Genomic DNA, 57671 nt, shown 5'->3' on the forward strand with positions numbered 1-57671 from the left:
GATCGCGCTCATGATGCCGTCGCCGAACTGCTCGTGGATGAGTTCCTTGATGGCGCCGCCGTACACCTGCAGGGCTTCGTAGAAGCGGTAGATGGTTGGGTCGGTCGGCACGGCCGTGGGCAGTCCGCCACGCATGGGCGGGGCGGCGAGCACCGGCACCACCGACTCGTCGAGGCCGAGCATCTTCGCCAGGACCTTGCCCAGTTCGGCGGAAATGGGGTGCTGGCCAAGCAGCGCCGACGTGGTCCACAGCACCGGCCTGCCGATCGCGTCGGCCAGCTCCTGCCACGTCAGCCCCTTCGCCAGCCGCGCGACGACGATCTGTTCGGTGAGTTCGTTTCTCGTCATGGGTCCCAGCATGCACGCATGCGCCAGCGCGGGCTCACCCCGGCTTGGTGGCGGTGACCAGACGCGTCGAGAACCAGGGGCCGCCATACCACATGCGAAATCCGAGGTTGCGGCGCCGCACGTTGAGCCAGCCCAGTTCCCGCAAACGAGCGGCGTGCTGGCGGGTCTCCCACAGGTCGGCGATGGCCAGACGGCCGCCCGGGCGCAACACCCGAACCGCTTCGTCCAAAGCCTTGCGCCGGCCCGCACGTGTCGGAATGTTGTGGATCGCAAGGCTGCTGACGACCACGTCGACGCTCTCGGAGTCCAACGGCAGGGCGGTCATGTCGGCGGTGCGCACCTCGACGCGCTCGGCGACATTTTCCAGCGCCGCGTTGAACAGCGTTGCGTCCCGGGAGTTTTCGGTCTGGTCGGCGCGCCACAGGTCGACGCCTACCGCGCGGCCCCGCGGTAACCGCTTGGCCGCGGCCAGCAACACCGCGCCGCGCCCGCATCCGAGGTCGAGCAGCGTTTCGTCGCCGCGCAGTCGCAGGTTGTCGAGAATGTCGTCCCACACGCGGAACTTGCCCGCTCTCGTCGAGTAGATGTAGGAGACCGCCGTCGCGAGGATCTGGACGGCCGATGCCGCCGCAAGCCCGGCCGCCAATCGGTTGCCCCGGGCCAGCGCGAAGCCGGCGCCCGCGAACAGAACCGCGGATGTGGTTGCGACGCCGGTCAACTGGGCTCCGGCCGAGACGGTGTGGAAGGACCCGTCGTACCCGTATTCGCCCTTGCGCACGGTGCTCACCGCGTCACCAACGGCCACGGTGGACCACCTCGTCGAAGGGCCGGCGATTCGGCTTGCGGATCGGGGCGAGCGGCCGGTCGGCGGGGTAGCCGAGGCCGAGCATGAAGGCCACCAGGTGATCGTCGGGAACCCCCAGGATGGCGCGCGCCCTCTCCTGATCCCCCACCGACGAATGCCCCGTGCCGATCCCTAGGTCGGTGGCCGCGATCATCATCGCCATCGTCGCCTGACCGACGTCGTAGTTGTCGGTCACCAGCCTGCGGTCGTCCGGCGGCACCGGCACCACCAGGACGATCGCGGCCGCGGCCTTGGCGATATGGCCGGCGCCCCGCCAGACCGTCGACAGCTGCTGCAGCTGAGCCGGGTCGGTGACGATCACGAAGTCCCATGGCTGGCGGTTTTTCGCCGACGGCGCCCGCCAGCCCGCCTCGACGATCCGGTTCAGATCGGCTTCCGGCACCGGCTCCGGCTTGTACTCCCGCACATTGCGCCGGGCGCAGATCGCGTCCCAAGCTTCCATGTCGTTCCTCCCGTCTCGGCCCATGCTGCCACCGTTGTCGGCGAGGCGTTCTATGGTGGCAGCGCAATGGCCCTCCATCTCCACCGCGCCGAGCGCACCGACCTGCTTGCCGACGCTCTCGGCGCCCTACTGGCCAGCCCGTTGCCCGACCCGTTCGCCGAGGAGCTGGTCCTGGTGCCGGCGCGCGGCGTGGAACGCTGGCTCAGCCAGCGGCTGTCGCACGTGCTGGGGTGCACGCCCGGCGCCGGCGACGGTGTGTGCGCGGGGGTGGCGTTCCGCAGCCCGGCGTCGCTGATAGCGGAGATCACCGGCACGGTCGACGACGACCCATGGTCGCCGGAGGCGATGACGTGGCCGCTGCTCGAGGCCATCGACCGCAGCCTCGACGAGCCGTGGTGCCGAACGCTGGCAACCCATTTGGGCCACTTCGACGCCGACCCCGTCGAGGCCGAGCTGCGCAAGGGGCGGCGCTACGCGGTGGCGCGCCGGCTGGCCGGGCTGTTCGCCTCCTATGCCCGGCAGCGCCCGCGGCTGCTCGCCGATTGGCTGGACGGCGACCCGCGGGGCCTCGACGAGGATCTGCTCTGGCAGCCCGAACTGTGGCGGGCGCTGGTCACGCGCATCGGAGCCGATCCCCCGCACGTCCGCCACCAGCAGACCGTCGCGCGGCTGCGCTCGGGGCCCGGCGACCTGCCGCCGCGGCTGTCGCTGTTCGGGCACACCCGCCTGGCATGCACCGAGGTGGAGCTGCTCGACGCGGTGGCGGCCCACCACGAGCTGCACCTGTGGCTGCCACACCCCAGCGACGAGCTTTGGCGGGCGCTGGCGGGGCTGCACGGCGCCGTGCCGCGCCGCGATGACACCAGCCGGGCCGCCGCCAGGCATCCGCTGCTGGAGACGCTGGGCCGCGACCTGCGCGAGTTGCAGCGCGCACTGCCCGCCTGCCCGGCCGGCGACGAATACCTGCAATGGCCAAGCGGCACAACCAGACCCGACACGTTGCTGGGCTGGCTGCAGGCCGACATCGCCGCCAACGCGGTCCGGCCCGACGGCCGGGTGCTGGCCGCCGCGGACCGCTCGGTGCAGGTGCACAGCTGCCACGGCCCCATGCGGCAGATCGACGTGCTGCGTGAGGTGCTGCTCGGCCTGTTGGCCGACGACCCGACGCTGCAACCCCGCGACATCGTGGTGATGTGCCCCGACATCGACACCTACGCGCCGCTGATCGTCGCCGGCTTCGGGCTCGGCGATGTCGCGGGCGACACCCATCCCGCGCACCAACTGCGGGTCAGGCTCGCCGACCGCTCACCGACGCAGACCAATCCGCTGCTGGGGGTGGCGGCCGAGCTGCTCGCCATCGCGGGCACGCGGGTCACCGCCAGCCAGGTGCTCAACCTCGCCCAGGCCAAACCGGTGCGGGCCCGATTCGGGTTCACCGACGACGACCTCGACGCGATCACCGAATGGGTCTGTTCGGCGAACATCCGCTGGGGCTTCGACCCGGAGTATCGCCGGCCGTACGGCCTGGCCAAGGTCGTCCACAACACGTGGCGGTTCGGGCTCGACCGCATCCTGACCGGGGTGGCGATGTCGGACGACTCGCAGGCATGGCTGGGCACCGCGCTGCCCCTCGACGACGTCGGCAGCAATCGGGTGGAGCTGGCCGGGCGGCTCACCGAATACGTGGAGCGCTTGCAACGCATCATCGAAAGCCTCAGCCGCACACAGTCATTGGCCGACTGGGTAGACGCGCTGACCACCGGCGTCGGCCTGCTCACCCGCTCGGACGACGCCTGGGAACAGGCGCAGCTGCAACGGGAGTTCGCCGAGGTCGTCGCGCGGGCCGGCGCCCGGGCCCCGACGCCGCTGCGGCTGCCCGACGTGCGCGCGCTGCTGTCCACACAGTTGGCCGGACGCCCGACCCGGGCCAACTTCCGCACCGGGACGCTGACCGCGTGCACGATGGTCCCGATGCGCTCGGTACCGCACCGGGTGGTGTGCCTGGTCGGGCTCGACGACGGCGTCTTCCCGCGACTGGACGTTCCCGACGGTGACGACGCGCTGGCGCGCGACCCGATGACCGGAGAGCGCGACATCCGTTCGGAGGACCGGCAATTGCTGCTCGACGCGGTGTGCGCGGCGACCGAGACGCTGGTGATCACCTACACCGGCAACGACGAGCACACCGGGCACCCGCGCCCGCCCGCGGTCCCGCTGGCCGAGGTGCTGGATGCGCTGGATCGGACGACGGAAACCCCGGCGCGCCGGCACATTCTTACCCACCATCCGCTGCAGCCGTTCGACCGCCGCAACGTCACCCCCGGCGCGCTGGTTCCCGGGACGGCGTTCACCTTCGACCCGGCCGCGCTGGCCGCGGCACGGGCCGCCACCGGGGACCGCTGCGCGCCAACGCCTTTCATCGCCGGGCCGCTGCCGGTGTCGCCGGCCGGCGACGTGTCACTGGCCGACCTGCTCGACTTCTTCAAGGACCCAGTCAAGGGGTTCTTCCGGGCGCTCGACTGCACGCTGCCGTGGGACGTCGACGGGATCGAGGACGAGATGCCCGTCGACATCGACCCGCTTCAGGCCTGGGTCGTCGGCGACCGGATGCTGCACGACATCCTGCGGGGCATGGACCGCAACGTGGCGATGAACGCCGAATGGCGCCGCGGCACGCTGCCGCCGCTGCGCCTGGGCTGGCGCAAGGCCGACGCGATCAGCCAAACGGCCGCCCAGCTGGCCGGCATCGCGCAAAGCCACCAACGGGTGCCGGCGCAGGCCCGTGACATCGCCGTCGACCTGGGCGGGCCCGGCGCCCCCGGCCGCCGCGTAACCGGCACCGTCAACCGGGTTTTCGAGAACCGCATCGTCGACGTCAGCTACTCGCGGCTGGCCGCCAAACACAAACTCCAGGCGTGGGTCTCGCTGGTCGCGCTCGCCGCCGGCCACCCGCGCGGCGACTGGACCGCGATCTGCATCGGGCGCGGCGGCAGGGACACCATCGAGGTCTGCGCGCTGGGGGCGCCGCCCGATCCGGTGTCCGTCTTGCGCGACCTGGTCGCGATCTTCGATGCGGGACGCCGGGAGCCGCTGCCACTGCCGCTCAAGACGTCCTACGCGTGGGCCGAACGCCGCCACCGCGGGCGGGACCCTGTGCGGGAAGCCCGAAAAAAGTGGGAGTCCAACAAGTTTCACGACGGCGAGGACGGGGAGTCGGCGCACGTGCGGGTATGGGGGCCCAAGGCCCCGTTCGACGCGTTGCTCGGGCCGCCCGAACCGGAACTGGCGATGCCGGGCGAGGACACCCGGCTGGGTGCGCTGGCCGCCCGGCTGTGGCTGCCGCTGCTGGCCGCCGAAAGAAGGCCCGCCTGATGGAACCATTCGACCTGTTGGGTCCGCTGCCGACACCGGGCTCCACCACCGTGCTGGAAGCCAGCGCCGGCACCGGCAAGACCTTCGCGCTGGCCGGCCTGGTCACCCGCTATCTGGCCGAGACCGGCGCGACCCTCGACGAGATGCTGCTGATCACCTTCAACCGCGCCGCCAGCCGCGAGCTGCGCGAACGGGTGCGCGACCAGATCTCTGCGGCGGTGGCCGCGTTGGAGGGCCGCCCGGCGCCGGACAGCGACCTCGTCGCGCACCTGCTGCGCGGCACCGACGCCGAGCGCGCCGCGCGGCGGACCCGGCTGCGCGACGCGCTGGCGAACTTCGACGCCGCCACCATCGCGACCACGCACGAGTTCTGCGGGTCGGTGCTGAGATCGCTTGGCGTGGCCGGTGATACGGCCGCCGGTGTGCGGCTCGTCGAAAGCCTCGACGGCCTGGTCACCGAAATCGTCGACGACCTCTACCTCGCCCGGTTCGGCGCCGGCGAAGACGAGCCGCCGCTGACGTATGACGAAGCGCTGACGCTGGCCCGCGACGTCGTCGACGACCCGTGCGCGGAACTGCGGCCGCTCGACCCCGAGCCGGGCAGCACGCCCGCGGCCAGGCTGCGTTTCGCCCGCGACGTGCTCACCGAGCTCGAACACCGCAAGCGCCGGCTCGGCGTGGCCGGCTTCAACGACCTGCTCACCGGGCTGGCGAAAGCCCTTGCGGCGCAGGACTCCCCGGCCCGCGACCGGATGCGCGGGCGCTGGCGGATCGTGCTGGTCGACGAGTTTCAGGACACCGACCCCATCCAATGGAGGGTGCTCGAGTGCGCGTTCGCCGGCCACTCCACGCTGATCCTGATCGGCGACCCGAAGCAGGCCATCTACGGCTTCCGCGGCGGCGACATCCACACCTATCTCCGGGCCGCCCGCACGGCCGGGGCCCACTACACGCTGGGCGTCAACTGGCGCAGCGATCGCGCGCTGGTCGACAGCCTGCAGGCCGTGTTGCGCGGCGCGGCGTTGGGCCACCCCGACATCGTCGTGCACGAGATCCACGCTCAGCACGCCGGGCGCCGGCTGGCCGGGGCGCCGCGCAACGCGCCGTTTCGGTTGCGCGTCGTCAAACGTCCCGCCCTCGGCTACGACGAGACCGACAACATCCCGATCGACGTGCTGCGCCGGCACATTCCCGCCGACCTGGCCGCCGACATCGGGGCGCTGCTGGCCTCCGGCGCCACGTATGCCGGCCGGCCCGTCGAGGCCGGTGACATCGCGGTCATCGTCGAGCAGCACCGGGACGCGCGGGCGTGCCGGGATGCGCTGGCCGCGGCCGGCATTCCCGCGATCTACACCGGCGACACCGACGTGTTCGAGTCGCAGGCCGCCAAGGACTGGCTGTGCCTGCTGGAGGCGTTCGACGCGCCGCACCGCAGCGGGGTGGTCCGCGCCGCGGCGTGCACGATGTTCTTCGGCGAGACCGCGGAAACCCTTGCCGCCGAGGGCGATGCGCTCACCGACCGGGTCGCCGCCACGCTGCGAGAGTGGGCCTCCCACGCCCGGCAGCGGGGGGTCGCCGCGGTGCTCGAGGCCGCCCAGCTGGGCGGCATGGGCCGTCGGGTGCTGGCGCAATGGGGCGGCGAGCGGCACATGACCGACCTGGAGCACATCGCGCAACTGCTGCACGAGACCGCGCACCGGGAACGCTACGGCCTACCGGCGCTGCGGGATTGGCTGCGCCGGCAGTGCGCCGACCGCACCGGCGAATCCGAACGCAACCGCCGCCTGGACAGCGACGCCGCCGCCGTGCAGATCATGACGGTGTTCGTGGCCAAGGGATTGCAGTTCCCGATCGTCTACCTGCCGTTCGCCTTCAACCGCAACGTCCGCAAGAACGACATCCTGCTCTACCACGACGAGAACGACACCCGCTGCCTGCACGTCGGTGGCAAGGACAGCCCCGACCGCCGCGTGGTCGAGGAGCTGCACCGCAGCGAGGAGGCCCGCAACAACGTCCGCGTCACCTACGTCGCGCTGACCCGGGCCCAATCGCAGGTGGTGGCGTGGTGGGCGCCGACGTGGGACGAGCGCAACGGCGGGCTGTCGCGGCTGCTGCGCGGGCGCGGGATCGGCGAGGGGCGGGTGCCGGACAAGTACGAACCGGCCATCACCGACGACGACGCGTGGGCGTTGTTCGGGCGGTGGCAGGACGCGGGCGGGCCGGCGGTCGAGGAGTCGAGGATCGCGGCGCCGACGGCGCGGCCCGCCGCGCCGCCCGTCCCCCATTTCGAGGTCCGGCATTTCCACCGCGCGATCGACACCGGATGGCGACGCACCTCGTATTCGGCGCTGGTTCGCGGCGGCGAGACCGCCCGCGCGCTCGGCACGGACAGCGAGCCGGAGGCCGGCGTGCGCGACGACGAGGTGGAGGGCGTCGTGGTCACCGCGCCCGGCGTCGGCCATGACGTCGAGTCGCCGCTGAGCGCGATGCCGGCCGGAGCGGCATTCGGGTCGCTGGTGCACGCGGTGCTCGAGACCACGGACCCGGGTGTGCCCGACCTCGCCGCCGGGCTGGAGGAGCAGGTGCGGCGGCACCTGGCGTGGTGGGCCGTCGACGTCGACGCCGCCGCGCTGGCGGCCGCCCTGGTCCCGATGCACGACACGTCGCTCGGGCCGCTGGCGGGCGGGCTGACGCTGCGGCGGATCGGTCTGCGGGATCGCCTGCGGGAGTTGGACTTCGAGATCCCGCTGGGCGGCGGCGACGTCCGCGTTGCCGCGCCCGACGTCTCGTTGTCCGACGTGGGCGAGCTGCTGCGGGTGCACCTGCCCGCCGGTGATCCGCTGGGGTCCTACGCCGAGCGATTGACGTCGGGCGGGCTGGGTGGTCAATCGCTGCGCGGGTACCTGACCGGCTCGATCGACGCGGTGCTGCGGTTGCCCGGCCAGCGCTACCTGGTGGTGGACTACAAGACCAACCACCTCGGCGACACCGCGGCCGACTACGGCCGCGACCGGTTGATCGAGGCCATGCTGCATTCGGACTACCCGCTGCAGGCGCTGCTGTACACCGTTGTGCTGCACCGGTTCCTGCGCTGGCGGGTGAGCGGCTACGACGCGGCGCGACACCTGGGCGGGGTGTTGTATCTGTTCGTGCGGGGCATGTGCGGTGCCGACACGCCGGTGGTCGACGGGTACCCGTGCGGCGTGTTCGGCTGGCAGCCGCCGCCCGAGTTGGTGGTGGCGCTGTCGGATCTGCTGGACGAGGGAAGGCGGGCAGCGTGACGGCGGACGTGGAGGTCGCCGTCGGCGTCGAGGGCCTGCTGGGGGCTTTCAACACGGCCGGTGTGCTTGATCTCTCGGATGTGCGTGTGGCGCAACGACTCTGCGTGCTGGCCCGGGAAGACGACGAACGGGTGGCCCTGGCGGTGGCGCTGGCGGTGCGCGCGCTGCGGGGCGGGTCGGTGTGCGTCGAGCTCGAGACGGTCGCGGCGGCGGTGGGTTCGGGCGACGTGCCGTGGCCGGAACCGGTGGAGTGGCTGGCCGCGGTGCGGGCGAGCGCGTTGGTGGGTGAACCGCCGGTGCTGCATCTCTATGACGACCGGCTGCTCTACCTCGACCGGTACTGGCGCGAGGAAAAGCAGGTGTGCGACGACCTGCTGGCGCTGCTGGCGTCCGGATCGGCGCGCGAGTTGCCCATCTCCTCGCGGCTTTTCCCGCCCGAATACTCCGAGCAGCGCGAGGCGGTGGAAATCGCGCTGTCGCAAGGGGTGACGGTGCTCACCGGCGGCCCCGGCACCGGCAAGACGACCACCGTCGCGCGGCTGCTCGCGGTGGTGGCCGGGCAGGGCGAGCTCACCGGGTCGGCTCCCCCTCGGGTCGCGCTGGCGGCGCCGACGGGCAAGGCCGCGGCCCGGCTTGCCGAAGCGGTGCAGCGCGAAGTGGCCAGGCTGGATGCGGTCGACCGCGAGCGCCTGGGCGGGCTGCAGGCGATGACGGTGCATCGGCTGTTGGGTCGCCGGCCGGACTCGTCCTCGCGGTTCCGCCACGATCGCGGAAACCGGTTGCCGCACGACGTGATCGTGGTCGACGAGACGTCGATGGTGTCACTGACGCTGATGGCGCGGCTACTGGAAGCGGTGCGGCCGGACGCCCGGCTGATCCTGGTCGGCGATCCCGACCAGCTCGCGTCGGTCGAGGCCGGCGCCGTGCTGGCGGACCTGGTGGACGGGTTGTCGGGCCGCGGCGACGTGCGGGTGGCGGCGCTGCGGACGTCGCATCGATTCGGCGAGTCGATCGGCTTTCTCGCCGACGCGATCCGGGCGGGCGACGCGGAGGGCGCGCTGACGTTGCTGCGATCCGGTGACGAGCACATCGAGTTCGTCGAGGACGACGACGTCGTTGATCGGTTGCGGCCGATCCTGCTGCCGCACGCGCTTCGGCTGCGAGAGGCGGCGGCGTTGGGCGCCGCCGATGTGGCGCTGGCGACGCTGGACGAGCATCGGCTGCTGTGCGCGCACCGGCAGGGCCCGTTCGGGGTGCGGCGCTGGAATCGTCAAGTGGAGCAGTGGCTTTCGGAGGAAACGGGCCTGCCGCCGTGGTCGGAGTGGTACGCCGGGCGCCCAGTGCTGGTGACCGCGAACGACTACGCGCTGCGCGTGTTCAACGGTGACACCGGCGTCGCGGTGGCGGGTCCCGACGGGTTGCGTGCCGTCATCGCCGGCGTGACCGGGCCCGTCGACTTCGCGACCAGCCGCCTCAGCGATGTCGAGACCATGCACGCGATGACGATCCACAAGTCCCAGGGCAGCCAGGCCGACGAGGTGACGGTGCTGCTGCCGGGCGAGGACTCGCGGCTGCTGACGCGGGAGTTGTTCTATACCGCGGTGACCCGCGCGAAGGGCAAGGTCCGCGTGGTCGGGTCCGAGGCTTCCGTGCGCGCCGCGATCGCGCGGCGGGCGATGCGCGCCAGCGGGTTGGCGCTTCGGCTGCGAGAGTCCGCGGCTAGTTGATCGCGGCGGTGGGAATGAGCACCGCGACATCACTGTGCTGGTATGCCAGGCCGCTGTCGAGTGTTGCCAACTTCCCGTTGCGGCTTCGGGCTAACTGAGCAAGGTAGGCATCAGTTACCTGTCGGTGGCCGACCACTCCTTCCAACTCCACGTGGGCGAAAGAGACGCCGTCCGGCCAGAATTCATGACGCGTGACAGCTTCGATTGCGCCGACCACGTCGCGCGCGACCACCGCGGATTGCCCTTTCCGCACGAGGAATCGAACAAGGCTTCCTTGGGTGATCGGGCACGTCGCAAATTCGCTATCGGATGCCGACAGCCATTCGACGGCGGCGTCATGATGCACATGTTCTGTGACGACAAGTGCGATCAGCACGTTCGCGTCAAGCAGCGTCGTCACTACTCATCCTCCAATTCGCGCACGTCCTCGGATGTCACGACCACGCCCACGCTCACCAAGGGCAGCCCCGTCCTCGGGTCTAGGGAGGGCGCACCTGTGCCGTCGGCCCTGAGGCCGCGTCGGATGAGGTCGGCGACCGTGGCGCTCAGCGTGCGATGGGTGTCTCGTGCGATGGCCAGCGCCTGCCTGTGGAGATCCTCCGGAAGGTCGATCGTGGTGCGCATACCCAAGCCTAGCATCTCTGCATCATGATGCAGAGATGCTAGTATAGGACTAGATCACGCTGACTGAGCACGGTCGACCCGTAGCAAATCGCATGCGGCGACGAAGGCCGCCCACTCGGCCTCGGTTGGGCGAACTCCGTCATTGGTGAGGGCGTCGTCGCTCACCGCCAAACCGGGTTCGATTGGGGCGAGCAAGTTGGCGATTTCGGCGATGTGCCCAGCCGGGCTATCGGCGAAGCTTTGAAACACCCGGCGGCGGATCCAGGCCTGCAGGCTGTCCATGCCAGCAGCCAAGTCCAATTCGGGAAGCCGCAGAGCCCTGCCGCAGCGAAGAGCCTGTTCCTCGAACCGATCCTCCCAGCATTCCGTCTGCCATCCGCTCCATAGGCCGGGCAGGGCTTTGAAAACGCCCATGGCGTCGGCGGTTTGCCACGCTCCCAACGTCTTTCGGGCTATGTCGATGTGAACGCCACCCAGGGGGATCCTGCTCCGGGTCAAGCTACGGACACCACGGCCGGGGAGCTTGCGGATCAACCCGGGCCCATGCCATGCCGGACTGACGTCCCACTGCAGTGGCCACATCCGAACTTTGCCTGTGTCATCTACAACGGAAACCAGATGACACAACCTGTTTTGCTGTTCGAGCTCAACGGGTGCCTCGGTACCCGAGGTATGGCACCGCAATTCGGCCCCCACATACCCCGCGAGTTCGACGGTTCCGTCATAGGCCCAGCCGATCTCGTAGGCGGGCCATATCGCGGCGAGCACAGTCATCACGGCCCGGCGTTCGGCCATGTCGACCATCAGCTCATCGCCGAAGAACAACAGCCTGCGACGATCGAGGTCGACCACCGCGCCGCCGTCAGCCCACAATGGATCGGTCCACTCGTCTTTACCGCAGCGCCGTAGCGACTGTATATACCGCAGGGCCAGTTCCGGCCCACCGATCAGCGCATCGAGGATGCGGCAGCCCGCCCAGTGCGAGTAATAGAGCTGCCAGTCCTGGTCTTTCACGATCACCAAGTTCGCCCTGTTGCCCATGTTGGCCCCCTTCGATATTGACGCGAGCTAGGGCATCACGTCGACTGCGCCAAGTGTCCTTCAGGGGTCCGACATGTTCGTTCGGAACGGCGGGAGCCTCGCCGGGCAAATGCGGCGCGCTCGTCATCGGCGGGGTGCGTCACCCGCGGACATCCCGTGGTCGTAGTGGCCGTTGAGCAGCGCGGATACGGTTGTCGGTCGCCACGGGTGGCCCTTCTGGGTGCGCTGTCCGGCCGAGTTGAGAACCCGCGCGGTGGCCACTTGCGTGACGCCACAGCCGTGCACGAGCCAACGGACGTAGCGCTTCAGCACCGGCTGGCGCTGCGCCCACGGCGCGGCGGGTGCCGGAAGCGCCGGCGGCACAACACGTTCCGCGTAAGCACCGGCATCGGTGCCGACTCCGGTCGGAACGCGTCGCGCCGCCGCCCCGGCGGGCGCACCGGCCCCGGCGGCAACCAGGCCCAATTCGATTTCACGGCTGAGGCTTTCGGCTCCGAGAGCCGCGAGTACCGCGTTGTCGAGCTCGTCGACGGCCTGGACTTCGCGCCGGAGGGCGAAGTCGATTTCGCTGTACCCGCCGGTGACCGGGCACGGGTCGAGTTCGCGACCGACCCGAAGGTTCAACCCGTGCCGCTGCAGCACCAGGCTCAGGCGCCGCCAGTGCTGCTCCCGCCCGAGATCCGGGCCCGCAAACGGCACCCAGATGTGCATGCGGCCCGCTATCGCGCGGCCCAGCGCCGACATGACGGCGTCGATCTCGGTCAGCTCGTCGGCCGCCGCCGCCTCGCCCGGCTCGAAGGAGAAGACCTCGGCGATGCGACATCCCTGCCGCGCCGCGTGCTCCGTCAAGTGGTCACGGTGCCGTAGCACCGTGTCGTGGTCCCCGAGCAGAATGACCCGGGACCCGGTTGGCGAGTCGCCCGAAAAATGCGCCATGGATACCTCCCGCTGAGCGCAGGCTTGGCGCGCCGTCCGGATGGAGGCGTCGCATGAGATTGAGCCAAAGGTAGCGCGGGCCACCGACAAGTTTCGGTGTGTGCGGAACAATCGCGGTCAGCATGGTCGACGACGCCTCCCCACCGACATCCCGACGACGCCACATCGTGCGGCTCGCCGTGTTCGCCGGCTTCCTCCTCGCGCTCTACCTTCTGGTCGCCGTCACCCGAGTGATCGACGTCGAAACGGTGCGGCGGACCGTGCTGGCGACGGGCCCCGCGGCACCGCTGACCTATGTCGCGGTGTCGGCAGTTCTGGGCGCGGTGTTCGTTCCCGGCTCGATCCTCGCCGCAGGCAGCGGGCTACTGTTCGGGCCCGGATTGGGCATCGCGGTGACGCTCGGCGCAACGGTGGGCACCGCGATCGTCGCGAGCCTCGTCGGCCGCCGGGCCGGCCGCGACAGCGCCCGGGCGCTGCTGGGCGCCCGACGCGCCGACCGCATCGACGCGCTGATCGATCGGCGGGGGCTGTGGGCGGTCGTGGGCCAACGCTTCGTCCCCGGCATCTCGGACGCGCTCGCCTCCTATGCGTTCGGGGCATTCGGTGTTCCGTTGTGGCAGATGGCGATTGGCTCGTTCATCGGTTCGATACCGCGCGCATTCGCCTACACCGCTCTCGGCGCGTCGATCGGGAATCGGTCGCCCGCGTTGGCATACGCGGCCGTCGCGGTGTGGTGCGTGAGCGCCATCGTCGGCGCGTTCGCCGCGCGGCAGGGATATCGAAAATGGCGCGCGCACAACCGCCGCGGCGATGAATGAGCAACAGCGCCGCGGTTGTCGCGCGTAGGTGGACAAATCGTTGGTCGCCCTCCGGGCAGCGACTGATGTGGCGAATGTGACAAACGCGTCATGTGATGCACTTGCCGCCCAATCTCAGCGCGCCGGTGTCAGCATCTCCTTCCACCCCTCATCCCCGATGTTGGCCGAGTTCGCGACGGAATAGACCATCCCATCGGGCCCCACGACTTTGCCACTCTGCACGTCGTAGATCGACGTGGGAACCGCACCGGCGGTGTAGAGGCAGGGGTTGGGTTGCTGCCCGTTGCACTGGACGGTCCCCGATCCCGGTCGCTGCAGCGGATCGCTGACCGGCGGCGGCGTGCCGGGCAGCTGATCGGCGGGCAGCGGGTTGAGGCCGTTGTCGACCGACGGCGCCGGGATCACCAGGCCGGGCTTCACCGGCTGGTCACAACGCGCGGCCGGTGCGGGGCAGGTGAGGATCTGGTTCGGGTCCCCGTACCACGGGTTGGAACCCAACGGCACGTACGGCGCGTTGCTGCGGCACTCGCGCGGGGTCGCCGCCCGCTTGCCGGGCACGTCCACGCATATGTCGTTGCGTGCCCCGCGGACCACGTTCTGCGCGTCCATGGGGATCTTGCAGTAGGTGCCGGCGGGCAGCGGCGCGGTGCTGGTGTCGGCCGGCGCCCGCCATTCCGATGCCGGCAGGAAGCCGGTCAGGCACGGCGGCGGCTGGTTGAGGGACAGGGCGCCGAAGCCGAGCGAGGCCTGGCCGGGAAATTCCGAGGTGACCGACTGGGCGATCGCGGCGGACTGCGGCAAGAACACCAACGCCTGCTCGACGCCGTTGTGGTAGCGCTTCAGCATGTCGAGCACGACCTCGAGGTTGGCAAGGGTCTGTGGCAGCGACTCGCGCACGTCGCCGAACGTGGCGTTGACTTGCTCGGCCGTCGGCGCCGCGTTGGCCAGGATGCGACGAATCGCCGGATCCTGTTGTGCCGTCTGCGCACTCAGCGTCTTGAGGTTGGCGGCCCAACGCCCGATGTCGTCACCGGAATTGACCTGGCTGTCGATGATGGGCGCCGAATGCTCGATGATGTCGTCGATGTCGTCGAGGCTGCCCCTGAAGTCGTGGCTGATGCCCTGAGTCGCGTCGACCAGGCGCCGAAGGGACGGCCCCAGCCCGCCCAGCGCCTGCGACGCCTCGTACAGCAGCGACGCCACCTTGTCCTTGGGCAGCACCGCCAACCCACGGTTGGCGGCATCCAGCGCCGGGCCGATCTGGCTGGGCACCGTGCTCTTGGTGATCGTCTGGTTGCTCCGCAGGTACGGACCGCCGGTGCGGGTCGACACCAGATCGATGTACTGCTCGCCGACCGCAGACACCGAATGCACATTGGCCCACGCGTCGTTCGGAATCTGGTAGCCGTCGTCGATGCTCATCGTCGCCCGCGCGCCGCGCTGGGTTGGTTCGACGGCGGTGACCGTTCCGATGGTGATGCCCCGATACGTGACGTTGGCGGTGCGATACAGGCCCCCTGACTGCGGCAGTTCGGCGTACAGCGTGTAGCGCCCGACGCCGACGAGGCTGGGTAGCCGCAGGAAGTACCAGCCCAGGACCACCACCGCACCGATCGCCAGCACCACCAACAACACCAGTTGGGTCTTGATGAGGCGGGTCAGCATCTCTCACTCACCCCTTTCCACCAGCGGGCCCCCCGGGGCGTCGTTCGGGTTCGGCGTATAGCGGACATCGGGGACCATGGTGGCCGGATCCCGCCCCCACGCCTGCTCGAGCGCCCGGAACATGCCCGACAGTCCGGTTCCGGTCAGCAGCCCGTTATCGAGGGCGGACAGCGTCAGGTCGATCCCGGCCGACACGTTGACGAAGTCGCCGCGGATCACCTTCGGGACGCCGTCGATGTTGAAAGGCGCTGTGAGGCCCAGGCGCAACGAGTCGACGACGAGCGGCGCGGCCCGGCCGAGTTGAATGAACGGTCGCTGCAGCGACTGCAGGTTGTGGTGGAGATCGGGCCGCGAGTCCGACAGCGCCCGGTTGGCGACGTCGCTGAACCGGCCCAGCGATTCGATGGCGTTCGCGAACAATTCGCGCGTGTCGGAGAAATGCTCGATCAGCGGCGGAATGTCGGTGAGCAACCGATCCAGCGTGTCGTTGTGGCTCGCGATGATGCTCAGCAGCTCGTTGGTCGAATCGATCGCGCGGGTTAGGTCGTCGCGTCGGCGGTTCAGTTCGGCGGTGAAAGTGTCCAGCCGCCTGAGGAATTCGCGGACCTGATCGACGTGGCCGTCGAGGGCCTTGAGGATTTCGGTTTGAATCACGTCGAGGTTCGCGATGCCGCCGCCGGTGAGGATGACCGCGATGCTGGCCAACGTCCTTTCGATGGTGGGGTAGGCCGACGAGTTCGCCAGGGCGATGGTGTCGCCGGTCTTCAACGGCTGCGGCGACGGGTTTTTCGGCGCCGCCAGCTCGACGTGCTGGGTGCCCAGCAGGCTGGTCTGGCCGATCTTGGCGGTCGCATTCGCCGGCAGCTGCACGCTCGGGTCGAGGTCCAGCGTCAGGATCGCGACCCAGTTCTTCAGCCGGATGTCACGCACCGTGCCGACCCACACGTCGGCGACCCGCACCCGGCTGTTGGTGTTCAGCGCCAGCGTGTCGGGCATCTGCACGTAGATCGTCATGTGATGCGAACCCGTGCCACGGCCGTACGGCAGCGGCACGTTGGCGATGCCCCGCCAGCTGCACGACGTCACCACGGCGGCCAGTAACAACACGAGCGCGCGGCGACCGGCGCCGGCGATCAGGCGCTTCACCGGCCCGCCCCCGGCGGGGGCGCAAACCACGGTGGCGCAGGCGGATTGGACTCGTCGTAGGCGTTCGGGGGTCCGGGCAGGTTGGTTGCCGGCGGCGGGGGCGCGATGTCCGGACCGCCCATCAGCTCGGCCAGCGATTCCGGGGTCAGCATGTTCGCGGTGAAGGGCTGAACCTGCGTGCCCTGCATCCCGGGCGCGACGACCCAGCCCGGTTCGTGGTTGCCGTGCGAAAAGGGTGTGTCCGGCGAGAAGATTCCCGGGACGGTGGTGTCCTTGTACCCCGGCGGCGGGCGGAGCCGGTCCTCGGAGTAGGCGACCTCCTTGGGCAAGGTGTTCGCCGAGCTGAAGAAGTTGGCGGCGAACGGCAGGTAGTTGAACTTGATGGAGTCCAGGACCGGCGCCAGATACTGCGCACACAGCTCGGCCGAGTCCTGATAGCCCAGCCGGCTGCCGGCCTGAATCGAACTGCAGATGAAGTGAATCGGGTTCGCGAAGTTGGGAAACACGAATGTCCCCACCAGCGAGCTGTGCGCCGGATAGTAGATGTTGTTGAAGTTGCCCGCGAAGGTGGGCAGCACGTGTAACGCCGTTTCCAGGCCGTTGCGCGGTTCCGGTTGCAGCAGCTCCGTGGTCGCCTCGGCCAGGTTGTTGACGTCGTGAGTCAGCAGGGACCTGTTGTCGCTCACAAACTTTCGGACATCCGCGAGTACGTCGTCGACGCGGGCGACCGTGTCGGCCACATCGTGATCGGACTTGGTGAACCAGTCGGTGAACTGGGCCAGGTTGCCGTTGAGGGCGACGAACTGTTGGTCGTTGCGGTACAGCGCGCCGATGAATTGCGCCAGGCTTCGGGTGATCGTGACGAAGTCTCCCCGCCCCTCGTTCAGCGCGGTCAACGCCTCCGACAGGCTGTACAGCGTGTCGTGGATCTGCTTGCCCTTGCCGGCCAGGTTGTCCGCGGCCGATTCGATGAGCTCACCGAACGGTCCCTCGGGCTGCTGCGGTGTCGGCCCGAGCTGCCGCAGGATCCCGTTGATCGAATCGCGCAGCTGGTCCCACTCGACGGGCACCTGGGTCCGCTCGATCGGGATCACCGCGCCGTCCTTCAGCACCGGCCCGTCGGTGTAGGGCGGCGACAGCTGGATGGTGCGCGAGGCGACCAGGCTGGGGTTGAGTACCGAGGCGGTGGCGTTGGCCGGCACCTTGTACTTGTTCCTGTAGTGGAAGGTGACCCGCATCTTGTCACCGGCGGGCTCGATCGCGTCGATCGAACCCACCCGCACCCCCATGATCTCCACCTTGTCGCCCGGGTACAGCGCGAGCGTCTCGGAAAAGTACGCGACGACGCTGTTGTTGGTCAGCTTCCGGTACAGCTGCACCCCGACGACAATCGCGATGAGCGCCAACACAATTGCCATCACCCCGGCCAGCACCACCTTGGCCGACAGTTTCGGCAGTCGAAGGCTGCGGATGTCGAAGATGGTGCTCACTGACTGCTACCTCCCGTGCCGTCGGGCGTGACGAACGGCGCCGGCAGCTGCGGCCCCGGCCCCGGTGGCGCTGTGGGGCCCGGCGGCAGGCCCGGCGCGAACGTCGACGGTGGCGGCGTGGGCCCGGCCGGTGCGAGCGGTTCGGTGCGTGCGCCGGGAGGCACGTGCTCGGGCAGCGGCGTCGGCACACCGGGGACGTCCGGCGCCGGCTCACCGGGCCGGCCCGCGATCGGGATGCCCGGCGCCGGCGGCGGGGCGTCGGGCTGCGGCGGTGACGTCTGGACGTCGAGCGGCGCCGGGAAGGCGGGGCCGCCGAACGGGCCGATGGCGGCGCCGGCGCAGGGCAGCGGGTTGTCGGGCCGCGGGGACGCGCCGGGCCCGGGCGTGTAGGAGCACGGCGATCCGGGCGGGACGGCCGGCCCCGGATGCTCCGGTGTGCCCTCCCGGACCGGAGGGGCCGGCGGCGGCGCGCCGTTGGGCAACCGGGCGCCGTTGGGATCGGGCCACCGGAACTCGGGCAGCCCGGCGCTGCGCCAGAAGTTCTCCGGGTCGATGCCCCGCTTCTTGAAGGCCGCGTCGACCCACGGCTGAAGGATCTGGTAGGGAAGCAGATTCGCGACGATGGCCTTGAAGTACGGCCCGGAGGCGACGGCCTCGGTCAGGGACGCGGTGTACCTGCTAAACAGCGTCAGCACGTCGGCCAGGTCCTTCTTGCGCTTGACCAGTTCGTCGCTGACCGTGCTCAGCTGCGCCAGCAGGTGGTTGAGGTTGGGGTTCTCCTTGATCAGGCCGGACACCTGGCTCGACACGTCCGACACATTGCTCAGCAGGATGCTCAGCGCCTGGCTGCGTTGCTTGAACGCGATCAGCAGGGTGTTGGTGTTGACCAGCAGCCCGTTGAACTGGCCGCCGCGGTCGCCGAGCACGCGCGCGATCTTGCTGGTGTTCGCCAGCAGTTGCTTGAGCTGATCGCCGCGCCGGCCGATGGTGTCGGAGAACGCCCGGACCCCGTCGAGGGCGGCGCTCAGGTGCGGGGCGGTCTGATCGAAGGTCTCCGACAACACCTTCAGCGAGCGTTTGGTGGCCTCGATGTCCCAGCCCGTCGCCGCCTTCGTGGCGTCGACGAAGGCGTCGTAGACCTGGTACGGCGTGGTGGTTTGCGTCGACGGCAGCAAACCGTTGGGCCGCAACGGCTCTGAGCCGCGCGGTTCGATCTGCATGTTCTTGCGACCGAGAATGGTGTCGGTGCGGATCGCCACCCGGCTTTGCGACCCGACCGTCCGGCCGTCCAGCGTGAAGCCGATCGCGACCCTGTTGCCGCGGATCGCCAGCGAGCGCACCAGGCCGACGTCCACGCCGGCGATTTCCACCTTGTCGCCGGTGTTGATGCCGCCCGTGTCGGTGAATTCCGCGTAGTAGGTCGGCGTGGCGAACAGCATCGGGACGCTGGAAAAGGTTTGCCCCACAGCGACTACGAGCAGCGTGACCACCACGCCCATCAGCCCGACGCGGCCGCGGTTGAATTCGGTCAGCGTCCTCATTGCGGCGTGCACCTTCCGGTGGGCTGCCCGAAGAGCTTGATGGTGCGGACCGGACCGCCGGGCTGTAACCCGTTGACCTTCAGGGAAAGATCGCACAGGTAGAAGTTGAAGAAGTCGCCGTAGGTGCCGCCGGCGCGGCCGATGATCCGGTATGCGCCAGGCAGCTTGCCCAACACGTCGTCGAGTTTCGGCAGGTCGTTGATGAGCGCCTGCGAGATGTCCTCGAGGTGGCCGACGGTGCTGTGCAGCAGCGGCCGGTCCTCACCCAGCAGGTCGGACAGGGTTCCCGCGGCGTCGCTGATGTGCGCCACCGCCGCGGCCAGCGGGTCGGCCCTGTTCTTCAGGCCGGTGATCAGCACCTCCAGCTTGTCGACCGTCCGGTCGAACTCCTTCTGATGCTTGACGGCGGTCGCCAGCACGGTGTTCAGGTTGTTGATGATCTCGCCGATCGCCCGGTCGCGGTCGGCCAATGTTGTGGTGAGCGAGGCGGTTTGGTCGAGGATGTCGTTGATGGTGGCGCCCTGCCCCTGGAACACGGTGATGATCGACTGGGCGATCCTGTTGACCTTGTCCGGGTCCAGCGCCTTGAAAAGCGGGCGGAACCCGCCGATCAGGGCATCGAGGTCCAGGGCCGGCTGGGTGTGCTCGAGCGGGATCGTGCCGCCCGGGGCCAGCCGGTGACCGCTGTCGCCGCGCTTGAGTTCCAGGTAGCGGTCGCCGATCAGGTTGAGGTAGCGGATCGACGCGGTGGTCGCCTTGTCCAGCGGCAGCGAGCTGTCCACTTTGAAGTCCACCAGCACCCGTTTGTCCCCGTCGATCAGCGTCACCTTGGAGACCTTGCCGACCTCCACCCCCGCGGCCCGCACGAACTGCCCGGCCCGCAGCCCGCTGGCGTTGCTGAACAGCGCCGAATACCCGGTGGTGCGGTCGAAGCGCACCTGGCCGAACACGACGACGATCACCACGGTGAACATCAACAGGACCAGCCACAGGATGCCGAGTTTGACTGCCGTGCCACCGATTTTCATGGAATCCTCGTCATGGGTTGATCGTGTTCTCCCCGTATTGGCGTCCCCAGACGTACTCGGCGAACAGCGGCTGGCCGAGTTCGAAGTGGTTGTACGGCGCGAGGCTGGCGCCGGTGTCCATCACCAGGTACGGCGCCGGCCACAGGTCACGGGTGATCGTCTGCCAGCAGCCCGGCCGCCCACCGGGCCCACCGTGGGCGTTCACCCGGGGCAGGTTGTCCGGGTAGACATAGGGGTTGGGCGCCGGCAGCAGCGTTCCGAACGCCGTCAGCGAATAGCCGTTGCGCCCAGCAGCGTTCGCGACCAACGGCGCGGCGTCGTGAAAATTGCGGATCGTGCAGAACACCTCCGGGCTGTAGGTGTCGAGCAGCTCGGCCGTGGGCACCAGATCGGCCGCACCGCGCACCAGATACGGCCCGCCCCTGGCGAAGATGTCCTCGCCGGTGTTGCCCACGCCCACCGCCGCCAGCAGCGCGGCGTCCAGGTCGCCCTGCTGCCGGGTCAGGGTGCGGGCGGTGGTCAGCGCGTTCTGCAGAAAGGCCCACAAGTCCGGCGAAGCGCGGGTGTAGGTCTCGGCGAGATCGGCCAACCGCCGCACGTCGTAACCGATTTGATTCACCCGCGGGTTCAACTGCTGCAGAATCTGATTGCCGTTGACGAGCGACTCCCCGAAGCGCCCGCCGAGCCCGTCCAGCGCCTGCGCCAGCGCGGACAGCGTGGCGTTGAGCTCGATCGGATCCACCTTCTCGGCGATCGAGGTGATCGTCTCGAACAGCGTGTTGAACTCGGTGGTCACCGACCGCACGTCGATCACGTCGTGCGGTGAGATCCGTTGGGGTTTGGGGTTTTTCGGCGATATGAGCGACACGTACTTGTTGCCGAACAGGGTGGCAGCCTCGATGGTGGCCGACACGTTGGCCGGAATCAGGTCGATGTACTTCGGATTGACCTCCAGCACCAGCTTCGCCGCCGGGACGCGGTCGCGCTCGGTCTCCGAGATGCTGGCCACCCGGCCGATCGCCACCCCGTTGAAGGTGACCTTCGCACCCGGCTCCATCACCAGGCCCGCGCGCGACGCCACCATGGTCAGCTCGGTCTTCGGCGTGAAGTCGCCGCGAAACTGCATGTACACCAACGTCAGAACCAGCGCGCCGACCACCAGCAACGCCACGCCCTCCAGGTACAGCACGACCCGTCGTCGCGTCGGCGTCAGCATCGTCGTCATGGCGTCACACCGTGAGATTGAAGTTCGGGTCGACGCCGTAGAGCGCCAACTCGGCCAGCAGGACCACGACCACCACCGAGACCAGCGAGAAACGCATCGACCGCCCGACGGCCTGGCCGACGCCGACCGGGCCGCCGCTGGCGGTATAGCCGTAGTAGCAATGGGTGACCATCACCACCACCGCGATGATCACCACCTCCAGGACCGACCAGCCCACGTCCTCGGGGCGCAGGAAGGTGCGGAAGTAGTGCTCGTAGGTGCCGTTCGACTGCCCGTAGAAGATCGTTGTGACGACCTGGCCGGAGGTGAAGGCCATGTCGAGGGCCAGCACGTACAGCGGCACGATCACCACGAGCCCGCCCAGGATCCGGGTGGACACCAGAAACGAGATCGACTTGATGCCCATGACTTCCAGCGCGTCGATCTCCTCGCTGATCCGCATGGCACCCAACTGCGCGGTGGCGCCGGCGCCCACCGTGGCGGCCAGCGCGACGCCGGCGACGATGGGGGCGGCGACGCGCGTATTGGCCAGCGCCGCAAAGAATCCGGTGAACGCCTCGACACCGATGTTGCCCAGCGACGCGAAGCCCTGGATGGCGATCAGCGAGCTGCCGGACAGCGTCACAAACCCGATGATCGCGACCGTGCCGCCGATCACGGCCATCGCGCCGGTGCCCATGCCGATCTCGGCGGTGAGCCGCAGCGTCTCCCTGCGGTAGCGGTGCAGCGCCCACCCGATCTGCATGACGCTGATCCGGGTGAACCTCGCGAAAATCCCGATCTTCTCGAGCCTTCGGACCGCACCGCCGCCGTAGCGGTCGAGGCTGGCGACGGTCCGCGGATAGCGGGCGCGCAGCACGGTAAGGGTCGACACGTCAGCGCCCCGTCCCGAATCGCACGCCGATCGTGGTCAGCACCACGTTGACCGCGAACAGCGCGATCACGCACAACACCAGCGTCTCGTTGACGGCGGTGCCGACGCCCTTGGGACCGCCCTTTGTGGTGAGCCCGCGATAGCAGCCAACCAGCCCGGCGATGGTTCCGAACGTGGCCGACTTGATCACCGAGATGACCACCTCGGGCAGGCCGGTGACGAGGGTGAGGGTGCCGACGTAGGCGCCGGCCGAAATGTGTTGGATGAAAACGCCGAAGACGAAACCGCCGACCAGCCCGATGGTGATTACCGCGCCGTTGAGCAGCGTGGCGACGATGGTCGCGGCGACGACGCGGGGCACCACCAGCCGGTGGATGGGGTCGATGCCGAGCACCTCCATCGCGTCGATCTCCTCGCGGATGGTGCGCGCACCCAGGTCGGCGCAGATGGCCGTGGCGCCGGCCCCGGCGATCACCAGCACGGTGGTCAGCGGGCCCAGCTGGGTGACCGCGCCCAGCGCCGCGCCCGCGCCGGAGATGTCGGCGGCGCCGAACTCGGCGAGCAGGATGTTGAGGGTGAAGATGATGAGCACCGTCAGCGGAATCGAGACCGCGAGCGTCGGCAATAACGAGACGCTGGTGATGAAGTAGCCCTGCTCGATCGTCTCGCGCCACTGGAACGGCCGGCGAAACAGCGCCTTGCCGGTCAGCACGCAAGTTCGGTAGAACCCGCCGACGGCGTCGATCCCGGGCTGGATCTGCGCCCGGAGGTAGGTGGTGATCACGGCGGGGCTGCTCATTGCGGGATCTCCCGGCGGTCGAGGGCGGCCATGATCGTGGTGTTCGCGCGTTCGAGCGCGTCGTGGGCGGCCTTCTTCGCCCCGGCGGGGTCGCCGGCACCGATCGCGCCGACCATTTCCCGGTAGGCGTCCCGGCCCCTGACCTCGCCGGTCAGCGCGGGGGCCAGGGCGGCCAGCGCCGGCTCGTAGGCGGCGCGAAATGCGTTGTACATCAACCGGAATACGATCGAGCCGGTGCCGTCGACCACTTGATCCCAGAACGCGAGCGTGCCGCGGTGCCACGCGAGAGGGTCCTCTTCGGCGTCCAAGGCAAGCAGCGAATCCTCGAGCGAGCCGGCGAGCTCGGGTTCGTGCCGTTCGGCCGCCAGCTCCGCGACCTTCGGCCCGATGCGCAGCCGGGTCTCGAGGATGCTGCGGAACACGGCGTGGTCGAGCTCGCCGTCGCGAAACAGCAACCGGGGCAGCAGGTCCAGGCCGGCGTGCCGCCGGAAATCGCGCACGGTGGTGACGCCGCCGTGGCGCACCTCGACCAGGCTGGCCGCCGAAAGTCGCTTGAGCCCCTCGCGGATGGCGGGCCGGGACGCCCCGAAGGCCTCCGCCAACCGGCGCTCGCTGGGCAGGGCCTCACCGGGCCGCATCTCGCCGCTGAGCACGTCGGCGGCGATCTGCTCGAACACCTTCTCGGGCACCGAGCGGCGCACCGGCTGTAACGGCATGCGGCCAGTGTGGCTGGTGTGACGCAAGTAAAGTGGTCAGACCACCGGCGTGTCGCGAATCTTTCCCCGGCGAGACGTTAGGTTCAGCGCATGGGGCAGCGGATCGTCGTGGTCGGGGCCGGCATTGCCGGCCTCGCGACGGCGGTGGCGATGGAGCGGCGCGGATACGCCGTCACCGTCGTCGAGGAGCGCACCGACACGTCCTCGGGCGCCGGCATCAGCATCTGGCCCAACGCGCTCGCCGCGCTGGACCGCATCGGGTTGGGCCAGGCCGTCCGCGACGCCGGTGGCCGCATCACGGCGGGCGCGTTGCGTTGGCGCGACGGCTCGTGGCTGCGCCGGCCGGCGCCCGAGCGGTTGATCAAGGCGCTCGGCGAACCGTTGGTGGTGGTGCAACGCTCGGCGCTGCGCGACATCCTCGCCGGCGCGCTGGCGCCCGGCACCGTCGAATATGGGCTGTCCGCGGTCGGACTCGCGCCCGCGGGCGACGAGGTGCGGGTCCAGCTGTCGGACGGCGACGCCCGCGTGGCCGACGGGGTGATCGGCGCCGACGGCACCCGCTCGGTGGTGGCCCGCCACCTCAACGGCCCGCTCGCCGATCGTTACGTCGGCTACACCGCGTGGCGCGGGGTGGCCAGCTGCGCCATGGACCCGGAGTTGGCCGGCGAGACGCTTGGACCCGGCGTCGAAACCGGCCATGTCCCGATGGGCGCGGATCGGCTGTATTGGTTCGCCACGGAGCGCGCACCCGAAGGACAGCTCTCGCCCGACGGCGAATTGCCCTATCTGCAATCAAGATTCGCGCGCTGGCCCGAACCGATTCCGAGCATGCTGGCGATGACGGCCCCCGAAGACGTGTTGCGCAACGACCTCTACGACCGCACCCCCGCCCGGACCTGGGCACGCGGACCCGTCGTGGTGGTCGGCGACGCGGCGCACCCGATGCGCCCGCACCTGGGACAGGGCGGTTGCCAGGGACTCGAGGACGCCGCGGTGCTGGGCGCGTGTGTCGACCAGGCGGACGACCTGCCCACCGCCTTCGTCCGGTTCGCCGCATTCCGCCGGCGCCGCGTCCGGCGCATCGTCCGCGAATCCGCGCTGATCGGCCGGGTGGTCAACTTGCGTCCGGCGTTCCTGAGCGCCGCCGCGAGCCGCGCCACCGCACTGGTCCCCGAAGCCGTGCTGACCCGCCACGTCGCGTCGGTGGCGGCGCGCTCGGCGTTCGCGCTGCCTCTGAAAACCTAGAAAACCTAGGCGCGCTACCCGCGCTGCGCGGCCACGAACAGATTCCGCGGGACCTCCTCCGCGACCTCCTTCGGGGCGCTGCGGCCATAGCCGGCCATCAGCTCGTCGGAGGGCGTCACCGTCGCGTCCCAGCCGTGGCGCCGGAACCAGTCACCGACGTCCTCGCGCTCCTCGAAGTAGAACAACTCCTCGTTGTTGGGGATCTCGCGCTGCGGGTCCACCTTGGCCACCAGGGCGCGGATCCTGTTCATCCGTTCGCGACGCCTCGCGCGGAACTCTGGGTCGATGAACTTCGGGCCCAGCGCCTCCACGGCGACCCGGCTGCCCGCCACCGTGAGCTCCTGGATGCGGTCGAACAGCAGGTCCTGGGCCGCGGCCGGCAGATACGGCATCAGGCCCTCGGCCGACCAGGCGCTGGGCGCCGAGGCGTCAAAACCCGTTCGCCGCAACGCGGTTGGCCAGTCCTGGCGCAGGTCCACCGGGACTGCGACCCGATTGCAGGTGGGCCGCGCCCCGTGCTCGTCCAGCGTCGACGACTTGAACTCCAGCACACGTGGCTGGTCGAGCTCGTACACGGTGACGCCGTCCGGCCAGGGCAGCCGCCACGCGCGGGAGTCCAGGCCCGCCGCCAGGATGACCGCCTGGCGGATGCCGGCATTCGTCGCGTCGAGGAAGAACTCGTCGAAAAACGCCGTGCGGCAAGCCATGTAACCGACCATCGCGGTCATCTGCAACCGCAGTCCCGGTTCCGCTTCCAGGATCTCGTCGGGCAAGTGCGACGCCGAGTACCAATTCCACAGCCCATCGCCGGCGGCGTCGAGGAAGACCCGCGCGAAGGGGTCGCGGATCATCGGGTTTTCGCTCTCGGTCTCCACGGCGCGGGCCGACGCGACGCCCAGCGCCGTCGCCCCCACGCTCTCGGTGATCTCCCAGGTGTCGTTGTCGGTTCTGGCCACGCTCAGTTCGCCTCCGTCCGCTCCGCGGTCACGAACAGGGTCTTGGGCGCGGCGTCCTCGATGTTGGGTGGTGGCCTGCGGTCGTGGCGGGCCATCAGCTCCTCGGCCGGTGTCACCGTCACGGCCCAGCCGTGGCGGCGCAACCAGGCGTCGACGTCCTCGCGCGGCTCCAGGTACCACAGGTCTTGCACCTCGGGGATTTCGCGTTGCGGCTCGAGCCTGGCCATCACCTCGCGCACCCGTTGCATCGTCTCGCGCCTCTTCGCGATGGCGTCCGGGACGAGGAAATCGGGGCCGGGCGCCTCCACGGCGACCCGGCTGCCGACGGCGCCGAGCGCCTGGACGCGCTCGAACAACAGCTCCTGGGCCGCCGCCGGCAAGAACGGCAACAGCCCCTCGGCCGACCAGGCGCTTGGCGCCGAGGCGTCAAAACCGGCCTGCCGCAACGCCGCCGGCCAGTCGTGGCGCAGGTCCACCGGAACGTGCACCGCCTCGCACTTGGGCTGCGCCCCACACTCCCGCAGCGCCGACGACTTGAATTCCAGCACCCTGGGCTGGTCGAGCTCGTACACCGTGACGCCGTCCGGCCACGGCAGCCGCCACGCCCGCGAGTCCAGGCCCGCCGCCAGGATCACCACCTGACGCACGCCGGAGCGGGTCGCGTCGAGGAAGAACTGGTCGAAGAACGACGTCCGCACGGCCATGTAGTCGACCATCCCCAGCATGCGCGGCTTCAGGTCGGGCTCGGCCTCGGTGATCTCGGCGGGCAGGTCGGGTGCGGCGAACCAGTTCCACATGCCGTCCCCCGCGGCGTCGAGGAAAACCCGCGCAAACGGGTCGCTGATCAGCGGGTTCTCGCTCTCGGTTTCGGCCGCGCGGGCCGCCGCGACGCCCAGTGCCGTCGCGCCCACGCTCTCGGTGATCTCCCAGGTGTCGTTGTCGGTTCTCGCCACGCTTATGCCCTCCAATTCGCTAGCACGCCTACGTATTGACCCTACGCGCGCCAGGTGAGAACGAGCTGTCCGTCAGGTTCCCCCGCACCGACCCCGAGGTATCCGGTTAAGTTGTCGGCGAGCCACCTACAGCGCGGCCCCAGCGACAAGGATCGTGGACATGCGGGTTGACGGGCGCGACATCAGCGTTTCGGGCGACTTGCTGCAACCGCTGACCCGGCGGACCAACGACATCCTGCGGCTGGGCGCCACCGTCGTGTTCTTCGGGATCGTCATCGCCGGTTCGCTGATCACCCGCCCGCAGTGGGTGGCGCTGGAAAAGTCGATCTCCGACGTCGTCGGGGTGCTGACGCCCACCCAATCCGATCTCGTTTACCTGGCGTACGGCATCGCGATCCTGGTGCTGCCGTTCGCGATCCTGACCGGGTTGATCGCCGCCCGGCAGTGGAAGCTGCTCGGCGCCTACGCCGCTGCGGGGCTGCTGGCCGTTCTTCCGCTGTCCATCGGCGGCAACGGCATCGCGGCGCCCCGGTGGCACTTCGACCTGACCGACCGACCGCAGACGGTGTTGGCCCAGATCCTGGACGACCCGCGGTGGATCGCCATGCTCGCGGCGGTGCTGACTGTGTCGGGTCCCTGGCTTCCCGCGCGCTGGCGGCATTGGTGGTGGACGCTGCTGCTGGCGTTCGTGCCGATCCACCTGTTCGTCAGCGCGATAGTCCCCGCCCGCTCCCTGCTGGGCCTGGCGGTCGGGTGGTTCGTCGGCGCGCTTGTGGTGCTGGTCGTCGGCACCCCCGCCCTCGAGGTGCCGCTGGACGGCGCCGTGCGCGCGCTGGCCAGGCACGGATGCGTGGTGTCCGCCCTGCATGTGATGCGGCCGGCCGGGCCCGGTCCGCTGGTCCTCTCGGCCGCGTGCGAGGACGCCGACTCGGCGCCCGACGCGGCCGCCAACGCCGCCGTCATCGAGCTGTACGGCCCCCATCAGCGCAGCGGCGGCGCGCTGCGCCAACTGTGGTGGAAGCTGAGGCTGCGCGGCTCCGAGACCGCGCCGCTGCAGACCTCGATGCGCCGCATCGTCGAGCACCGCGCGTTGATGGCCATCGCGATCGGTGATGTCGGCGTCGCCAACACGTCGACCATTGCGGTCGCCGAACTCGACCGCGGCTGGATGTTGTACGCGCACCGGCCCGTTCGGGGGGTTCCCCTGCGCGAATGCGCGGGCGCCACCCCGGTCGCGCGGGTGTGGGAGTCGCTGAAAGCCCTTCAGGACCAACAGATCTCGCATGGCGACCTGCGCGGCGACGAGATCACCGTGCACGACGGCGCGGTGCTGTTCGGCGGATTCGGCAGCGCCGAATACGGCGCCACCGAGGCCCAGATGCAGTCCGACGTCGCGCAACTGCTGGTGACGACATCGGCGCTGTACGACCCGAAGTCCGCGGTGGCCGCCGCGATCGACGCATTCGGCAAGGACACCGTCCTGACGGCATCGCGCCGGCTCACCAAAGCCGCTGTGCCGAAACGTGTTCGGCGGTCGATTGCCGACGCCGGCGCCGTCATCTCCGCTGCCCGGGCCGAGGTCATGCGCCAAACCGGTGCCGATCAAATCCAGGCCGCGACCATCACCCGGTTCAGCCGCGGCCAGTTCATCCAGCTCGTGCTGCTGGGCGCGCTGGTCTATGTCGCCTACCCCTTCATCAGCACGGTGCCGACGTTCTTCGCCGAGGTGCGAAACGCGAACTGGTGGTGGGCGCTGCTGGGCCTGACCGTCTCGGCGCTGACCTACGTGGGCGCGGCGGCCGCCCTGTGGGCCTGCACCGACGGCTCGGTGAGCTTCTGGAAGCTGTCGATTGCGCAGGTGGCCAACACCTTTGCCGCGACCACCACCCCGGCCGGCGTCGGCGGGCTGGCGCTGTCCACCCGGATCCTGCAGAAGGGCGGCCTGTCGGCGATGCGGGCCACCGCGGCGGTGGCGCTGCAGCAGTCGGTGCAGGTGATCGCCCACCTGGTGTTGCTGATCCTGTTCAGCACCGTCGCGGGCGCTTCGATGGACCTCAAGCATTTCGTCCCGGATGCCACGGTGCTGTACCTGATCGGGGGTGTGGCGCTGGGCATCCTGGGGACGTTTCTGTTCGTGCCCAAGCTGCGGCACTGGCTGGCGACGGCGATGCGCCCGCGGCTGAAGGAGGTGACCGACGACCTGGTCGAGCTAGCCCGCGAGCCGAAGCGGCTGGCGCTGATCGTACTCGGTTGCGCGGGAACGACTCTCGGTGCGGCGCTGGCGCTGTGGGCGAGCGTGGAGGCTTTCGGCGGCGGCGCGACGTTCGTCACCTGCACCGTGGTGACGATGGTCGGCGGAACGCTCGCCTCGGCCGCGCCGACGCCCGGCGGCGTCGGCGCCGTGGAAGCGGCGTTGATCGGTGGTCTGGCCGCCTTCGGCATACCCGCGGCCGTCGGTGTGCCGTCGGTCCTGCTGTACCGGGTGCTCACCTGCTGGCTGCCGGTGTTCGTCGGCTGGCCGGTGATGCGGTGGCTCACCGCGAACGAGATGGTCTGACGGGCGTCAGGGTTCGTCGATCTCGGTCGCGGTGACCACGAAGACCATCGTCCTCCTCACGCTGTCCCCGACCGTGGTGGTGAAGTAGACGGGGTAGTAGTAGTAGCCCGCGGGCATCGACCGGGCCACGGTGATCGCGACGGCGATGGAGGCCGAACCGTCGGCCGCGAACCGTCCCGACACGGGTGCCGCCGTGATTCCGTCGGCGAACGACGTCACACTGGTGACGTAGCCGTCGACGCCATCGATCATCCGTTGGGCATCGACCTCCACCGTCCCGGTCTTTCCGGGCGGGATCGCGACGACGGGACGGGAGACGTTGACGGTCACCGCCGAACTGCCCGTGCCGAACGACGGTGGCGCGGACGACTGCGCGGTCCCCCACACCTTGTTCGGGTAGGGCGAGAGCGCGAACTTCAGGTCACCGCCGGTCCGGATGATCGACTCCGGCAGCCAGGTGCGGTCGGTGGCCCGGCCGTCGACGGTCAGGCCGTCAATGTACTTCAGGTGGTGTGGCCCGGACGCACCCGGAGCGATGATCTGGATGGATTTCCCTCCCGGAAGCGCGATTACGGCCCGATCGAAAAGCGGCGCGGTCACGGTGAGGATGGGTGTGCCCGGGGTGCTGGGGTAGAGCCCGAGCGCCGCCCAGACATACCAGCTCGACAGGGCGCCGAGGTCGTCGTTGCCCGGCTCGCCGTCGGGCGTGGGACCGAACAGACCACGCACCCGGTCGACCGTGAGCTGGGTCTTCCACGGCTGACCGACGTAGTTGTACAGCCACGGCACCCCGAATCCCGGTTCGTTGCCGGCCCATAGATAGGGCTCGTTGGGGCCGACGTTGAGCTTCTTCGTGAAGCGGTCCAGCCGGTCGGCCACCGCCTTCCGGCCGCCCAGGGCGGTCACCAGCCCGGCGACGTTGTGCGGCACCCACCAGACGTATTGCTCGGCGTTGCCCTCGTCGAATCCCTCCTGCCCGAAGCCCGTTTGCGACTCCACGAAACCCGGTCCGGTGGCGAAGAATCCGTTCGGACCGCGCGGCGAGATGTATCGGGTGCTGGGATTGAACAGGTTCTGCCAGTTCTGCGACCGCTTCTGAAATTCGGCGGCGGTCGCGGCCTCATCGAGCGAGTCCGCGAATCGGGAGATGGCGAAGTCGTCGACCGACCACTCCAGCGTGATCGACGCGCCGACGCCGAACGCCGCCGTCTGCGGGGCGTAGCCCAGGCGCAGGTAGGTGTCGATGCCGGGCCGCTCCACGTAGCCGCCCAGTCCCACACCACCCTTGGTCGCCGCGTTCACCATGTAACGCAGCGCCGTCTTGCGGTCGAAGTCGTTGGCGCCGAAGGCGCTGAGGTTGGCGATCAGCGGCACCACGTTGTCCCCGCTCATCTCGCCCGTCGCTGAATTCGCAAGCGCCCAACGAGGATACGATCCGCTCTGTACGGCGTCGTCGACGAGCGACTGGGCCATGTCGCTGGCCTGCTCCGGGAAGAGCAGTCCCTGTAGCGCCGCCAGGCCGCGGTAGGTGTCCCAATCGGAGAAGTTGGCGTAGTGGGTGTGCCCCGCGGCGACGGTGTGCACGAAGCCGTCGAATCCGAGGTAGCGACCGTCCGCGTCGTTGAAGGTGTTGGGGTGCAGCAGCGATCGGTACAGACAGGTGTAAAAGGTGTCCAGGTCGTCGGCGCGCCTGCTGGCCACCGCGATGCGGGACAGCGTGGAGTTCCATTGCGACGACGCGGCGGCACGCGCCTCCTCGAAGCTCGCCCCGCCCTCGGCCTCCAGATTGGCGCGCGCGCCGTCGATGCCGAGATAGGAGATCGCGGTGCGCACCTCCAGCACCGAGCCGGTGGGAAACTCGACGTATCCCCCGGTGTAAGGCGAAGCGGCGCCGCGGATTCCGGGGTATACCCGATAGCCGTCCCACGTGCCGTAGGAGGTGAAGGGCTGGCTGAACTTCATCGCGAAATACACCGTGTAGGTGTTGTTCTTGCCGCAGAATCCGCCGCTGGTCGCCCATCCGGTGATGGTGCTGTTGTCCTCGCCGATCTGCATCGTCGCGCGGGAGTTGCCCGCCAGCGACACACCCGAGCGCACGTGCAGCAGGGCCGGCCGGCCATCGTGCGGATAACTGAACCGGCCGATGCCGGTGCGGGTGGTGGCGGTCAGTTCCGTGATGACGCCGGTGCCGGGGAATCTCACCGTGTAGTAGCCCGGCACGCCCTGCTCAGTGTCGTTGTGAGCGATCCGTTCCCACGCGTTCCAGGGCTGCGAGCCGGTCGGGTTGGTGGTCGGCAGCATCGAGATGTCGCCGAACGCGGCGCAGCCCACCGAGGCGTGGGTCATGCTGAACCCGGTCGAGCGCGAGTTGTCGTAGTTGTAGCCGGCGTAGTTGTCGAGGGTGTCCGGCGAGTACTGCACCATCCCGAAAGGCGTGGAGGCGCCGGGGAAGTTGTTGATCTCCCCCACCGTCTCCCCGCCCGTCCCGGTGCCGATCAGCGTGTCGACGTGATAGGCCGGGTTCGTGACCAGACCGGGCTCCCCGTCGTAAGCGATGGGCGGGGCCGCCGCGATGAACGTCAGGAAGACAGCGGTCGCCCCGATGAGCGCGATGACTGCCCTTCGCGACCGCATAGCTGTCTCTTACTGCATCACGGGTGTTCGCGTGGGCGATTCGGTCCCAGGCGGCGGTGCCGAATAATGCCCCGAAATCAACCAGCAACTTTCCGGACCGACTTGGGCTAGTCTCAATCAGCGTGGCCGGCGCTGGTACCGGCCCGATTTCCGGGAGTGCTGATAAATGAAACACTTGACCACAGCAACCATTACCGTGGCGCTGATTCTGGCGCTCGTGGGTTGCGGATCTAGCAACAAGAAATCCCCGTCGACGTCGACGTCCACGAGCACATCGACCTCGACGTCAACCTCGACGACGACGACCAGCGCGACACCGTCTGGGCAGGCCCACAAGAGCATCCTCGACTACTTCAACGAGAACCACATCACGCAGACCCCCGTTCATCGTGGCGATCCGGGCTCCCCCACGATCAGCCTGCCCATGCCCCCGGGCTGGCAGGTAGCCAACGAGAGCGGCGCGTCGTACGGCACCATCGCCTACTCGACGCCGTCGGATCCTTCCGATCCGCCGACGATCTCGGCGCTCGTCGCGAAGCTCGACGGCAATGCCGACCCGTCGAAGATCATCCAGTACGCCCCGGGCGAGGTGCAGAACCTGCCCGGCGCCCAGGTTTCCGGTGACGGAATGGCGTCCACCCTCAGCGGCTTTCAGGCCTGGCAGATCAGTGGCACCTACGTCAAGGGCGGCAAGACGCGGTTCGTCGGGCAGAAGACCGTGGTGATCCCCGGCCAGGGCGCGCTTTTCGTGCTTCAGCTCAACGCCGATTCGCTCGCCGCCGACCAGGGCCCGTTGACGGACGCGATGAACATCGTCGACGACCAAACCAGCATTTCCGTCTGAGTTCTGCAGCCGGATCGCGCCGCGGGACCAACGCGCTCCCGCGGCGCGCCGGCCTGTTCCCCCGGACACCGATTGGCCCTACGGTGTTGGGATGGCACGACAGTCGCACGCGATAGACGTCGGGCATCCGCCGACGGGCCTGCTTCGCATCGTCAACCCGATGCTGCGCTCCCTGCTGCGCACCCCGCTGGCCGGGGCGGCGCGCAAGCAGCTGATGGTGTTGAGCTTCACCGGACGAAAGACGGGGCGACGATTCTCACTTCCGTTGAGCGCCCACGTGATTGACAACGACCTCTACGCGCTGACCGGCGCCCCCTGGAAGCAGAATTTCCGCGACGGCGCCCCCGCCGAGGTCTTCTACGACGGCAAGACCACCGCCATGCGCGGTGAGCTCATCCGGGACCGCGCCGTCGTCGCCGATCTCTACTCGCGCTGCGCCCAGTCCTACGGCGTGCAGCGCGCGCAGCGGACGATCGGGTTGAAGTTTCGCGACCAGCGCATGCCGACGCTCGACGAGTTCGCCGAGGCCGTCGACCGGATGCACCTGGCGGCGGTGCGGTTGACTCCCGCCTCCGGGGAGGACGCTAGCGACTAGTCGGCGCCGTGGGCCGCGCGCGCTGGTGCGCCGTCAGCAGCGCCTGGTCGAATTTCGACCGCGAGGCGATGTGATGTTGGCCCAAAGCCGAGAAGTCGTCGGCGATCTGCTGGGCGATCACCGCGAGCTTCAAGTTGTGTACCTGCGACAGCGTTTTGAGCAGGTTGAACGCGGCATCCTCGTCGATGCCGTAGACCAGCATCAGCATGCCCTTGGTCTGGTCGATCGCCCCGCGGCGCTCGGCGATTTCGGCCACCCGTGCGGTGATGACGGCCTCGGAATCCTTCGGCTCGGAATCCCTCGGGGACGTGACGTCGATGTAGAAGCCGTGCGTCCCGACGACCCCACCGCCGTCGTCGCAGAACTGATCGCCCACCACGACGACCTGGTGGGTGACGCCGCCGGTGTCGATGATGCGATGCCGGGTGCTGAACGCCTGACGCTTGGTGACCATGTCGTTGATGGTCGCGGCCACCCGGCGGCGATCGTCGGGATGTTTGTGACCCAGCACCAGCTCGGTGGTCGGTGTGACGGTCCCGGGTTCGTAGCCGTGCATGCGCTGCACCTGCTCGGACCATTCCCAGCGCTGGTCCTCGAAATAGAAGCGAAACCAGCCCACGCGCTGCGGTGTGCCGCCGGCGAGGGCCTGCTCGACCGCTACGGCTTGACCGTCAAGTTCCCACGCCATGACACATCCCCCGGTCGCGCGGCCGGGAACTGGGCGTCCGCCGTTGCCCGGCCGAATTGTTGTTGGACCGCGGCCGCTTGCTGGAGCCGCTCGGCAGCGAGGCGACACAGTTCGCGGGATCGCCGCACTTGGTCTCGGGCGCGCTGGATGGTGCCGGCGGCAGAGCGCTGCAGCGCCTTCCCGGTGGCGCTGGGCCCCGTCCGCGGCCCGGCGTCGACGCCCGCGCGCAGGTCGGCGATCCGGCGGGCCGTTCGGGCGCGGTGCGCCTTCTGCCGGCATGCCGACGAGCAGTAGACCGCGTCCGAGCGCGCGGAGAAGCCGCCGCCGCAGATTGCGCAGGTCACCGCACTCATAGCCGTGACGTTACAGCTATTCAGAGTCGCTCGCGGAGCCTTTCGACGAGTCCGAGCAGCTTCGCGTGATGCGACCCCGCCCAGTAGATCCGCCCGCATTCGGCGCAGCGACTGAATTCCTGGTAGTAGCGGGCGGTCAACGGCTCGAGCTGGTCGATCACGTCGTCCTTGGCGACCGTGGCCAGCCGGCCGTTGCAGTGCACGCAACGAGTGAGGGGCGCCAGGCGCTGGCGCAGGTCCAGCCGCCTGATCACCTCGAGCGCCTGTTCCTCCGGATCCTGGGAGTGCACGAACAGGCCGTGCGTGATGGCGCGCCGCTTCAACAGGCCGCGATCGCGGGTCAGCAGGATGCGCTGTTCGTCCAGGCTGATGCGGGCCAGGGCCGCGTCGTCGGCGTCGCTCGACCACCACGTGTCGAAGCCGAGCACTCGGAGCAGGCGCGCGAGCCGTCCCAGGTTCACGTCGACGACGAACCGCGGATCGCGCAGCGGCACCGGCCGCAGCCTGGCGGTCGAACCGACGTCGAGCGCCTCGAACATCGGGTAGGCGGCGATGCGGTCGCCGGACGCCGGCCGGTGGTCGAAGTCCGCGGGGTCGCCGTTGACCAGGATGAGGTCGATTTCGGTGTGCGGAATGCCCATCGCCTCCAGCACGTCCTTGACGGTCTGGTGCGGCCGGAACGGGCGGCGCACGGTGGCGCCACGCAGCTCGGCCGCAAGGAAGTCGTTGAGCTCGGCGTACGCCCGCACCTCGACGTAGCCGGCCCCCGCCGGCTCGCCCACCTACCCGGGTCCCGCGCCCGCCGCCGCGTGGGTTCGGGTGATCACCGGCCGCTGAAACCCCTTGTCGCACAACGCCCGTCGCACCGCCTCGGTCACCGAATCCACCCGGTCGGCCGGCACCAGGGCGATCACGCAGCCCCCGAAGCCGCCGCCGGTCATCCGGGCGCCCAAAGCGCCCGCGCCGACGGCCGTGTCGGCGATCAGGTCGATGTGCTCGGTGGTGATCTCGAAGTCGTCGCGCATGGACTGATGCGAAGCGTTGCAGATGCGCCCGGCCTCGGCGAGGTCCGAAACGCGCAGCGCGGCAACGAAATCGAGGACCCGGCGATTCTCGGTGAGCACGTGGCGGGCGCGCCTGGCGTCGACGGGGTCGCTGAGCGCGGCCACAACCGAGGGTCCGCGGTCCTGCAGGTCGCGCAGTGACGACGCCCCCAGCTCGGCGGCCGCTCGCTCGCACGAGGCGCGCCGGGCCGCGTAGTCGCCGCCGGCGTGGCGATGGCGGGCCCGGGAGTCGATCAGCAGCAGCGCGACGCCGCTGCCGTCCGGGTCGAAGGGCACCGGCGCGACGGTGACGTCGCGAAAGTCGATCAGCAGCGCCGTCGACGGCTGCCCGAACAGCGCGGCCAGCTGGTCGAGCAAACCCGTTGGGGCGCCGACGTATTCGTTTTCGGCGCGCTGGGCCAGCCGCGCCTGGTCTTTGGCGTCGATGTGCACGCCGGCGGCCGACGCGATCGCGCCCAGGGCCGCGCATTCCAGTGCCGCCGAGGAGGACAGGCCCGACCCCATCTCCACGTCGCTGGTGATCGACATCGCGCCGCCGGGCACCGGGTGGCCGGCCTGCCGCAGCGCCCACACCACCCCGGCGACGTAGCCGGCCCAGCCGGTGACGCCGCCCGGCGCGGTGTCGAGCGGAATGCGCACCGAGCCGTCCACCCGGTCGCTGGTCACGGTGATCGCGTCGCCGCCGTCGGGAACGAACGTGGCCGTGGTGCGTTGCGGCAGCGCGATCGGCAGCGCGAACCCCAGGTTGTAGTCGGTGTGTTCGCCGATCAGGTTGATCCGCCCCGGGGCGGCGTATCGGACGGTCACCCGAGCTCCCGCAGCCGCTGGGCGACGGCCTCGGGCGTGACGTCGCTGATGAACGCGTCCATCGCCGATTCGGAGGCCGCCAGGTACTTGAGCTTGGTGGCGCTGCGCCGGATCGACATCAGCTCGACGTGAAAGTAGCCGTCGGCCTGGGCGTCGGACTCGGTGTACTGGTGCAGCGCCGAAATGTAGGGCAGCGGAGCCGAATACATCCGGTCGAACCGCGCCAGCACGTCGAGGTAGACCCGCGCGAACGCGTCCAGCTCCCCCTCGTCGAGATCGATTAGGTTGCGCACGAACCTGTTCGGGTAGATGTGCACCTCGACCGGCCAGCGCGCCGCGAACGGCACGAACACCGTGAACTGCTCGGTGCGGGCGATGACGCGGCCGCCGTCGGCGACCTCCCGCGCCAGCATGTCGGCAAAGAGGTTGCCGCCGTGGCGCATTCGATGCTCGCGCGCCTGCCGCAGCATGGCGGCGGTCCGCGGCGTCAGGAAGGGGTAGCCGTAGATCTGGCCGTGCGGATGAGTCAGCGTCACGCCGATTTCCTCGCCGCGGTTTTCGAAACAGAACACCTGCTCGACACCCGGCATCGCCAGCAGATCGGCGGTGCGGTGCCGCCAGGCGTCCACGACCAGCCGGGCATGCGCCGGCGCCAGCTCCGCGAACGACCCGGTGTGGTCGGCCGAAAAGCAGATCACCTCGCAGCGGCCGTGCCCCGGCGCCGACACGAAGCCGTCGGAGCTCGGCGCCGGCATCGGATCCGGGGCCCCCGACAGGCTCGGGAACCGGTTCTCGAAGACCACGACGTCGTAATCGGGGGCGGGCACCTCGCTGGTCAGCCCGGTCGGTCCCGGACACAGCGGGCACTGGTCCGCGGGCGGCTTGTAGGTGCGGTCCTGTCGCAGCGCCGCGACGATCACCCACTGCCCGGTGGACCGGTCCAGCCGCAGCTGCGACTGGTCGGGGTCGCGCGCCGGCAGCGGCCTGCGGTCCTCGACCGGCGCCGGCCGGCGCCCGGGCAGCGAGAAGAACAGCAGGTCACGGCCATCGGCCAGCTTCGCCCGCGTCGGCGCTGTCACGACGTTGAAGACTAGCTTGGCCGCCGCGACGCGGTTCGGGTAACCATGACGTGTATGCGGATCGCCATCAGCGGTGCCGGTGTGGCCGGGGCGGCGCTCGCCCACTGGCTGCATCGCACCGGGCACACTCCGACGCTGATCGAGCAGGCGCCGAAGTTCCGCACCGGCGGCTACATGATCGACTTCTGGGGCGTCGGCTACCAGGTGGCCAAACGGATGGGCATCGAAGACCAAGTCCGCGCCGCCGGATACGAGATCCAGCGGTTGCACTCCGTCGGCTCCCGAGGCGAGGTTAAGGCCGACGTGGACGCCGCCGTCTTTCGTCGCATGGTCGGCGACGACTTCACCAGCCTGCCCCGGGGCGACCTGGCCGCCGCGATCTACGCCACCGTCGAAGGCAAGGTCGAAACGATCTTCGGTGACAGCATCGTCGCCCTCGACGAACACGACGACGGCGTCCGGCTCGCCGTCGAGAAGGGCGCGCCGCGCGATTTCGACCTGGTGATCGGCGCCGACGGGCTGCACTCGAACGTGCGTCGGCTCGCCTTCGGGCCAGAGCAGAATTACGACCACTACCTCGGTTGCAAGGTCGCGGCTTGGGTGGTCGACGGCTACCGGCCCCGCGATGAGTTGGTTTACGTCATGTACGCCACCCCGGGCCACCAACTGGCACGCTGCGCGCTGCGCGGCGACCGCACCATGTTCCTGTCCATTTTCCGCGCACCGCGTGATGGCACCTCTGCGGCGCCAAAGGACGAGCTGCGCAACGAGTTCCGTGATGTCGGCTGGGAAGCCCGGGAGATCCTGGCGACACTCCACGACGTCCAAGACCTCTACTTCGACGTCGTCAGCCAGATCCGCATGGATCGCTGGTCGCGTGGCCGCACACTGCTGATCGGCGATGCGGCCGCGTGCATTTCGCTGTTGGGCGGCGAGGGCACCGGTCTGGCGATGACCGAGGCGTACGTGCTGGCCGGCGAGCTGGCGCGGGCCGGCGGGGATCACTGTCGCGCCTTCGAGGCCTACGAGGCGCGCCTGCGACCGTTCATCGAGGCCAAGCAATCCGGTGCGGAGAAAAACATTCCGTTCTTCGCGACGAAGACCCGCTTCGGCCTTTGGTTCCGCATCGTGGCGATGCGCACCATGAACTTCGGTCCGATAGCAAGGCTTTTCGCCAGCACGGTGATCGACGACTTCGATCTTCCCGACTACGGCATATAGATTAACGGCATGACCGAACCAGGCGCGGCCCGCGTGGCGGTCTACTTCGACTTCGACAACATCGTGATCTCGCGGTACGACCAGGTGATTGGGCGCAACTCGTTCCAGCGGGACAAGGCCAGCGGGCTCGAGCAGTATCACGAGCGGCTGGCCCGGGCCACGGTCGACGTCGGCGCGATCATCGACTTCGCGTCGTCGTTCGGGACGCTGGTGCTCACCCGCGCGTACGCGGACTGGTCGGCCGACGTCAACGCCGGGTATCGCGGACAGCTGGTGGCCCGCGCGGTCGATCTGGTGCAACTGTTCCCGGCGGCGGCCTACGGCAAGAACGGCGCCGACATCCGGCTGGCCGTGGACGCGGTCGAGGACATGTTCCGGCTGCCCGACCTGACCCATGTCGTGATCGTCGCGGGCGACTCCGACTACATCCCGCTGGCGCAGCGCTGCAAGAGGCTCGGCCGGTATGTCGTGGGCATCGGGGTGGCCGGCGCGTCGAGCCGGGCGCTCGCGGCGGCCTGCGACGAGTTCGTCATCTACGACGCGCTGCCCGGGGTGCCGGTGTTCGAGCCCGAACCGGTACCCACCGACGGTGAGGCGTCCAAGCCGAAGAAGCGCGCCGGAGGCAAGGCGGCCAAGCGCGAGGAGCCCGAGGAGCCACCGGATCCTCAGGCCGCCGCCACCGCGCTGCTGACCCGCGCACTGCAGATCGGTCTCGAGAAGGACGACGTCGACTGGCTGCACAACTCGGCGGTGAAGGCGCAGATGAAGCGCATGGACCCGTCGTTCAGCGAGAAGTCGTTGGGGTTCAAGTCCTTCAGCGATTTTCTGCGTTCGCGGTCCGACGTCGTCGAGTTGGACGAGAGTTCGACGACCCGGATGGTGCGGCTGCGCGCATCGGACTGAGCGATTTAGTCCACAGTTGCGGTTTTATCCACAGATTGCGCGATTGGCGATGTTGATTCGCACAGGTGTTCGATAAATTGGGGGCATGGGTGCGAGCAGTCGTGAGGAGATCGTCGAGGCCTTCGGCGCGCTCGACACCGCCCTGGACCGGTTGGGCGGCCTGTCCTTTGACGTGTTGACCAACCCGGAACGACTGCGGGCCCTCGAGCTGTTCGAATCGGCGGCGCGGCGGCTGCGCGCCCCGCAACACACCCTGATCAACCAAGTCGGCGCCCACGCCTGCGCCGAAGAGTTGGGCGGCACCCTGCGCACCGCGCTGGCCGAGCGGCTGCGCATCACCCGGGCCGAGGCCGGGCGGCGCATCGACGACGCCGAGGACCTGGGTGAGCGCCGCGCGCTGACCGGGCAGCCGCTGGCGCCGCGGTTGGCCGCGACCGCCACCGCCCAACGCGCGGGCCTCATCGGCGACGGGCACGTGAAGGTGATCCGCGGTTTCTTTGCCCATCTGCCCGCCGAGGTGGATTTGTCTATCCGGGAGGCCGCCGACGCGGATTTGGCCAAGCACGCCGCCCACTACCGGCCCGACGAGCTGGCCCGCTACGCCCAGCGGATCATGGACTGGCTGCACCCCGACGGCGACTTCAGCGATCAGGAAAGGGCGCGCAAGCGCGGGATCATCCTGGGCAAGCAGGAATACGACGGCATGTCGCGCATCAGCGGCATGATCACCCCCGAGCTGCGGGCCGCGATCGAGGCCATGCTGGCCAAGCTGGCCGCCCCCGGCGCCTGCAACCCCGACGACCAAACCCCGATCGTGGATGCGGCCCCGGATGAGGAGGCGGTGCGCCGCGATCACCGCACCGCAGCCCAGCGCAACCACGACGCTTTCCTGGCCGCCCTGCGTGGCTTGTTCGCCTCCGGGGAGCTGGGCCAACACAACGGGTTGCCGGTGTCGATCATCGTGAGCGCCACGCTGCGGGAGTTGGAGGCCGCCGCCGGCAAGGCGCTGACCGCCGGCGGCACCCTGGTGCCCATGTCGGATGTGATCCGCTGGGCCGGCCACGCCCATCATTACCTCGCGTTGTTCGATGGCGCCAAGCCGCTGGCCTTGTATCACACCAGGCGGCTGGCCTCCCCGGCCCAGCGCATCATGCTGTACGCCAAGGATCGCGGATGCACCAAGCCGGGTTGTGATGCCCCGGCCTATCACAGCCAAGTGCACCACGTAACAGGATGGACGAACACGCGGCGCACCGACATCACCGACCTCACCCTGGCCTGCGGCCCGGACAACAGACTCGTCGAAAAAGGCTGGACCACCCGCACCAACACAAGAGGCGAAACCGAATGGATACCACCCCCACACCTCGACCGCAGCCAACCCAGAACCAACAGCTTCCACCACCCCGAACGATTCCTGCGCGGCCAAGACGACGACGAACCCCATTGACGCTCAGCCCGCGTCAGGGCTCGGCGGGTGAACCGACGACCAGGGATGCGCCGATTCCAGTTGGGCGGCAACGCGAATGAGAACATCCTCCCGCCCGTAGGCGGCGGCCAGCTGCACGCCGATGGGCAGGCCGTCGGCATTGCGGTGCAGCGGGAGGCTGATCGCCGGCTGTCCGCTCATGTTGAACGGCGGTGTGAACGCGGCGAATTCGCCGCCGCGGCGCATCGGTGCCGTCGGATGCTCGGGATCGTTCTCGAATTCCGTTAGTGGGGGCGGCGGTTCGGCCACCGTCGGGGTGAGCAGCAGGTCCCAGCCGTCCGCCCACCACTGCTGCAGCGTGCGGCGGAAGGCCCAGGCCGCTTCCAGCGCCGCGGCGTAGTCGACTGCGCTGAGGTGCCGCGCCCGCTCGATCAGCACCCAGTTCACCGGCTCGATGTCCTCGGCGGTCACCTCGCGCCCGAGGGTCGCGCTGAACCCCCGCGCCGCCATCGCCAGTTGTGTCACCCACAGCCCCATGAATTTTGCCTGCAGGGTGGTGTCGGACAGGCAGGCCGGCCACGTCGGCTCGACGATGTGGCCGAGGCCCTCCAGCATCGACGCCGCCGAGCGGACCGCCTCGACGCAGTCCGGGTGTAGGAAGCCATCGCGCGGATGGACGTCGAGCAGGCCGATGCGCAGCCGACCGGGATCCGCCCCCACCTCCTCGAGATACGGGCGCAGCGGTGCCGGCGCGATCACACTGTCGCCGACCCCTGGACCGCGCACCGCGTCGAGCAGGCCCGCGGTGTCGCGCACCGTGCGGCTGACGCAGAGTTCAACCCCCAGCCCCGACTCGGAGCGCACCGGCCCGACGGTGATCCGGCCCTGGCTCGGCTTGAGGCCGACCAGCCCGCAGCACGAAGCCGGGATCCGAATGCTCCCGCCGCCGTCGGAGGCGTTGGCGAACGGCACCATCCCGACGGCCACCGCCGCGGCGGCGCCGCCACTCGAGCCGCCCGGCGTGCGATCCGGCGCCCACGGATTGCGGGTCGGGCCCCAGGCCAGCGGCTGCGTGGTCGGCAGGCTGCCCATCTCGGGGCTGTTCGTCCGCCCCGCGATCACCAGCCCCGCCGCCTTGAAGCGCGCCACCAGCGTGGTGTCGGCGGTGTCGATCTTGCCCGCCCGTTTGAGCGCGATGTTGCCGTTCGACAGGGTCTGACCGGCGAAGCTCGTGTAGAGGTCCTTGAGCAGGAACGGCACCCCGTGGAACGGCCCGCGCGGCAGGCCGGGGTCGGCGGCCACCGATCGGGCGTGCTCGAACCACTCGATGACGACGGCATTCAGCGACGGGTTGGACCGCTCGATCCGCTCGATCGCCGCCTCCAACAGCTCACCCGGCGTGACCTCGCCCTTCGCAACCAGCGCCGCCTGCGCCGTGGCGTCCATCCATCGCGTCTCGTCGGCAAGACCACCCATGGCTCATGGTGTACCACGTGTGATCGCGACCGCCGGAGTCGCGGTTGCGGCGGGCCGGCTTTACGCTCGTTGGTCATGCCCAGACACGCGGTCGCCCTCGTCGCGCCCGGTGTCTGTCTGGTCATCGCCTCGTGTTCGGCGACGGTGGCGCCGCCGCCGGTGACACCAACAACGACCCCGACAACCTCGACGACGACTTCCGCTTCGACGTCCGCCGCCCCTGCGCCGGGTCCGATAACCGGCCCCCTGGAAAAGGATTGGAAGAGCTACGGCGGAACGGCGTACTTCGGGTGTCCGGAAAGGTTCTCACTGACCAGGACGGCGCTCGCGGACATCCGCCCCAAAGTCTTCGATACGAAAACGGGACAGTACGTGGCGCCAGCGGTCCCCACTGTTCCCGCGGGCGAGAACCTCACCGGCGGCATGTGTGCGCTGACGGGCAGTGCGGATGGCTTGAGGGTCGTCTACCTGGTGACGACCGTCAAGCCGGCCGAGGCGCCGGCCCCCGAGGTCACCAAGACGACCGCCTACGCCTTCGATTTGACGTCGGGCCAGCCGCTGGCGACCAAGGAGCTGGGGCCGCCCACCCCGGACCTGAAATTGACCGCGCCGAGCGAATGGGGGCTCGCCGCAACCGCATCCGGTGTCGCGTGGGTGAACGCCTTCACCGACGGCCATGCCCCCACGTCACCGCCGCGGACCGTAATCCTTTCCGGCTCCGACCTCTCGGTGGCGTGGAGCGACCCGCAGCCCGCCCGGGCCTGGCAGGACGTCCTGGCGTTCCAGCGGAACCCGACCGAGGGCAACACGTCGGGCACTGAGCTGCGCCGGCCCAACGGCGAGGCGATCTATCAGGACAACGATGTGGTCGCCGTCGATGCCGAATTATCCGATGGCCCAGACAAACTCGTGAAGATCACGCATCAGGATTCGCCCGCCGCCGTGTCGACCATGTTCTTCGACCTGAACTCCAAATCAATTGTCAAGGTCGGCGATTCCGACAGAATCTCCGGCGGCGGGCTGTCGACAACGCTGTCGGACGGGAAGCTGTTCGTCGACGGCCGGGTCTCGGACACGTCGCAGTTCGGGTTCGGGGTGTGGAATCTGCGCACGCAGCACTGGGATTTGCTGAAAGGCCGCGAGGAGGCCATGAAGCTGCCGATTGCCAAACTGACCTTCTTCGGCGATCACCTCTACATCACGAACGTCGGCAACACGTTCTCGGTGATCGCCCTGCCCGGCACCGATCCGGTCGCCTCGAACTGGGCGGTCCGCCCGTTCGCGCGGATCAACGGGTGGACACTGGTGTGCCGCGGCGAGACCGCCGCCGACTCCACCGGCGAGTGCAAGGAGATCGTGATGGTGCAGGACCAGGACGGCCACTATCCCGGCCCGTGGTCCTGAGCCTTGCGGCATCGTCGGCTGACCCGGTGAACGCCGACTGCCCCTCGCGGAGCGTGCAATCGCCTATTCTGTGAAAACCGGGGGCCGGGAGCGGCGGAGGCTCGGATGACCGCAGCGATCGCGTGCCGCACGTGTGGCACCGAGCCGCGTGAGGGTGCGCGATTCTGTGATGCCTGTGGTGCACCAGTCACCGATCTCGATACCCGTGCGGAGTACAAGCAGGTAACCGTACTGTTCGCCGACGTGGTGCATTCGATGGACATCGCGGCGGCCGTCGGTGCGGAGCGGCTGCGCGAGATCATGGCCGACCTCGTCAACATCGCGACAGCGGTCGTCCAGCGCTACGGCGGCACGGTCGACAAGTTCACTGGTGACGGCATCATGGCCGTGTTCGGCGCACCGGTCGCGTTGGAGGACCATGCGACCCGTGCCTGTCTAGCGGCGCTCGGCATCCAACAGGAGACCGCGCGGTTGGCCGCCGGGGTCAACGCGCGGGACGGCATCGACCTGCAATTGCGGGTGGGGCTGAACTCCGGTCAAGTGATCGCCGGCGAGGTCGGCTCAAAGTCGTTGGGCTACACCATGGTCGGCGAGCAGGTCGGCATGGCCCAACGGATGGAAGCCGTCGCTCCGCCGGGCGGGGTGATGCTCAGCGCCTCGACAGCGCGACTTGTTGGTGGCGCTGCGGCACTCGGTGAGACCGAACTGGTTCAGGTCAAGGGTGCCGACGCGCCGGTGCCCGCCCGCCGGCTCTTGGGCATGGGCGAAGGGCATCGCGCCGTCATACGTGCCGAGTCGAGTCTGGTCGGTCGAGGCTGGGAGATGTCCACTGTCGAGGGCTTGTTGGGGCGCGCCATCGATGGCCAAGGCGCTGTGGTCGGCGTGGTGGGGTCACCCGGCATCGGTAAGAGCCGCTTGGTGCGCGAGGCCTCCGCGCTAGCTCGTAGCCGCGACGTGGAGGTGGTCACCACCTTCTGCGAATCGCACGCCGCGGACGTTCCGTTCCGTGTCGTCGCCCGGCTGTTGCGCACGACCACCGGGGTCGAGGACCTTGACGCGGCGTTGGCCCGCGCCCAGGTCCGCGCCAGGATTCGCGATGCGGACCCCGAGGACTTGCTGCTATTGGACGATCTGTTGGGCATCGCGGACCCGAATGCTCCCCTGCCGGCAATCGATCCCGATGCTCGTCGGCGGCGGTTGACGGCATTGCTGAATGCCGCTTCCTTGGCGCGGAAAACGCCGGTGCTGTACGTCATCGAGGACGCCCACTGGATCGACGAGGTCAGCGAGTCGATGATCGCCGCCTTCGTGATGGTGATTCCGCAGACGCCCTCGCTGGTGCTGGTCACCTACCGACCGGAGTACGAGGGGGCGTTGGCTCGGGTCCACGGTGCTCAAACCCTCGCCCTTGCGCCGCTGAGTGATTCGGAAACCGCGGCGCTGGTCTCGGAGCTGCTTGGCCCCGACCCCTCGGTTGGTGCGCTGGGCGAGAAGATCGCCGAGAGGGCCTCGGGGAACCCGTTTTTCGCCGAGGAGATCGTGCGGGAATTGGCCGAGGGCACTGTGCTGCACGGCGAGCGCGGTGGCTACGTGTCGACAGCCGATGTTGGCGAGGTCAGCGTGCCCGCCACCTTGCAGGCAACCATCGCCGCTCGCATCGACCGCCTGGACCCGGCGGCCAAGCGCACATTGGGCGCAGCGGCGGTGATCGGTTCGCGGTTCGGCCTTGAGTTGCTGGAAACGCTTGGCGTTGAACCCATCGTCGAGGACCTTGTGGAGGCCGAATTCGTCGATCAGGTGAGGTTCACCCGAGGACCGGAGTATGTATTCCACCATCCGCTGATTCGCGCGGTGGCCTACGAAGCACAGCTGAAATCGGATCGCGCCGAGCTGCACCGTCGCGTCGCGGCCGCGATCGAGTCGCGCGACCCGGCAGCGGCCGAGGAGAACGCAGCCCTGATAGCCGAGCATCTGGGGGCCGCCGGTGATTTGCGCGCCGCCTACGGCTGGCACATGCGCGCGGCAACGTGGGCGACCAACCGCGACATCAATGCCGCCCGCCTGAGCTGGGAGCGTGCTCAACAGATCGCCGATGCCCTACCTGCGGATGACCCGGACCGGGCGGCCATGCGCATCGGCCCGCGCACCATGTTGTGCGGGATCGCCTGGCGAGTCCATGAACGTGTGGCCGGTGACCGGTTCGATGAACTGCGGGAGTTGTGTGCCGTCGCCGGGGACAAGGCGTCGCTGGCCATCGCGATGGCCGGGTTGGTGGTTGATCACACGTATCAGGCCCGGTTGCGCGAGGCGTCGCAGCTGGCATCCGAGGCCATGGCCCTCCTCAACTCGATCGGCGATGAAACCTTGACGGTTGGGCTGTCTTTCGCGTTGATCTACGCCAAGGGCCAGAACGGCGAGTGGTGTGACGTCCTGCGGTGGTCACAGTGCGTCATCGACCTGGCCGACGGTGATCCGTCGAAGGCCAACTTTCTTGTCGGGTCTCCGTTGGCGCTTGCCTTTACGGGTCGGGCCATACCTCGTTATTGGCTGGGTCGTCACGGATGGCGAGACGACATGGATCGCGCTTTGGCAATGGCCCGCGGAGCCGACCCGATGTCCTACGCCTTGGTCGTCACCTACGTCTACTTCCCGGCAATACCCTTTGGTGTGCTGACGCCCGATGATTCCGTGATGCGCGAGATCGAGGTTGCCCTGGAGGTCGCCGAACGATCCGGGGATGACACCGCGCTGGCCATCACCCAGGCGACCATGGGCACGGCGCTGGTGCACCGCCAATCGGCTGCGGAGCGCGACCGCGGACACGAGCTGCTGGCCGGGGTCAGCGAGGCGTTGCTGCGCCGGGGAGACCTCCTGTGCGATGTACCGCTCGTCAACATGTATTTGACGCGTGAGCGGGCTCGACGTGGGGATCGCGATGCGGCCATTCCGCTCATGCGCTCCACCGCCGACGATCTGTTCCGTGACGGGCAGCTCGTGTGGTGGGGCATGCCCGCGACGGGTGTCCTGGTGGAGACCCTGCTGGATCGCGGCGCCGACCGTGACGTGGCCGAAGCCGACGCGGCGATCGAGCGGTTGGCGTCGGCGCCGGCCGACGAGGGTCTGGCGATACGTGACGTCTGGCTGCTGCGGCTTCGGGCACTGCTGGCGCGGGCTCACGATGATGCCGCGGCATATGCGGACTTCCGGGATCGCTATCGCGACATGGTGAAAACGCTTGGCTTCGAAGGGCATATCGCCTGGGCCGAGGCGATGCCATGACGGTGGCTGCTCCTTCCGGGGTGGTGACGTTCCTGTTCACCGATATCGAGGGTTCGACCCGTCGGTGGGAGTCCGACGCCGACGCAATGCGGTCGGCCCTCGCCGCGCACGACAAGGTGTTGCGCACGGCGATCGAGGCGCATGACGGGTTCTTGTTCAGCCACACGGGCGACGGTGTCGTGGCGGCCTTCGCGTCGCCGATCGCTGCCGTGAACGCCGCGATCGATGCGCAACGGGAGTTGCAGTTGCCGGTGCGAATGGGATTGGCGACCGGCGAGGCCGAGATGCGAGACGGGGACTACTTCGGTGCCGTGCTCAATCGCGCCGCTCGGGTGATGGCCGCCGGGCACGGCGGGCAGATCCTGCTGGCGGATTCGACGGCGGGTCTGCTCAGCGGAGTGCAGCTGGTCGATCTGGGGGCGCGGCGGTTGCGGGATGTGCCGATGCCGGTGCAGGTGTTTCAGGTCCGCGCCGACGGCCTGCGCGCGGACTTTCCGGCCCTGCGGGCGCTGGATGGCCGTCCCGGGAACCTGCAGCCTTCGGTCACCAGCTTCATCGGGCGTCAGCCGGAGGTCGCCGAGCTGCAAGCCGCGGCGAAGGCCCATCGGTTGGTGACGTTGACCGGGGTGGGCGGGGTCGGCAAGACCCGCCTGGCGCTCGAGGTCGCGGCGCGGCTGGCCGACGAATTCCCCGACGGGGCCTGGTTTTTCGACTTGGCCGCGGTCGCCGATCCGGCGGCGGTGCCCGACGCGGTGGCCGCTGTGCTGGGCATCATCCAACAGCCCGGGAAGAGCGTGGCCGACAGCATCGCGGCCGCGTTGGAGGGCAGAGCCCGGCTCCTGGTGTTCGACAACTGTGAGCACGTGCGCGACGCCACCGCCGATCTCGTCGAGGCGATCCTCGCGGCATCGGCGACAGTGAAGATTCTGGCCACCAGCCGCGAGGCACTCGGGGTCGTCGACGAACAGTTGTGGCCGGTGCCGTCGCTGGATGCCGACGCGGCCGCGGCTCTATTCGTCGAACGCGCCCGCCGCGTGGCTCCGGCTTTCGTGGCCGACGACACCGGCGCGGTCACCGAGATCTGCCGCCGCCTCGACGGGATCCCACTTGCCATCGAGTTGGCGGCCGCGCGCATGGCGTCGATGACCGCCAGCGAGGTCCGGGATCGACTCGATCAGCGGTTCCGGCTGCTCGTCGGTTCGCGCCGCGGCCTGTCACGCCACCAAACGCTGCACCACGCGGTGGCGTGGTCCTACGACCACCTCGATGACGCGGAGAAGCGCGTGCTGGAGCGGTGTTCGGTGTTCGCCGGTGGATTCGACCTCCAAAGCGCCTGCGCCATAACGGGATCCCCAGACGCCCCAGATGAATTCGCCACCCTGGATCTGCTGGATGCCCTGGTGCGCAAGTCGCTCCTGGTCGCTGACCGGTCTTCCGGGCGGACCCGGTTTTCGATGCTGGAGACGATTCGCCAGTTCGCCGAGGATCAACTCGTCGCGAGCGGTGAGGCGGATGACGTGCGAAACGCCCACGCCCGCTACTTCGCCGAGCGCGAGGCCGACGTCCTGGCCTTATGGGACAGCCCCCGACAGCGAGAGGCCTACGAATGGTTCAGGGCCGAACTGGCCAACCTGCGCACGGCGTTTCCGTGGGCCGCCGATCACGGTGACGTCGACGTGGCGGCTCCCATTGCGATATACGGCCCGATCCTGGGCAATCAGGGTGGAAATTACGAGCCGATAGCCTGGGCCGAAGAGCTGATCGAGCCCGCCCGCGCCGTCGACCATCCCCGGCTGGGCGTCCTGTACGTGATGGCGTCGACGTGCTACATGGTCGGGCGGACCGGGGCGGCCGTCGGGTACAGCGACGCCGGTCTGGCGCTTCTCGACAGCGGCCGAGACTACGAGCTGCCGTTCGGCGACGAGGGCGTGCTCGGCGGTCCATACCTATTCAACGGGGAGCCCATACGGCAGGTCGAGTGGTGCCGCGCCCAGCTGGCACGCGGTCGCGACACCCATGCCCAGACCCAGACACAGCTGGTCATCGCACTGGTGGCCGCCGGTGCTGTCGACGAGGCGATGACGGCCACCGAGGGCCTGATCGACGCCGCCGAAGCCACCCGCAACCCCTATATGCTCTCACTCGCGCTTTTCGCCTACGGGTTTGCCTTTCGCGACGCCGATCCCGCCGCGGCACGGGAGGCCATGCGCCGCGGCATGGTGGTCGCTCGGGACAGCGGCAACCGCTTCACCGAAGCAGGCCTGGCGGTCGCCCTGTCCACCCTCGAGGCCACGCACGGCGACGCGGTAGCCGCGCTCGACTATGTCTTGGTGGCTATCCGCCACTTCGACGACGCTGGCAACACCGGCCATATCGGCGTTCCCCTGGCTGTCCTCATCGTCCTGTTGGATAGGCTCGGACGCTGCGAACCGGCCGCGGTCATCGCCGGTTTCGGCGTCGATCCCCTCAGCACGGCGGGCTTCCCTCAAGTCAACACGACGCTCACGCACCTGCGAGATGTGCTCGGTGAGGCGACTTACGAATCGCTCGCCCGCAGGGGCCAGACGATGACGGCCGCCGAGGTGGCGACGTACGCCTACGACCAAATCGACCGGGCCCGAGCGGAACTGGAAGGGGTCTCGAAATAGACCCCACCCTCAGAGTGCTCGCAGGCCACGCAGGGTCCTTCGGATCAGTTCGCATCGTTCGTCGATCGTCATCGAGTCAGCGAGGGGGGCGTGCACCCGCAAATACCCCTGTGTCACCAGGTCGCCGACCAGGAAGCGCGTCGCGCCGAGCGGCAAGGACAGACGGACGGCGATCTCCGCGACCGAGGGGCTGCGCGCGCACAACGTCAGGATCTGGCCCCGCACATCGTTTCTCGGCCAGCGCGGCGGCTTCGCTGACGCGTTGAGCGCTTCGACCTGAGCCTCGAGTGCCAACTCGACATCAGAGTCGGTACGGCCGGCCGTCAGCGCATACGGCCGGACCGGGTTCGGCTCGTCCAGGGTTTCCGGTTCAGTGGTCCAGTCGCCGGCCTGCTTCTCCGGGACGTCTGGGGAACCATGCGGCACGTAGTGGTTCTCCAAGAACCACAGGGCCTGGTCGGCATGCACCGATGCGCGCAGCTCGCTGGAGACGACCTTGAGGACGGTGCGGTCGGTGTCGATGACGAAAGTGGTCCGCCTGACCGGCAGCAGCCGGGCCAGCAGGCCGCGGCGCCGAGCGTGCCGGCCACGCCGGGCCGCCTCACGCGTCACGACGGACCTACGCAGCTTCGCGAGCCGGCCGCGGCGCACCCCGAACAGCTCGGACACCACGCCGTCCGCGTCGGACAGCAGCGGATAGTCGAACGAGCGCTGTTGGGCGAAGTGCGCCTGCTTGTCGACGGTGTCGGTGCTGATGCCCACCCGCTGGGCGCCGACCGTGGCGAATTCGTTGCTCAGGTCCCGAAAATGACAAGCCTGCGCTGTACAGATCGGTGAGGACGCTAGCGGGAAGAAGAACAGCACCACCGGCCCCTCGGAAAGGAGCGCTGACAGTGTCCGGGGCCGACCGGTGTGATCGTGCAGAGTGAAGTCAGGCGCCTTCTCGCCCGCGATCATCGGCAAAGACTAACGCGGAAGCGCTACCAGGCGGGAACGCGACCGGCTCAGGCCACGCCGACTCACCTACGTCGATACTGGTGGCAGGTACAGGATTCGAACCTGTGTAGGCGTAAGCCGACGGATTTACAGTCCGCTCCCATTGGCCGCTCGGGCAACCTGCCGCCAGACAGGTTACAACGAACGAGTAGACAGGGCACAAACGGCTATCACCTCCGACGAAGGGACGGATCGAATGGCGGACTCATCGTTCGACATCGTCAGCAAGATCGACCGGCAGGAGGTCGACAACGCGCTCAACCAGGCGGCCAAGGAGCTGGCCACCCGGTTCGACTTCCGCGGCACCGACACCAAAATCGCCTGGAAGGGCGACGAGGCCGTCGAGCTGACGTCGTCCACCGAGGAGCGGGTCAAGGCCGCCGTCGACGTCTTCAAGGAAAAGCTGATCCGCCGCGACATCTCGATGAAGGCTTTCGAGGCCGGCGAGCCGCAGGCCTCCGGCAAGACCTACAAGATCACCGGCACCCTCAAGCAGGGCATCAGCAGCGAGAACGCCAAGAAGATCACCAAGCTGATCCGCGACGAGGGCCCCAAGAACGTCAAGACCCAGATCCAGGGCGACGAGATCCGGGTCACCAGCAAGAAGCGCGACGACCTGCAGGCTGTCATCGCGATGCTGAAGAAGGCCGACCTCGACGTGGCGCTGCAGTTCGTCAACTACCGGTAGCGCTCCCCAATCCGCCGGGCTGGCCCAACCAACCGGTGGGTGCCTAATCTGGTGACGAGTCCCACACACCAAGCGAGGTTCACGATGACCGTGACTCCCCAGCAGGCCCCCGGCGACAGCGCGGCCGAGGTGGCCTACTTTGACGTCGTGATCGTCGGCGCCGGCATCTCCGGCATCGGCGCGGCCTATCGGATCACCGAGCGCAACCCGCAGCTGACCTACACCATCCTGGAGCGCCGCGAGCAGATCGGCGGCACCTGGGACCTGTTCCGCTACCCCGGCGTGCGCTCCGACAGCAGCATCTTCACGCTGAGCTTCCCGTTCGAACCCTGGACCCGCCGGGAAGGCGTGGCCGACGGCGTCCACATCCGCGAGTACCTGGAGGCAACCGCGCACAAGTACGGCATCGACCGCCATATCCGGTTCGGCAGCTACGTCCGCGCGGCGGACTGGGACTCGTCCACCGACACCTGGACGGTCACCGTCGAGCAGGGCGGCGCCCAGAGGCAGTTCCGCTGCCGGTTCGTGTTCTTCGGCAGCGGCTACTACAACTACGACGAGGGCTACACCCCCGACTTCCCCGGCATCGAGCGGTTCCGCGGCACCGTCGTGCATCCCCAGCACTGGCCGGAAGACCTGGACTACGCCGGCAAGAAGATCGTGGTTATCGGCAGCGGGGCCACCGCGGTCACGCTCATCCCGGCGCTGGCCGAGCGCGCGGCGAAGGTGACCATGCTGCAGCGCTCGCCGACCTACATGATGGCCGCATCCAAGTACAGCAGGGTCGCCGCGGTCGCCCGTAAAGTGTTGCCGCGCAGGGCCGCTCACTTGGTGACCCGTACCTGTTCCGCGCTGACCGAGGCGGTGTTCTGGTTTTTCTCCCGCAAGACGCCCGGGCTGGTCAAGCGGCTGCTGCGCCACGTGGCGACCAAGAACCTGCCCGACGGGTACGACATCGACACCCATTTCAAGCCGCGGTACAACCCGTGGGACCAGCGGATGTGCCTGATCCCCGACGCCGATCTCTACGCCGCGATCACCGCGGGCCGCGCCGAGGTGGTCACCGACCACATCGACCATTTCGACGCGGGCGGCATCACGCTGAAGTCCGGCGGCCACCTCGACGCCGACATCATCGTCACCGCGACCGGCCTGCAGCTGCAGGCGCTCGGCGGCGCGTCGATCAGCCTGGACGGCGTCGAGATCAATCCGCGGGACCGCTTCGTCTACAAGGCGCACATGCTCGAGGACGTGCCCAACCTGTTCTGGTGCGTGGGCTACACGAACGCGTCGTGGACGCTGCGGGCCGACATCACCGCGCGGGCCACGGCAAAGCTGATGGCGCACATGGCCTCCCACGGCTACACGCACGCCGCCCCGCACCTGGGTGACCAGCCGATGGCCGAGAAGCCGGCCTGGGACATTCAGGCCAACTACGTGAAGCGGGCACTGCACGCGCTGCCGAAGTCGGGCACCAAGCGGCCGTGGAACGTGCGGCAGAACTACCTGGCCGACGCGATCGACTACAAGTTCGACCGCATCGAGGAGGCGATGGTGTTCGGCCGTGCCGGCGACCGGGCGCCCCTGGCGGGGTGAAGCACCCCTATCAGGGCGCACCCCTTAGGCGGATTCCCCGGTATGTATCTGCATGCCGCAGTTCGGGCAGAAGTTTTCCGCGGGGTGGTGCTCGGTTCCGCAATTCGCGCAGAAGTGTGGCTCCGTGCCCGTCGGTCGTTGCGCGCGGATCACGCGGAGCGGTTTGACGGCACCGCCATCGGGTTCGGCCGTCGGCTCGGCTTCGGCGCGACGCCGCCGACGGGCCCTCAGCACCACGAAGGCCACCCGGCCGCCGACGGCAAGCAGAAGCAGGGCACCACTTACGATGTACCACAACAGGTTTGAGTTGTGGAATATAGATGTATCACCGTACTGCTGACGCAGATTGGCCGCGTTCGTCCGGAGGTCGGCCAGCCCCGGATAGTCGGGTGACAGCATCAGGGTCTGGTCGAAATCCTTGATCGCGTCGCTGTAGCGGCCCGCGTAGTAATGGTCGAGCCCCTTTCGGTAGAACACGTCGGCGGGCCCGAGCGTCGGCTTGAAACCCTTGCCCGCCAGCATCACTGCCAGACGGTCCGCGGGTGCGATGAAGTTGAACGGCTGCGGTTCGTCGGCGGGGGCGAAGCTGTTGACCCCGATCACCTTGCCGTTGAGGTTGATCGTCGGCCCGCCGCTCATGCCCTCCGTGACCGGAGCGTTCATCTCGTATTCCGGCATCGATTCCACGGTCGACTTCTTGCTGACCGTGCCGCTCTTGTTCGTCGGGTCCAGCGAGGGCCCGGTGATGCGCTGGGTGGCCTGCGGGAAGCCCACCGCGAGAACCGGTGTGCCGATGGTGACATCGGCGTCGGTGGCCAGCTCGGCCGACGGCAGGTTGTGCTTTTCCACCTTGAGCAGGGCGACATCGCCTTTGGCGAGCGGCCGGAACTCCGCGACGGTGGCCGTCAGCTTCCCGGCGACCTTCGTCCCGGTGCCGTACAGCACCGTGAGGCTGGTCTCGGGGCCGCGGTCGGGGGTGTCGCCCTCTACCCGCGCGTTCTTCTGCAGCCACTCGATCGTGGCGACCAGGTCGCGGCCCGTGGGCGCGTCCCGAAACTGGTCCATGTAGGCGCCCGCGGCGTTCTTGAGTATCAAGTCCTTGGCGGTGGTGGGATCGACGCAGTGGCCTGCCGTGGCCACCCAGCCGTCGGGATTGACGACGAAACCGGTGCACCCCCAGGTCGCGACGAACGGAAACGTCGAACCCATGCCGAACTGGGACAGCGTCTGCCCGCCGGGCAACCGGACCTGGCCGTACGCCTGGGCGGCCAGGTACATCACCGCAGGCCGGATCAGGGCCGCGGCCCTTTCCTCCGGGTTGACCTGCGGACGGGCGCCGTCGGCGGCGGCGATGCCGGGCGCGCCGCCCACCACCATGAGGCCGGCCGCCGCCAATGACGCGAACGCCCGTCCACAGCGAGCGCGTCTGCGCATCATGCCTCCTCGTGTCGCACCTGCTCTTGACGATCCGGCACGGCGCACGACGCGGGGTAGGGACCGAAGTCCCCTCTGCCGGGGTCGTTGGTTTCGAGTTGAACCGCTACTAAATGTGCGGTTACGGCAATAGGCTGAACGCCATGGCAGCTGCGATGCGCGAACCCAAAGTCGTTGTCCTCGGTGGCGGTTCCTGGGGAACCACGGTGGCGTCGATCTGTGCGCGCCGCGGTCCGACGCTGCAGTGGGTGCGCTCCGAGGCGACCGCCAAGGACATCAACGAGGATCACCGCAATCACCGCTACCTCGGCAACGACGTCATCCTGAGCGACACCCTGCGCGCCACCACCGACTTCGCCGAGGCCGCCAACTGCGCCGACGTCATCGTCATGGGGGTGCCCTCGCACGGTTTCCGCGGCGTGCTGACCGAGCTGTCGAAGGAACTGCGGCCGTGGGTGCCGGTGGTGTCGCTGGTCAAGGGCCTCGAGCAGGGCACCAACATGCGGATGTCGCAGATCGTCGAGGAGGTGTTGCCCGGGCACCCGGCGGGCATCCTGGCCGGCCCGAACATCGCCCGCGAGGTGGCCGAGGGGTACGCCGCCGCGGCGGTGCTGGCGATGCCCGACCAGCATCTGGCGACCCGGCTGGCCGCGTTGTTCCGCACCCGGCGCTTTCGCGTGTACACCACCGACGACGTCGTCGGCGCGGAGATGGCCGGGGCGCTGAAGAACGTCTTCGCCATCGCGGTCGGCATGGGTTACTCGCTGGGCATCGGGGAAAACACCCGCGCCCTGGTCATCGCCCGCGCGTTGCGCGAGATGACGAAGCTGGGCGTGGCCATGGGCGGGCAGCCCGACACCTTCCCCGGGCTGGCCGGCCTCGGCGACCTCATCGTCACCTGCACCAGCCAGCGCAGCCGCAACCGGCACGTCGGCGAGCAACTGGGCGCCGGCAAGGCGATCGACGAGATCATCGCATCCATGAACCAGGTCGCCGAGGGGGTCAAGGCCGCCAGCGTGATCATGGAGTTCGCCAACGAATTCGGCCTGAACATGCCGATCGCCCGCGAAGTCGACGCCGTCATCAACCACGGCTCGACCGTCGAGCAGGCCTATCACGGCCTGATCGCCGAGGCGCCGGGGCACGAGGTGTACGGCTCGGGGTTCTGACTCGGTTCTTTAACGGGGCGTTCTTTAACGGGGCGTAACGCAAACATTTGCATTCGATATGCGCCCGCCACGTCGGCTTGACCCCCACTGAGCGACCCCAATACCGTCGAACGAGGTAGCCAGGCGGTTCCAGCGTGCGTTCCGCAAGGTGTAATCGTCTGTGCACCAATCAGTTACGCCGACGTTACTGAACGCAAGGGCGGGACATCGGAACGTCCCCCGCTAGGGTACTGACGAGGGAGCCACCGATGCAGATGCGATCGATCCTCCGGCATGATCTGCCGTCGTCGATCGTGGTTTTCCTGGTCGCGCTTCCCTTGTCGCTGGGGATCGCGATCGCGTCGAACGCGCCGGTGCTGGCCGGTCTGATCGCCGCGATCGTCGGCGGCATCATCGCCGGAGCCATCGGCGGATCACCGCTGCAGGTCAGCGGTCCCGCGGCCGGCCTGACCGTCGTTGTCGCCGAGCTCATCTCCGACTTCGGCTGGGGGGTAACGTGTTTGATCACCGCGGCCGCGGGTGTGCTGCAAGTTCTGTTGGGGCTCAGCCGCGTTGCGCGGGCGGCGCTGGCGATCTCACCGGTCGTCGTGCACGCCATGCTGGCCGGCATCGGGATCACGATCGCGTTGCAGCAGGCGCACGTGTTGCTGGGCGGGAAGTCCAAGAGCACGGCCTGGCACAACCTGATCGGCCTGCCGGGCCAGATCATTGGCGCGCACCGGCCGGGGGTGCTGCTGGGTGTGCTGGTGATCGCCATCCTGGTCGCCTGGCGCTGGGTTCCGGCCCGCTTACGCTTCATTCCGGGCCCGCTGGTCGCCATCGTCACCGTGACGGTCATCTCGGTTGCGTTACCGTTCCACGTGCGGCGGATCGAGATCGACGAGTCGCCGCTGAACGCCCTGCAGCTGCCCGATATTCCGCACGGCAACTGGGGCGCCGTGGCCATCGGCATCATCACCGTCACGCTCATCGCCAGCGTGGAGAGCCTGCTGTCGGCGGTGTCCGTCGACAGGATGCACCACGGGCCGCGCACCGACTTCGACCGCGAGCTGGTCGGTCAGGGCGTCGCGAACGTCGTGTCGGGGACCATCGGCGGGCTGCCGATCACGGGCGTAATCGTACGCAGCTCAACCAATGTCAACGCCGGGGCGAAATCCCGCGCCTCGGCGATGCTGCACGGTGTCTGGATCCTGCTGTTCACGGTCCCCTTCGCGGAGTTGGTCGAGCTGATCCCGACCGCCGCGCTTGCCGGCCTGCTCATCGTCATCGGCATTCAGCTGCTCAAGCCCGCGCACATCGAAACCGCAATGAAGCACGGGGATCTCGCCGTCTACGTGGTGACCGCGGTCAGCGTCATCTTCCTCAACCTGCTGCACGGCGTGATGATCGGGCTCGCTCTGGCCGTCGCGCTGACCGGATGGCGGGTGATCCGGGTGAAGGTCGAGGCGAGGCCCGTGCGCGACGGATGGCACGTCGGCATCGAGGGCGCCGCGTGCACCTTCCTGGCCCTGCCCCGGCTGACGCGCGTGCTGGCCTCCGTCCCGGCCGGCCACACGGTGTCGGTCGGCATCTCGGTCAACTACATGGATCACGCTGCGCACCAAGCCATTACCGACTGGCAGCACCAGTACGAGGCCACCGGTGGCACGGTCCGGATCCACGGCGTGTTCGAGACGGGCCACCTCACCCGCCGGCCCCCGCGCAGCCTGATCGAG

General features: G+C 68.9%; 45 protein-coding genes, 1 tRNA gene and 2 pseudogenes (2 of these 48 only partly in view). 18 read left to right on the plus strand and 30 right to left on the minus strand.

What is annotated here, in order from left to right:
• The 3 genes in view from cynS to OQ968_RS20100 are tightly spaced (at most 22 nt apart) and all read right to left on the minus strand, a layout consistent with a single transcriptional unit that may run on beyond the window.
• Nucleotides 1-360: the 5' portion of a cyanase gene (gene cynS / locus OQ968_RS20090; RefSeq protein ID WP_324681027.1), read on the minus strand. 108 nt of this gene lie to the left of the window's left edge; the window shows 360 of its 468 coding nt (coding positions 1-360); the start codon lies at nucleotides 358-360; its stop codon lies beyond the left edge, outside the window.
• Nucleotides 361-382: 22 nt separating this feature from the next.
• Nucleotides 383-1153 carry a class I SAM-dependent methyltransferase gene (locus OQ968_RS20095; protein WP_324681028.1) on the minus strand — a complete coding sequence of 257 codons (771 nt, stop codon included), beginning with the start codon at nucleotides 1151-1153 and terminating at the stop codon, nucleotides 383-385.
• Nucleotides 1140-1655 carry a nitroreductase family protein gene (locus OQ968_RS20100; RefSeq protein ID WP_324681139.1) on the minus strand — a complete coding sequence of 172 codons (516 nt, stop codon included), beginning with the start codon at nucleotides 1653-1655 and terminating at the stop codon, nucleotides 1140-1142. Before OQ968_RS20100 ends, OQ968_RS20095 begins: the two co-directional genes overlap by 14 nt.
• A 66-nt stretch (nucleotides 1656-1721) precedes the next feature.
• On the opposite strand from OQ968_RS20100, the gene recC reads away from it, so the two are divergent.
• The 3 genes from recC to recD are packed head-to-tail and all read left to right on the plus strand — an operon-like array spanning nucleotide 1722 to nucleotide 10035.
• Nucleotides 1722-5027, plus strand: coding sequence for an exodeoxyribonuclease V subunit gamma (gene recC, locus OQ968_RS20105; protein WP_324681029.1), 3306 nt, complete (start codon nucleotides 1722-1724; stop codon nucleotides 5025-5027).
• Nucleotides 5027-8308, plus strand: coding sequence for an exodeoxyribonuclease V subunit beta (gene recB / locus OQ968_RS20110; protein WP_324681030.1), 3282 nt, complete (start codon nucleotides 5027-5029; stop codon nucleotides 8306-8308). Before recC ends, recB begins: the two co-directional genes overlap by 1 nt.
• A complete protein-coding gene (gene recD / locus OQ968_RS20115; protein WP_324681031.1) occupies nucleotides 8305-10035 on the plus strand; it encodes an exodeoxyribonuclease V subunit alpha in 1731 nt (576 codons plus the stop codon). Before recB ends, recD begins: the two co-directional genes overlap by 4 nt.
• Here recD and OQ968_RS20120 read toward each other — a convergent pair.
• From OQ968_RS20120 to OQ968_RS20135, 4 genes are all read right to left on the minus strand, one after another.
• Complete coding sequence (locus OQ968_RS20120) at nucleotides 10028-10435, minus strand: TA system VapC family ribonuclease toxin (protein WP_324681032.1); 408 nt, start codon at nucleotides 10433-10435, stop codon at nucleotides 10028-10030. The two genes, recD and OQ968_RS20120, sit on opposite strands and share 8 nt — an antisense overlap.
• Nucleotides 10435-10659: an antitoxin gene (locus tag OQ968_RS20125; RefSeq protein ID WP_324681140.1), complete on the minus strand. Its 225-nt coding sequence runs from the start codon at nucleotides 10657-10659 to the stop codon at nucleotides 10435-10437. The genes OQ968_RS20120 and OQ968_RS20125 overlap by 1 nt, the downstream gene beginning before the upstream one ends.
• Nucleotides 10660-10713: 54 nt before the next feature.
• On the minus strand, nucleotides 10714-11700 hold the full coding sequence (locus OQ968_RS20130) for a hypothetical protein (RefSeq protein WP_324681033.1): 987 nt from the start codon (nucleotides 11698-11700) through the stop codon (nucleotides 10714-10716).
• A 123-nt stretch (nucleotides 11701-11823) separates the two neighbouring features.
• Nucleotides 11824-12549 carry a hypothetical protein gene (locus OQ968_RS20135; protein WP_324681034.1) on the minus strand — a complete coding sequence of 242 codons (726 nt, stop codon included), beginning with the start codon at nucleotides 12547-12549 and terminating at the stop codon, nucleotides 11824-11826.
• A 209-nt stretch (nucleotides 12550-12758) separates the two neighbouring features.
• Between OQ968_RS20135 and OQ968_RS20140 the strand changes: the two genes are divergently transcribed.
• Nucleotides 12759-13454, plus strand: a complete 696-nt coding sequence (locus OQ968_RS20140) for a TVP38/TMEM64 family protein (protein WP_324681141.1) — start codon at nucleotides 12759-12761, stop codon at nucleotides 13452-13454.
• Nucleotides 13455-13568: 114 nt separating this feature from the next.
• Here OQ968_RS20140 and OQ968_RS20145 read toward each other — a convergent pair whose 3' ends face one another.
• The 9 genes from OQ968_RS20145 to OQ968_RS20185 are packed head-to-tail and all read right to left on the minus strand — an operon-like array spanning nucleotide 13569 to nucleotide 23938.
• On the minus strand, nucleotides 13569-15119 hold the full coding sequence (locus tag OQ968_RS20145) for an MCE family protein (RefSeq protein ID WP_324681035.1): 1551 nt from the start codon (nucleotides 15117-15119) through the stop codon (nucleotides 13569-13571).
• A 3-nt stretch (nucleotides 15120-15122) separates the two neighbouring features.
• Nucleotides 15123-16256 carry a virulence factor Mce family protein gene (locus OQ968_RS20150; protein WP_420715967.1) on the minus strand — a complete coding sequence of 378 codons (1134 nt, stop codon included), beginning with the start codon at nucleotides 16254-16256 and terminating at the stop codon, nucleotides 15123-15125.
• Between the two features lie 5 nt (nucleotides 16257-16261).
• A complete protein-coding gene (locus OQ968_RS20155; RefSeq protein WP_324681037.1) occupies nucleotides 16262-17755 on the minus strand; it encodes a virulence factor Mce family protein in 1494 nt (497 codons plus the stop codon).
• Nucleotides 17752-19296 (minus strand): MCE family protein, encoded by a 1545-nt coding sequence (locus OQ968_RS20160; protein ID WP_324681038.1) that lies wholly within the window; start codon nucleotides 19294-19296, stop codon nucleotides 17752-17754. The genes OQ968_RS20155 and OQ968_RS20160 overlap by 4 nt, the downstream gene beginning before the upstream one ends.
• On the minus strand, nucleotides 19293-20324 hold the full coding sequence (locus OQ968_RS20165) for an MlaD family protein (RefSeq protein ID WP_324681039.1): 1032 nt from the start codon (nucleotides 20322-20324) through the stop codon (nucleotides 19293-19295). Before OQ968_RS20165 ends, OQ968_RS20160 begins: the two co-directional genes overlap by 4 nt.
• A gap of 10 nt (nucleotides 20325-20334) precedes the next feature.
• A complete protein-coding gene (locus tag OQ968_RS20170) occupies nucleotides 20335-21549 on the minus strand; it encodes an MCE family protein (RefSeq protein WP_324681040.1) in 1215 nt (404 codons plus the stop codon).
• 4 nt (nucleotides 21550-21553) lie between these two features.
• Entirely contained in the window at nucleotides 21554-22423 is an 870-nt protein-coding gene (locus OQ968_RS20175; RefSeq protein WP_324681041.1) for an ABC transporter permease, read from the minus strand.
• Nucleotide 22424: 1 nt separating this feature from the next.
• On the minus strand, nucleotides 22425-23222 hold the full coding sequence (locus OQ968_RS20180) for an ABC transporter permease (RefSeq protein WP_324681042.1): 798 nt from the start codon (nucleotides 23220-23222) through the stop codon (nucleotides 22425-22427).
• Nucleotides 23219-23938, minus strand: a complete 720-nt coding sequence (locus tag OQ968_RS20185; protein WP_324681043.1) for a FadR/GntR family transcriptional regulator — start codon at nucleotides 23936-23938, stop codon at nucleotides 23219-23221. The genes OQ968_RS20180 and OQ968_RS20185 overlap by 4 nt, the downstream gene beginning before the upstream one ends.
• Before the next feature lie 90 nt (nucleotides 23939-24028).
• Here OQ968_RS20185 and OQ968_RS20190 point away from each other — a divergent pair, with 90 nt between their 5' ends.
• Nucleotides 24029-25183 (plus strand): FAD-dependent oxidoreductase, encoded by a 1155-nt coding sequence (locus tag OQ968_RS20190; protein WP_324681044.1) that lies wholly within the window; start codon nucleotides 24029-24031, stop codon nucleotides 25181-25183.
• Between the two features lie 14 nt (nucleotides 25184-25197).
• Here OQ968_RS20190 and OQ968_RS20195 read toward each other — a convergent pair whose 3' ends face one another.
• Both OQ968_RS20195 and OQ968_RS20200 read right to left on the minus strand, forming a co-directional pair.
• On the minus strand, nucleotides 25198-26139 hold the full coding sequence (locus OQ968_RS20195; RefSeq protein ID WP_324681045.1) for a class I SAM-dependent methyltransferase: 942 nt from the start codon (nucleotides 26137-26139) through the stop codon (nucleotides 25198-25200).
• Between the two features lie 2 nt (nucleotides 26140-26141).
• Nucleotides 26142-27092: a class I SAM-dependent methyltransferase gene (locus OQ968_RS20200; RefSeq protein WP_324681046.1), complete on the minus strand. Its 951-nt coding sequence runs from the start codon at nucleotides 27090-27092 to the stop codon at nucleotides 26142-26144.
• Nucleotides 27093-27252: 160 nt separating this feature from the next.
• Here OQ968_RS20200 and OQ968_RS20205 point away from each other — a divergent pair, with 160 nt between their 5' ends.
• Nucleotides 27253-29649, plus strand: a complete 2397-nt coding sequence (locus OQ968_RS20205) for a lysylphosphatidylglycerol synthase transmembrane domain-containing protein (protein WP_324681047.1) — start codon at nucleotides 27253-27255, stop codon at nucleotides 29647-29649.
• Nucleotides 29650-29655: 6 nt separating this feature from the next.
• On the opposite strand, the gene OQ968_RS20210 is transcribed toward OQ968_RS20205, so the two are convergent.
• Complete coding sequence (locus tag OQ968_RS20210; RefSeq protein ID WP_324681048.1) at nucleotides 29656-32283, minus strand: GH92 family glycosyl hydrolase; 2628 nt, start codon at nucleotides 32281-32283, stop codon at nucleotides 29656-29658.
• A gap of 166 nt (nucleotides 32284-32449) precedes the next feature.
• On the opposite strand from OQ968_RS20210, the gene OQ968_RS20215 reads away from it, so the two are divergent.
• Both OQ968_RS20215 and OQ968_RS20220 read left to right on the plus strand, forming a co-directional pair.
• Nucleotides 32450-33127, plus strand: coding sequence for an LpqN/LpqT family lipoprotein (locus OQ968_RS20215; protein ID WP_324681049.1), 678 nt, complete (start codon nucleotides 32450-32452; stop codon nucleotides 33125-33127).
• Nucleotides 33128-33218: 91 nt separating this feature from the next.
• A complete protein-coding gene (locus OQ968_RS20220; protein ID WP_324681050.1) occupies nucleotides 33219-33722 on the plus strand; it encodes a hypothetical protein in 504 nt (167 codons plus the stop codon).
• Here the strand turns inward: OQ968_RS20220 and OQ968_RS20225 are convergent.
• From OQ968_RS20225 to OQ968_RS20250, 6 genes and pseudogenes are all read right to left on the minus strand, one after another.
• Entirely contained in the window at nucleotides 33712-34410 is a 699-nt protein-coding gene (locus OQ968_RS20225) for a PAS and ANTAR domain-containing protein (RefSeq protein ID WP_324681051.1), read from the minus strand. The genes OQ968_RS20220 and OQ968_RS20225 overlap by 11 nt on opposite strands.
• Nucleotides 34380-34763: a hypothetical protein gene (locus OQ968_RS20230; protein WP_324681052.1), complete on the minus strand. Its 384-nt coding sequence runs from the start codon at nucleotides 34761-34763 to the stop codon at nucleotides 34380-34382. Before OQ968_RS20230 ends, OQ968_RS20225 begins: the two co-directional genes overlap by 31 nt.
• Before the next feature lie 20 nt (nucleotides 34764-34783).
• Nucleotides 34784-35545: a Mut7-C RNAse domain-containing protein gene (locus OQ968_RS20235; RefSeq protein ID WP_324681053.1), complete on the minus strand. Its 762-nt coding sequence runs from the start codon at nucleotides 35543-35545 to the stop codon at nucleotides 34784-34786.
• A complete protein-coding gene (locus OQ968_RS20240; RefSeq protein ID WP_324681054.1) occupies nucleotides 35546-36634 on the minus strand; it encodes a galactokinase in 1089 nt (362 codons plus the stop codon).
• Nucleotides 36631-37668 (minus strand): galactose-1-phosphate uridylyltransferase, encoded by a 1038-nt coding sequence (gene galT / locus OQ968_RS20245; protein ID WP_420715968.1) that lies wholly within the window; start codon nucleotides 37666-37668, stop codon nucleotides 36631-36633. The genes OQ968_RS20240 and galT overlap by 4 nt, the downstream gene beginning before the upstream one ends.
• A pseudogene (locus OQ968_RS20250) lies at nucleotides 37642-37713 on the minus strand (galactose-1-phosphate uridylyltransferase); the annotation flags it as partial. The gene galT and the pseudogene OQ968_RS20250, both read right to left, overlap by 27 nt.
• Nucleotides 37714-37767: 54 nt before the next feature.
• On the opposite strand from OQ968_RS20250, the gene OQ968_RS20255 reads away from it, so the two are divergent.
• The 3 genes from OQ968_RS20255 (at nucleotide 37768) to OQ968_RS20265 (ending at nucleotide 41287) form a co-directional block, all read left to right on the plus strand.
• On the plus strand, nucleotides 37768-38934 hold the full coding sequence (locus OQ968_RS20255) for an FAD-binding domain (protein ID WP_324681055.1): 1167 nt from the start codon (nucleotides 37768-37770) through the stop codon (nucleotides 38932-38934).
• A 9-nt stretch (nucleotides 38935-38943) separates the two neighbouring features.
• Nucleotides 38944-39837 carry an NYN domain-containing protein gene (locus OQ968_RS20260; RefSeq protein WP_324681056.1) on the plus strand — a complete coding sequence of 298 codons (894 nt, stop codon included), beginning with the start codon at nucleotides 38944-38946 and terminating at the stop codon, nucleotides 39835-39837.
• A gap of 85 nt (nucleotides 39838-39922) precedes the next feature.
• Nucleotides 39923-41287 (plus strand): HNH endonuclease signature motif containing protein, encoded by a 1365-nt coding sequence (locus OQ968_RS20265; RefSeq protein ID WP_324681057.1) that lies wholly within the window; start codon nucleotides 39923-39925, stop codon nucleotides 41285-41287.
• Nucleotides 41288-41290: 3 nt separating this feature from the next.
• On the opposite strand, the gene OQ968_RS20270 is transcribed toward OQ968_RS20265, so the two are convergent.
• Complete coding sequence (locus tag OQ968_RS20270) at nucleotides 41291-42742, minus strand: amidase (RefSeq protein ID WP_324681058.1); 1452 nt, start codon at nucleotides 42740-42742, stop codon at nucleotides 41291-41293.
• Between the two features lie 75 nt (nucleotides 42743-42817).
• On the opposite strand from OQ968_RS20270, the gene OQ968_RS20275 reads away from it, so the two are divergent.
• From OQ968_RS20275 to OQ968_RS20285, 3 genes are all read left to right on the plus strand, one after another.
• Complete coding sequence (locus tag OQ968_RS20275) at nucleotides 42818-44146, plus strand: hypothetical protein (RefSeq protein ID WP_324681059.1); 1329 nt, start codon at nucleotides 42818-42820, stop codon at nucleotides 44144-44146.
• A gap of 105 nt (nucleotides 44147-44251) precedes the next feature.
• Nucleotides 44252-47425 (plus strand): ATP-binding protein, encoded by a 3174-nt coding sequence (locus OQ968_RS20280; protein WP_324681060.1) that lies wholly within the window; start codon nucleotides 44252-44254, stop codon nucleotides 47423-47425.
• Nucleotides 47422-50073 carry an ATP-binding protein gene (locus OQ968_RS20285; protein ID WP_324681061.1) on the plus strand — a complete coding sequence of 884 codons (2652 nt, stop codon included), beginning with the start codon at nucleotides 47422-47424 and terminating at the stop codon, nucleotides 50071-50073. Before OQ968_RS20280 ends, OQ968_RS20285 begins: the two co-directional genes overlap by 4 nt.
• A 9-nt stretch (nucleotides 50074-50082) precedes the next feature.
• Here the strand turns inward: OQ968_RS20285 and OQ968_RS20290 are convergent, their stop codons facing one another.
• The 3 genes and pseudogenes from OQ968_RS20290 to OQ968_RS20300 all read right to left on the minus strand — a co-directional run bounded on the left by OQ968_RS20290 (nucleotide 50083) and on the right by OQ968_RS20300 (nucleotide 51194).
• Nucleotides 50083-50499: a DUF742 domain-containing protein gene (locus OQ968_RS20290; RefSeq protein WP_324681143.1), complete on the minus strand. Its 417-nt coding sequence runs from the start codon at nucleotides 50497-50499 to the stop codon at nucleotides 50083-50085.
• 12 nt (nucleotides 50500-50511) lie between these two features.
• A pseudogene (locus OQ968_RS20295) lies at nucleotides 50512-51030 on the minus strand (peroxiredoxin); the annotation flags it as partial.
• A 78-nt stretch (nucleotides 51031-51108) separates the two neighbouring features.
• A tRNA-Tyr gene (locus tag OQ968_RS20300) sits at nucleotides 51109-51194 on the minus strand.
• A 71-nt stretch (nucleotides 51195-51265) separates the two neighbouring features.
• Here OQ968_RS20300 and OQ968_RS20305 point away from each other — a divergent pair.
• Both OQ968_RS20305 and OQ968_RS20310 read left to right on the plus strand, forming a co-directional pair.
• Nucleotides 51266-51757, plus strand: coding sequence for a YajQ family cyclic di-GMP-binding protein (locus OQ968_RS20305; RefSeq protein WP_324681062.1), 492 nt, complete (start codon nucleotides 51266-51268; stop codon nucleotides 51755-51757).
• Nucleotides 51758-51841: 84 nt separating this feature from the next.
• Nucleotides 51842-53353, plus strand: a complete 1512-nt coding sequence (locus OQ968_RS20310) for an NAD(P)/FAD-dependent oxidoreductase (RefSeq protein WP_324681063.1) — start codon at nucleotides 51842-51844, stop codon at nucleotides 53351-53353.
• A gap of 24 nt (nucleotides 53354-53377) precedes the next feature.
• Here the strand turns inward: OQ968_RS20310 and OQ968_RS20315 are convergent, their stop codons facing one another.
• A complete protein-coding gene (locus tag OQ968_RS20315; protein WP_324681064.1) occupies nucleotides 53378-54787 on the minus strand; it encodes a trypsin-like peptidase domain-containing protein in 1410 nt (469 codons plus the stop codon).
• A gap of 143 nt (nucleotides 54788-54930) precedes the next feature.
• On the opposite strand from OQ968_RS20315, the gene OQ968_RS20320 reads away from it, so the two are divergent.
• A complete protein-coding gene (locus tag OQ968_RS20320; protein ID WP_324681065.1) occupies nucleotides 54931-55956 on the plus strand; it encodes an NAD(P)H-dependent glycerol-3-phosphate dehydrogenase in 1026 nt (341 codons plus the stop codon).
• Between the two features lie 248 nt (nucleotides 55957-56204).
• Nucleotides 56205-57671 carry the 5' portion of a SulP family inorganic anion transporter gene (locus tag OQ968_RS20325; protein ID WP_324681066.1) on the plus strand. The gene runs 36 nt beyond the window's last position, so the window shows 1467 of its 1503 coding nt (coding positions 1-1467); the start codon lies at nucleotides 56205-56207; its stop codon lies beyond the right edge, outside the window.

This window comes from Mycobacterium sp. 663a-19 (assembly GCF_035616495.1).
GTDB lineage: Bacteria > Actinomycetota > Actinomycetes > Mycobacteriales > Mycobacteriaceae > Mycobacterium.

Bases quoted from the DNA above. Each gene is read 5' to 3' on its own strand.
- OQ968_RS20100 (WP_324681139.1), bottom strand. From the start codon at position 1,655: ATGGAAGCTTGGGACGCGATCTGCGCCCGGCGCAATGTGCGGGAGTAC.
- recC (WP_324681029.1), top strand. From the start codon at position 1,722: ATGGCCCTCCATCTCCACCGCGCCGAGCGCACCGACCTGCTTGCCGAC.
- recB (WP_324681030.1), top strand. From the start codon at position 5,027: ATGGAACCATTCGACCTGTTGGGTCCGCTGCCGACACCGGGCTCCACC.
- OQ968_RS20125 (WP_324681140.1), bottom strand. From the start codon at position 10,659: ATGCGCACCACGATCGACCTTCCGGAGGATCTCCACAGGCAGGCGCTG.
- OQ968_RS20130 (WP_324681033.1), bottom strand. From the start codon at position 11,700: ATGGGCAACAGGGCGAACTTGGTGATCGTGAAAGACCAGGACTGGCAG.
- OQ968_RS20140 (WP_324681141.1), top strand. From the start codon at position 12,759: ATGGTCGACGACGCCTCCCCACCGACATCCCGACGACGCCACATCGTG.
- OQ968_RS20145 (WP_324681035.1), bottom strand. From the start codon at position 15,119: ATGCTGACCCGCCTCATCAAGACCCAACTGGTGTTGTTGGTGGTGCTG.
- OQ968_RS20160 (WP_324681038.1), bottom strand. From the start codon at position 19,296: ATGAGGACGCTGACCGAATTCAACCGCGGCCGCGTCGGGCTGATGGGC.
- OQ968_RS20165 (WP_324681039.1), bottom strand. From the start codon at position 20,324: ATGAAAATCGGTGGCACGGCAGTCAAACTCGGCATCCTGTGGCTGGTC.
- OQ968_RS20170 (WP_324681040.1), bottom strand. From the start codon at position 21,549: ATGACGACGATGCTGACGCCGACGCGACGACGGGTCGTGCTGTACCTG.
- OQ968_RS20180 (WP_324681042.1), bottom strand. From the start codon at position 23,222: ATGAGCAGCCCCGCCGTGATCACCACCTACCTCCGGGCGCAGATCCAG.
- OQ968_RS20185 (WP_324681043.1), bottom strand. From the start codon at position 23,938: ATGCCGTTACAGCCGGTGCGCCGCTCGGTGCCCGAGAAGGTGTTCGAG.
- OQ968_RS20190 (WP_324681044.1), top strand. From the start codon at position 24,029: ATGGGGCAGCGGATCGTCGTGGTCGGGGCCGGCATTGCCGGCCTCGCG.
- OQ968_RS20205 (WP_324681047.1), top strand. From the start codon at position 27,253: ATGCGGGTTGACGGGCGCGACATCAGCGTTTCGGGCGACTTGCTGCAA.
- OQ968_RS20210 (WP_324681048.1), bottom strand. From the start codon at position 32,283: ATGCGGTCGCGAAGGGCAGTCATCGCGCTCATCGGGGCGACCGCTGTC.
- OQ968_RS20215 (WP_324681049.1), top strand. From the start codon at position 32,450: ATGAAACACTTGACCACAGCAACCATTACCGTGGCGCTGATTCTGGCG.
- OQ968_RS20220 (WP_324681050.1), top strand. From the start codon at position 33,219: ATGGCACGACAGTCGCACGCGATAGACGTCGGGCATCCGCCGACGGGC.
- OQ968_RS20225 (WP_324681051.1), bottom strand. From the start codon at position 34,410: ATGGCGTGGGAACTTGACGGTCAAGCCGTAGCGGTCGAGCAGGCCCTC.
- OQ968_RS20230 (WP_324681052.1), bottom strand. From the start codon at position 34,763: ATGAGTGCGGTGACCTGCGCAATCTGCGGCGGCGGCTTCTCCGCGCGC.
- OQ968_RS20255 (WP_324681055.1), top strand. From the start codon at position 37,768: ATGCGGATCGCCATCAGCGGTGCCGGTGTGGCCGGGGCGGCGCTCGCC.
- OQ968_RS20260 (WP_324681056.1), top strand. From the start codon at position 38,944: ATGACCGAACCAGGCGCGGCCCGCGTGGCGGTCTACTTCGACTTCGAC.
- OQ968_RS20265 (WP_324681057.1), top strand. From the start codon at position 39,923: ATGGGTGCGAGCAGTCGTGAGGAGATCGTCGAGGCCTTCGGCGCGCTC.
- OQ968_RS20270 (WP_324681058.1), bottom strand. From the start codon at position 42,742: ATGGGTGGTCTTGCCGACGAGACGCGATGGATGGACGCCACGGCGCAG.
- OQ968_RS20275 (WP_324681059.1), top strand. From the start codon at position 42,818: ATGCCCAGACACGCGGTCGCCCTCGTCGCGCCCGGTGTCTGTCTGGTC.
- OQ968_RS20280 (WP_324681060.1), top strand. From the start codon at position 44,252: ATGACCGCAGCGATCGCGTGCCGCACGTGTGGCACCGAGCCGCGTGAG.
- OQ968_RS20285 (WP_324681061.1), top strand. From the start codon at position 47,422: ATGACGGTGGCTGCTCCTTCCGGGGTGGTGACGTTCCTGTTCACCGAT.
- OQ968_RS20305 (WP_324681062.1), top strand. From the start codon at position 51,266: ATGGCGGACTCATCGTTCGACATCGTCAGCAAGATCGACCGGCAGGAG.
- OQ968_RS20310 (WP_324681063.1), top strand. From the start codon at position 51,842: ATGACCGTGACTCCCCAGCAGGCCCCCGGCGACAGCGCGGCCGAGGTG.
- OQ968_RS20315 (WP_324681064.1), bottom strand. From the start codon at position 54,787: ATGCGCAGACGCGCTCGCTGTGGACGGGCGTTCGCGTCATTGGCGGCG.
- OQ968_RS20320 (WP_324681065.1), top strand. From the start codon at position 54,931: ATGGCAGCTGCGATGCGCGAACCCAAAGTCGTTGTCCTCGGTGGCGGT.